General features: G+C 69.0%; 48 protein-coding genes and 5 pseudogenes (2 of these 53 running past the window's edge). 30 read left to right on the forward strand and 23 right to left on the reverse strand.

Annotated features, from left to right (window positions below):
• The 3 genes in view from kdpB to kdpF are tightly spaced (at most 9 nt apart) and all read right to left on the reverse strand, a layout consistent with a single transcriptional unit that may run on beyond the window.
• Positions 1-2,113 carry the 5' portion of a potassium-transporting ATPase subunit KdpB gene (kdpB, locus tag OHA64_RS07370; RefSeq protein ID WP_405609711.1) on the reverse strand. 35 nt of this gene lie to the left of the window's left edge, so 2,113 of the gene's 2,148 nt are visible here — the first part of the coding sequence; its start codon is at positions 2,111-2,113; its stop codon lies beyond the left edge, outside the window.
• A complete protein-coding gene (kdpA, locus tag OHA64_RS07375; RefSeq protein ID WP_405609714.1) occupies positions 2,110-3,774 on the reverse strand; it encodes a potassium-transporting ATPase subunit KdpA in 1,665 nt (554 codons plus the stop codon). The genes kdpB and kdpA overlap by 4 nt, the downstream gene beginning before the upstream one ends.
• Positions 3,775-3,783: 9 nt before the next feature.
• Complete coding sequence (gene kdpF, locus OHA64_RS07380; RefSeq protein WP_037659531.1) at positions 3,784-3,873, reverse strand: K(+)-transporting ATPase subunit F; 90 nt, start codon at positions 3,871-3,873, stop codon at positions 3,784-3,786.
• A gap of 418 nt (positions 3,874-4,291) precedes the next feature.
• On the opposite strand from kdpF, the gene OHA64_RS07385 reads away from it, so the two are divergent.
• The 8 genes and pseudogenes from OHA64_RS07385 to OHA64_RS07420 all read left to right on the forward strand — a co-directional run bounded on the left by OHA64_RS07385 (position 4,292) and on the right by OHA64_RS07420 (position 13,222).
• A complete protein-coding gene (locus OHA64_RS07385; RefSeq protein ID WP_405609717.1) occupies positions 4,292-4,867 on the forward strand; it encodes a hypothetical protein in 576 nt (191 codons plus the stop codon).
• 492 nt (positions 4,868-5,359) lie between these two features.
• On the forward strand, positions 5,360-6,016 hold the full coding sequence (locus OHA64_RS07390; RefSeq protein ID WP_405609720.1) for a DUF1707 domain-containing protein: 657 nt from the start codon (positions 5,360-5,362) through the stop codon (positions 6,014-6,016).
• Between the two features lie 234 nt (positions 6,017-6,250).
• Entirely contained in the window at positions 6,251-8,287 is a 2,037-nt protein-coding gene (locus OHA64_RS07395) for an APC family permease (RefSeq protein WP_405623888.1), read from the forward strand.
• Between the two features lie 354 nt (positions 8,288-8,641).
• Positions 8,642-9,112: a hypothetical protein gene (locus OHA64_RS07400; protein ID WP_405623889.1), complete on the forward strand. Its 471-nt coding sequence runs from the start codon at positions 8,642-8,644 to the stop codon at positions 9,110-9,112.
• A 100-nt stretch (positions 9,113-9,212) separates the two neighbouring features.
• Positions 9,213-10,594, forward strand: a pseudogene (locus OHA64_RS07405) (cation:proton antiporter).
• Positions 10,581-10,793 (forward strand): hypothetical protein, encoded by a 213-nt coding sequence (locus OHA64_RS07410; protein WP_405609723.1) that lies wholly within the window; start codon positions 10,581-10,583, stop codon positions 10,791-10,793. Before OHA64_RS07405 ends, OHA64_RS07410 begins: the two are co-directional and overlap by 14 nt.
• Positions 10,794-10,989: 196 nt before the next feature.
• On the forward strand, positions 10,990-12,288 hold the full coding sequence (locus tag OHA64_RS07415) for an SLC13 family permease (protein WP_405609726.1): 1,299 nt from the start codon (positions 10,990-10,992) through the stop codon (positions 12,286-12,288).
• Positions 12,289-12,721: 433 nt separating this feature from the next.
• Positions 12,722-13,222, forward strand: a complete 501-nt coding sequence (locus OHA64_RS07420) for a CBS domain-containing protein (protein ID WP_405609729.1) — start codon at positions 12,722-12,724, stop codon at positions 13,220-13,222.
• 256 nt (positions 13,223-13,478) lie between these two features.
• Here OHA64_RS07420 and OHA64_RS07425 read toward each other — a convergent pair whose 3' ends face one another.
• The 4 genes from OHA64_RS07425 to OHA64_RS07440 all read right to left on the reverse strand — a co-directional run bounded on the left by OHA64_RS07425 (position 13,479) and on the right by OHA64_RS07440 (position 21,584).
• Entirely contained in the window at positions 13,479-13,934 is a 456-nt protein-coding gene (locus tag OHA64_RS07425) for a hypothetical protein (protein WP_405609732.1), read from the reverse strand.
• Position 13,935: 1 nt separating this feature from the next.
• Positions 13,936-18,837, reverse strand: coding sequence for a DNA repair ATPase (locus tag OHA64_RS07430; protein WP_405609735.1), 4,902 nt, complete (start codon positions 18,835-18,837; stop codon positions 13,936-13,938).
• A 146-nt stretch (positions 18,838-18,983) separates the two neighbouring features.
• Positions 18,984-21,017: a flotillin family protein gene (locus OHA64_RS07435; RefSeq protein WP_405609738.1), complete on the reverse strand. Its 2,034-nt coding sequence runs from the start codon at positions 21,015-21,017 to the stop codon at positions 18,984-18,986.
• A 75-nt stretch (positions 21,018-21,092) separates the two neighbouring features.
• Positions 21,093-21,584 carry a hypothetical protein gene (locus tag OHA64_RS07440; protein WP_405609741.1) on the reverse strand — a complete coding sequence of 164 codons (492 nt, stop codon included), beginning with the start codon at positions 21,582-21,584 and terminating at the stop codon, positions 21,093-21,095.
• Positions 21,585-21,831: 247 nt separating this feature from the next.
• On the opposite strand from OHA64_RS07440, the gene OHA64_RS07445 reads away from it, so the two are divergent.
• Positions 21,832-22,890: a PucR family transcriptional regulator gene (locus OHA64_RS07445; RefSeq protein ID WP_405609744.1), complete on the forward strand. Its 1,059-nt coding sequence runs from the start codon at positions 21,832-21,834 to the stop codon at positions 22,888-22,890.
• A gap of 129 nt (positions 22,891-23,019) precedes the next feature.
• Here the strand turns inward: OHA64_RS07445 and OHA64_RS07450 are convergent, their stop codons facing one another.
• Entirely contained in the window at positions 23,020-23,610 is a 591-nt protein-coding gene (locus OHA64_RS07450; RefSeq protein ID WP_405609746.1) for a TetR/AcrR family transcriptional regulator, read from the reverse strand.
• A gap of 120 nt (positions 23,611-23,730) precedes the next feature.
• Here OHA64_RS07450 and OHA64_RS07455 point away from each other — a divergent pair, with 120 nt between their 5' ends.
• Positions 23,731-24,378 carry a peroxiredoxin-like family protein gene (locus OHA64_RS07455; RefSeq protein ID WP_405609749.1) on the forward strand — a complete coding sequence of 216 codons (648 nt, stop codon included), beginning with the start codon at positions 23,731-23,733 and terminating at the stop codon, positions 24,376-24,378.
• A 33-nt stretch (positions 24,379-24,411) separates the two neighbouring features.
• Here the strand turns inward: OHA64_RS07455 and OHA64_RS07460 are convergent, their stop codons facing one another.
• Entirely contained in the window at positions 24,412-24,981 is a 570-nt protein-coding gene (locus OHA64_RS07460; RefSeq protein ID WP_405609752.1) for a DM13 domain-containing protein, read from the reverse strand.
• A 218-nt stretch (positions 24,982-25,199) separates the two neighbouring features.
• On the opposite strand from OHA64_RS07460, the gene OHA64_RS07465 reads away from it, so the two are divergent.
• Entirely contained in the window at positions 25,200-25,733 is a 534-nt protein-coding gene (locus tag OHA64_RS07465; protein ID WP_405609755.1) for a TerD family protein, read from the forward strand.
• Between the two features lie 173 nt (positions 25,734-25,906).
• Positions 25,907-26,050: pseudogene (locus OHA64_RS07470) on the forward strand (IS5/IS1182 family transposase); the annotation flags it as partial.
• Between the two features lie 32 nt (positions 26,051-26,082).
• Here OHA64_RS07470 and OHA64_RS07475 read toward each other — a convergent pair.
• The 3 genes from OHA64_RS07475 to OHA64_RS07485 form a co-directional block, all read right to left on the reverse strand.
• Positions 26,083-27,195, reverse strand: coding sequence for a sensor histidine kinase (locus OHA64_RS07475; protein ID WP_405609758.1), 1,113 nt, complete (start codon positions 27,193-27,195; stop codon positions 26,083-26,085).
• Complete coding sequence (locus OHA64_RS07480) at positions 27,192-27,947, reverse strand: response regulator transcription factor (protein ID WP_405609761.1); 756 nt, start codon at positions 27,945-27,947, stop codon at positions 27,192-27,194. The genes OHA64_RS07475 and OHA64_RS07480 overlap by 4 nt, the downstream gene beginning before the upstream one ends.
• A gap of 140 nt (positions 27,948-28,087) precedes the next feature.
• Positions 28,088-29,434, reverse strand: coding sequence for a hypothetical protein (locus OHA64_RS07485; protein ID WP_405609764.1), 1,347 nt, complete (start codon positions 29,432-29,434; stop codon positions 28,088-28,090).
• Between the two features lie 114 nt (positions 29,435-29,548).
• Here OHA64_RS07485 and OHA64_RS07490 point away from each other — a divergent pair, with 114 nt between their 5' ends.
• Complete coding sequence (locus OHA64_RS07490; RefSeq protein WP_405609767.1) at positions 29,549-30,781, forward strand: molybdopterin-dependent oxidoreductase; 1,233 nt, start codon at positions 29,549-29,551, stop codon at positions 30,779-30,781.
• Positions 30,782-31,118: 337 nt separating this feature from the next.
• Here the strand turns inward: OHA64_RS07490 and OHA64_RS07495 are convergent, their stop codons facing one another.
• The 4 genes from OHA64_RS07495 to OHA64_RS07510 form a co-directional block, all read right to left on the reverse strand.
• The gene (locus OHA64_RS07495) at positions 31,119-31,952 is read right to left on the reverse strand and encodes a class I SAM-dependent methyltransferase (protein ID WP_405609770.1); all 834 of its coding nucleotides are present in this window, start codon (positions 31,950-31,952) and stop codon (positions 31,119-31,121) included.
• Complete coding sequence (locus OHA64_RS07500) at positions 31,949-32,566, reverse strand: DUF2064 domain-containing protein (RefSeq protein WP_405609773.1); 618 nt, start codon at positions 32,564-32,566, stop codon at positions 31,949-31,951. Before OHA64_RS07500 ends, OHA64_RS07495 begins: the two co-directional genes overlap by 4 nt.
• Positions 32,563-33,333, reverse strand: a complete 771-nt coding sequence (locus OHA64_RS07505) for a glycosyltransferase family 2 protein (protein ID WP_405609776.1) — start codon at positions 33,331-33,333, stop codon at positions 32,563-32,565. Before OHA64_RS07505 ends, OHA64_RS07500 begins: the two co-directional genes overlap by 4 nt.
• A gap of 307 nt (positions 33,334-33,640) precedes the next feature.
• On the reverse strand, positions 33,641-34,636 hold the full coding sequence (locus tag OHA64_RS07510) for an NAD-dependent epimerase/dehydratase family protein (protein ID WP_405609779.1): 996 nt from the start codon (positions 34,634-34,636) through the stop codon (positions 33,641-33,643).
• 277 nt (positions 34,637-34,913) lie between these two features.
• On the opposite strand from OHA64_RS07510, the gene OHA64_RS07515 reads away from it, so the two are divergent.
• Positions 34,914-36,140, forward strand: a complete 1,227-nt coding sequence (locus OHA64_RS07515; protein ID WP_405609782.1) for a lactonase family protein — start codon at positions 34,914-34,916, stop codon at positions 36,138-36,140.
• Between the two features lie 884 nt (positions 36,141-37,024).
• A complete protein-coding gene (locus tag OHA64_RS07520) occupies positions 37,025-37,633 on the forward strand; it encodes a hypothetical protein (protein ID WP_405609785.1) in 609 nt (202 codons plus the stop codon).
• A gap of 656 nt (positions 37,634-38,289) precedes the next feature.
• On the opposite strand, the gene OHA64_RS07525 is transcribed toward OHA64_RS07520, so the two are convergent.
• The 3 genes from OHA64_RS07525 to OHA64_RS07535 form a co-directional block, all read right to left on the reverse strand.
• Complete coding sequence (locus OHA64_RS07525; RefSeq protein ID WP_405609788.1) at positions 38,290-39,327, reverse strand: SPFH domain-containing protein; 1,038 nt, start codon at positions 39,325-39,327, stop codon at positions 38,290-38,292.
• 4 nt (positions 39,328-39,331) lie between these two features.
• Positions 39,332-39,763 carry an NfeD family protein gene (locus tag OHA64_RS07530; protein WP_405609791.1) on the reverse strand — a complete coding sequence of 144 codons (432 nt, stop codon included), beginning with the start codon at positions 39,761-39,763 and terminating at the stop codon, positions 39,332-39,334.
• 300 nt (positions 39,764-40,063) lie between these two features.
• Positions 40,064-40,699 (reverse strand): transposase, encoded by a 636-nt coding sequence (locus OHA64_RS07535; protein WP_405609794.1) that lies wholly within the window; start codon positions 40,697-40,699, stop codon positions 40,064-40,066.
• A gap of 40 nt (positions 40,700-40,739) precedes the next feature.
• Here OHA64_RS07535 and OHA64_RS07540 point away from each other — a divergent pair.
• From OHA64_RS07540 to OHA64_RS07565, 6 genes and pseudogenes are all read left to right on the forward strand, one after another.
• A pseudogene (locus OHA64_RS07540) lies at positions 40,740-40,916 on the forward strand (AI-2E family transporter); the annotation flags it as partial.
• Positions 40,917-41,285: 369 nt separating this feature from the next.
• Positions 41,286-41,570 (forward strand): hypothetical protein, encoded by a 285-nt coding sequence (locus OHA64_RS07545; protein ID WP_405609797.1) that lies wholly within the window; start codon positions 41,286-41,288, stop codon positions 41,568-41,570.
• Positions 41,567-41,956: a hypothetical protein gene (locus OHA64_RS07550; RefSeq protein ID WP_405609800.1), complete on the forward strand. Its 390-nt coding sequence runs from the start codon at positions 41,567-41,569 to the stop codon at positions 41,954-41,956. Before OHA64_RS07545 ends, OHA64_RS07550 begins: the two co-directional genes overlap by 4 nt.
• A 93-nt stretch (positions 41,957-42,049) precedes the next feature.
• Positions 42,050-42,885 (forward strand): IS5 family transposase gene (locus tag OHA64_RS07555; RefSeq protein WP_405623890.1). Its coding sequence is split into 2 segments (ribosomal slippage): positions 42,050-42,410 and positions 42,410-42,885, totalling 837 coding nucleotides; the frame shifts between segments, so codons are not numbered across the junction.
• 9 nt (positions 42,886-42,894) lie between these two features.
• Positions 42,895-43,281, forward strand: a pseudogene (locus OHA64_RS07560) (transposase family protein); the annotation flags it as partial.
• 95 nt (positions 43,282-43,376) lie between these two features.
• Positions 43,377-43,637: an alkaline phosphatase PhoX gene (locus tag OHA64_RS07565; protein ID WP_405623891.1), complete on the forward strand. Its 261-nt coding sequence runs from the start codon at positions 43,377-43,379 to the stop codon at positions 43,635-43,637.
• A gap of 604 nt (positions 43,638-44,241) precedes the next feature.
• On the opposite strand, the gene OHA64_RS07570 is transcribed toward OHA64_RS07565, so the two are convergent.
• A complete protein-coding gene (locus OHA64_RS07570; RefSeq protein ID WP_405609803.1) occupies positions 44,242-46,134 on the reverse strand; it encodes a S9 family peptidase in 1,893 nt (630 codons plus the stop codon).
• A 562-nt stretch (positions 46,135-46,696) separates the two neighbouring features.
• On the opposite strand from OHA64_RS07570, the gene OHA64_RS07575 reads away from it, so the two are divergent.
• The 3 genes and pseudogenes from OHA64_RS07575 to OHA64_RS07585 form a co-directional block, all read left to right on the forward strand.
• Positions 46,697-47,350 (forward strand): GPP34 family phosphoprotein, encoded by a 654-nt coding sequence (locus OHA64_RS07575; protein WP_405609806.1) that lies wholly within the window; start codon positions 46,697-46,699, stop codon positions 47,348-47,350.
• 1,211 nt (positions 47,351-48,561) lie between these two features.
• Positions 48,562-48,816 (forward strand): hypothetical protein, encoded by a 255-nt coding sequence (locus OHA64_RS07580; RefSeq protein WP_405609808.1) that lies wholly within the window; start codon positions 48,562-48,564, stop codon positions 48,814-48,816.
• Between the two features lie 175 nt (positions 48,817-48,991).
• A pseudogene (locus tag OHA64_RS07585) lies at positions 48,992-49,340 on the forward strand (CocE/NonD family hydrolase); the annotation flags it as partial.
• 309 nt (positions 49,341-49,649) lie between these two features.
• On the opposite strand, the gene OHA64_RS07590 reads toward OHA64_RS07585, so the two are convergent.
• Positions 49,650-49,904, reverse strand: a complete 255-nt coding sequence (locus OHA64_RS07590) for a hypothetical protein (protein ID WP_405609811.1) — start codon at positions 49,902-49,904, stop codon at positions 49,650-49,652.
• Positions 49,905-50,693: 789 nt separating this feature from the next.
• Here OHA64_RS07590 and OHA64_RS07595 point away from each other — a divergent pair.
• The 3 genes from OHA64_RS07595 (at position 50,694) to OHA64_RS07605 (ending at position 53,074) form a co-directional block, all read left to right on the forward strand.
• Positions 50,694-52,253 carry an MFS transporter gene (locus OHA64_RS07595; protein ID WP_405609814.1) on the forward strand — a complete coding sequence of 520 codons (1,560 nt, stop codon included), beginning with the start codon at positions 50,694-50,696 and terminating at the stop codon, positions 52,251-52,253.
• A 53-nt stretch (positions 52,254-52,306) separates the two neighbouring features.
• Positions 52,307-52,804 (forward strand): FBP domain-containing protein, encoded by a 498-nt coding sequence (locus OHA64_RS07600; RefSeq protein WP_405609817.1) that lies wholly within the window; start codon positions 52,307-52,309, stop codon positions 52,802-52,804.
• A gap of 108 nt (positions 52,805-52,912) precedes the next feature.
• Positions 52,913-53,074, forward strand: a complete 162-nt coding sequence (locus OHA64_RS07605) for a hypothetical protein (protein WP_405609820.1) — start codon at positions 52,913-52,915, stop codon at positions 53,072-53,074.
• Between the two features lie 56 nt (positions 53,075-53,130).
• On the opposite strand, the gene OHA64_RS07610 is transcribed toward OHA64_RS07605, so the two are convergent.
• Positions 53,131-54,327, reverse strand: a complete 1,197-nt coding sequence (locus OHA64_RS07610; protein WP_405609823.1) for a sensor histidine kinase — start codon at positions 54,325-54,327, stop codon at positions 53,131-53,133.
• Positions 54,324-54,980, reverse strand: coding sequence for a response regulator transcription factor (locus OHA64_RS07615; protein ID WP_405609826.1), 657 nt, complete (start codon positions 54,978-54,980; stop codon positions 54,324-54,326). The genes OHA64_RS07610 and OHA64_RS07615 overlap by 4 nt, the downstream gene beginning before the upstream one ends.
• 130 nt (positions 54,981-55,110) lie before the next feature.
• On the opposite strand from OHA64_RS07615, the gene OHA64_RS07620 reads away from it, so the two are divergent.
• The 3 genes in view from OHA64_RS07620 to OHA64_RS07630 are tightly spaced (at most 14 nt apart) and all read left to right on the forward strand, a layout consistent with a single transcriptional unit that may run on beyond the window.
• Positions 55,111-55,623, forward strand: a complete 513-nt coding sequence (locus tag OHA64_RS07620; RefSeq protein ID WP_405609829.1) for a hypothetical protein — start codon at positions 55,111-55,113, stop codon at positions 55,621-55,623.
• Between the two features lie 14 nt (positions 55,624-55,637).
• Positions 55,638-56,855 (forward strand): efflux RND transporter periplasmic adaptor subunit, encoded by a 1,218-nt coding sequence (locus OHA64_RS07625; RefSeq protein ID WP_405609832.1) that lies wholly within the window; start codon positions 55,638-55,640, stop codon positions 56,853-56,855.
• Positions 56,852-57,455 carry the 5' portion of an ABC transporter ATP-binding protein gene (locus OHA64_RS07630; RefSeq protein ID WP_405609835.1) on the forward strand. 110 nt of this gene lie beyond the right edge of the window, so only the first 604 of its 714 coding nucleotides appear in the window; the start codon lies at positions 56,852-56,854; the stop codon falls past the right edge of the window. The genes OHA64_RS07625 and OHA64_RS07630 overlap by 4 nt, the downstream gene beginning before the upstream one ends.

Here is a 57,455-nt window from a genome sequence, read left to right on the forward strand (position 1 = left end):
CGATGATCTTGATGCCGATGAAGGGGGCGATCAGTCCGCCGATGCCGTAGATTCCGAGGTTGCGGCGGAGCATCTTGTCGGCGCTCATCGGCCGGTACTGCACACCCCGCAGGGCGAGCGGGACCAGCGCGATGATGATCAGCGCGTTGAAGATGACAGCGGACAGGATCGCGGAGTCCGGCGAGGACAGGTCCATGATGTTCAGCCTGTCCAGGCCCGGGTAGACCACCGCGAACAGCGCAGGGATGATCGCGAAGTACTTCGCGACGTCGTTGGCGATGGAGAACGTCGTCAACGCGCCCCGGGTGATGAGGAGTTGCTTGCCGATCTCGACGATCTCGATCAGCTTGGTCGGGTTGGAATCGAGGTCGACCATGTTGCCGGCCTCCTTGGCGGCCGACGTGCCCGTGTTCATCGCCACGCCCACGTCCGCCTGCGCGAGGGCCGGCGCGTCGTTGGTGCCGTCGCCGGTCATCGCGACGAGCTTGCCGCCCGCCTGCTCGCGCTTGATCAGCGCCATCTTGTCCTCGGGAGTGGCCTCCGCGAGGAAGTCGTCGACGCCCGCCTCGTCCGCGATCGCCTTGGCCGTCAGCGGGTTGTCGCCCGTGATCATGACCGTCTTGATGCCCATGCGGCGCAGCTCGTCGAACCGCTCCCGCATGCCCTCCTTGACGACGTCCTTGAGGTGGATCACCCCGAGGATGCGCGCACCGGCCGTGTCCTCGACGGCGACGAGCAGCGGTGTGCCGCCGGCTTCGGAAATCCGGTTGGAGAGGGTGTCGGCGTCGCCGGACACCTCACCGTCCTGTTCCCGCACCCAGGCGATGACCGAACCGGCCGCGCCCTTGCGCACCTTGCGAGCGGCGCCGTTCTCGGTGAGGTCCACGCCCGACATCCGGGTCTGGGCGGTGAAGGCGATCCACTCGGCGTGCGCCAGCTCGCCCTGGTGGCGCTCGCGCAACCCGTACATCTCCTTCGCCAGGACGACGATGGAGCGACCCTCGGGCGTCTCGTCGGCCAGCGAGGAGAGCTGGGCGGCGTCGGCGAGTTCGGCCTCGGTGGTGCCGCTCACCGGCACGAACTCGGCGGCCTGGCGGTTGCCGAGCGTGATGGTGCCCGTCTTGTCGAGCAGCAGGGTGGATACGTCGCCCGCCGCCTCGACCGCCCGGCCGGACATGGCGAGTACGTTGCGCTGCACGAGCCGGTCCATGCCGGCGATGCCGATCGCGGAGAGCAGCGCGCCGATCGTGGTCGGGATGAGACAGACGAGCAGGGCCACCAGCACGACCATCGTGAGGTGCGTGCCCGCGTAGTCCGCGAACGGCGGCAGGGTCGCCACCGCGAGCAGAAAGACGATCGTGAGCGACGCCAGCAGGATGTTCAGCGCGATCTCGTTCGGCGTCTTCTGCCGGGCCGCGCCCTCGACCAGGGAGATCATGCGGTCGATGAAGGTCTCGCCGGGCTTCGTCGTGATCTTGATGACGATGCGGTCGGAGAGGACCTTCGTGCCGCCGGTGACGGCACTGCGGTCGCCGCCGGACTCGCGGATGACCGGGGCCGACTCACCGGTGATCGCGGATTCGTCGACGGATGCGACGCCCTCGACGACGTCACCGTCGCCGGGGATGATGTCGCCCGCCTCGCAGACGACCAGGTCGCCGATGGTCAGCTCGGTGCCGGGCACCTGCTCCTCGCTCTTGCCGTCTTTGGACAGCCTCCGCGCCACCGTGTCGGTCTTGGCCTTGCGCAGGGTGTCCGCCTGCGCCTTGCCGCGGCCTTCGGCCACCGCCTCCGCCAGGTTGGCGAAGACCACCGTCAGCCACAGCCAGGCGCTAATCGCCCAGCCGAACCAGTCGCCCGGGTCCTTGAAGGAGAAGACCGTCGTCAGCACCGAACCGACCAACACCACGAACATCACGGGCGACTTGACCATCACCCGCGGGTCGAGCTTGCGGACGGCGTCCGGCAGCGACTTCAGCAGCTGCTTCGGGTCGAAGAGACCCGCGCCGACACGTCCCTCTTCCTTGTGGCCGGTGGGCACGTCGCTGTGCGGCGCCCGGGTCGGGGTAACCGTGGACATCGAGTCCTCTTGCTTCTTGATGTTGGCGGTCATGACGCCAGCCCCTCGGCGAGCGGGCCCAGCGCGAGGGCGGGGAAGAACGTCAGACCGGTGATGATCATGATCGCTCCCACAAGAAGGCCGGTGAACAGGGGCTTCTCGGTGCGTAGCGTGCCCGCGGTCTCCGGGACGGGCTTCTGCTCGGCGAGCGAGCCGGCCAGCGCCAGCACGAACACCATGGGCAGGAACCGGCCCAGGACCATGCACAGGCCCAGCGTCGTATTGAAGAAGTCGGTGTTCGCGCCGAAGCCCGCGAAAGCCGAGCCGTTGTTGTTCGAGGCCGAGGTGAAGGCGTACAGCACCTCGGAGAAGCCGTGTGCCCCGATGTTGGTCATGGCGTCCTTGCCGTCCGGCAGGGCCATGGCCACCCCGGCGCCGATCAGTACCAGCGCCGGCGTGACGAGGATGTAGCAGGCCGCCAGCTTGATCTCGCGGGTGCCGATCTTCTTGCCCAGGTACTCGGGCGTACGGCCCACCATCAGGCCGGCGAGGAACACCGCGATGATCGCCATGATCAGCATGCCGTAGAGGCCGGATCCGGTACCGCCGGGCGCGATCTCGCCGAGCATCATGCCCAGCAGCAGCACGCCGCCGGACAGGCCGCTGAAGGAGTCGTGGAAGGAGTTGACCGAACCGGTCGAGGTCATCGTGGTGGAGACCGCGAACACCGAGGACGGGCCCTCACCGAAGCGCTGTTCCTTGCCCTCCATCGCGCCGCCCGCGAGCTGCGAGGCGGTGCCCGGGTGGGCGTACTCCAGCCAGGTCACCGCGACGACGCCGGCGAACCAGATGATGCCCATCGCGGCCACGATCGCGTAGCCCTGCTTGACGTTGCCGACCATCTTGCCGAAAGTGCGCGGCAGCGAGAAAGGGATCACCAGCAGCAGGAAGATCTCCAGCAGGTTGGTGAAGCCGTTGGGGTTCTCGAAGGGGTGGGCGGAGTTGGCGTTGAAGAAGCCGCCACCGTTGGTGCCCAGGTCCTTGATGGCCTCCTGGGAGGCGACAGCCCCGGGGCTGATGGCCTGCTTGTCACCGGTGAGCGTGGTGATGGTGTGGATGTCTCCGAAGTTCTGGATGGCACCGGCCGCGATCAGTACGACCGCTGCGACCACCGAGATCGGGATCAGGATGCGGACGATGCAGCGCACCAGGTCCGCCCAGAAATTGCCGAGGTCCCCGGTGCGGGAGCGGGCGAAGCCGCGCACCAGCGCGATGGCCACCGCGATGCCGACGGCGGCGGAGACGAAGTTCTGCACGGCCAGACCGGCGGTCTGGGTGACATGGCTCATCGCCGCCTCACCCGAGTACGACTGCCAGTTGGTGTTCGACACGAACGACGCGGCCGTGTTGAACGCCTGGTCCGGGCTGATCGGCTTGAAGCCGAGCGACAGCGGCAGCTTGTCCTGTACGCGCTGCAGCACGTACAGGAACAGCACGCTCACCGCGGAGAAGACGAGCATGCCGCGCAGGTACGCCGGCCAGCGCATCTCCGCGTCCGGGTCGGCACCCACGGAGCGGTAGATCCACCGCTCGACGCGCAGGTGCCTCCTGGACTGGAAGACGGCGGCCATGTAGTCGCCGAAGGGACGGTGCACCAGAGCGAGCGCGCCGACCAGCGCGATCACCATGAGCACATCAGCAAGAACGGAGCTCATGTCGGGGACTCAGAACCTCTCCGGGAAGATCAGGGCGAGGACGAGATAGCCCAGCAGAGCGACGGCCACGATCAGGCCGACGATGTTCTCGGCGGTCACAGCTTCGTCACCCCCTTGGCGACGAGGGCAACCAGCGCGAACAACGCGACAGTGGTGACGACGAAGGCCATGTCGGCCATCGCAAGCTCCTGGATAAGGTGCGGAAATCCGTAAGAGGATCGGACCGCTACAGGAAACCTGCCTCCCGGGCCGAATTCGAGGGTGCTTAACGGCTCCCTTACGCCGGCCCGTGCACCCTTGACGCCTCCCATACGCCCAGCCCCGCCAAACCCGGTCGCATCATCACATGCGACGTCCGGGCGATGCCGACGACGGGGCAACGCTCTGGCCGGCACACAGCCTCGGCCGGGCCCACGCGCCCGAGCGACGGGGCATGCCGTTAAGGACGAATCGCCGGGGCGTTAGCAACGCGTCAAGAAACAAGGAAGGGCGCGGCTACGGGCCTACCGTCGGTGCTATGGGTCGCCGTATCGATGGGCACGGGATCGACGGGATCGGTGGAGATTCCGGCGAGCGTGCCCTTCCGTCCGAGGGGCTGGTCCACGACCGTCACTGGGCCGCGGAGCTGCGCAGCGCGATCGCGTGCACCGGATCGTTCCTGGGTCTCCTGCTGCTGGTGGACGCGGCGGCCGGAACGTTCTCCCCGGCGCGTGTCGCCTTGTGGAGCGGGCTCGCGCTGTTGCTGTTCCTCGTCCTGGTGCCACCGCGGGTAACCGCCGCCGAGGGATGGCTGGGCGTACGCGGCCCCTGGCGCACGCGGCTGGTGCGGACGGATCGTCTGGTGTCCGTACGGACGACGGGCAGCGCAGGCCAGCGCCTGGTCCTGCGGGACGCGCTGGGCGGCCGGATCGAGTTCGATCCGCGCGTCCTGACCGCCAACCCTCTCCTGTGGCATCGCCTCGACACCGACATGCGCATCTCGGCGAGCCGGGGGTCCCTGCGCCAGGGGTGGGCCGCGCTGGACGGGTTGTCGGAACGCGTGGACCGCGAAACGGCGTTGGCGATCTTCAAGGTATCTGGCCTGGAGAAGTAGCCGGGCGGTTCGTCAGCCCGCCCCCTGGCTATGACGTCGTCAATCGGGCCCCATCGTGACGGCCGAACTGGACCCGATGCGTGAAGATCAATGACGGTATGAAGCAGCCCCACCGCAAGCCACAGCACGAGTCCGGTGGGGCCAGCTGAAGCCGTCCCTCCACAGGCGGGGTCACCTCGAGCCGTCACGATGGAGCCACTCAATGGCTCTGTCAGCGATCACGCGGAGAGCCGTCACGGTCGGTGAGAGGGGTGTTCAATTCCCGCGTCTGCGCCGGGGCGCGCCGTAGCGGATATCGCCAGATGTGACGCTCCCTCATGTACGTCGAGACCGGGCTCGGCATGATGGATGCTGCGTGCCGTGAATCGACGCTGGCCATCGCCTCTCCGTGATGGGGCCCAGCCGGGATCCATGTCGCGATATAGCGTTAGCCTTCTTGTCGCGCCGCTGCCTGCGTCGCGCGGAGACGTTCGACAGGACCAGGACGGAAGTATGTCGGGAGAGATTTCACCCACCGGGAAGGACTCCAGCCTCGAATCGTCGCCCGAGCTGAGGGCCTCTCATGCGGACCGGGACCGGGTGGTGGACGTGCTGCGTATCGCGGCGGGGGACGGCCTGCTGACCGCGGACGAGTTGGACGAGCGCCTGGAAGCTGCCCTGTCGGCGCGTACCGTCAGCGAGCTGACCGCGCTGACCGCTGACCTGCCGGCCGTGTCCACTTCGACCGGCACGGCCGTAGCGGAGGTCAAGGACGTACTCCGGATCGAGGGGATTCACAGTGGTGCGGTCAAACGCGTGGGGCGCTGGGTTGTGCCGCGGAGGCTGGAGCTGTCCACTGCGTGGTGTGAGGTGACGCTCGACTTCACTCAGGCAGTGATCACGCAGGACACCTTGCGGATCGACATGAACACGGCAGGCAAGAAGCTGACGCTGATCACCAAGCCGGGCATCGTGGTCGATGCCGGTGCCCTGAGCCTCGTACACAGTAAGATCAAGATTCGCCAGGCTCCAGACCACGAGACGCCGATCACGCTGCGCGTGGAGCTGGTCGGCACGACGACCCACGGCCGCGTCGTGGTACGGCCCGCACGGCGGACTTTCGGACAGTGGCTGCTGCGCAAGCCCATGTCCCTGCCTGCAGGCGATTGACTCCATCGCTGTGGACTGCCGGCAACCAGTTCAGGCCGTCACGATGGGGCCGATTGACGACGTCATAGCCACCCCGCGGACGCTCTCTCCGCTGACTGACCCCTTCCTCACCTGCTTCTTTTGCTCCATTTGTACGTATCTCGCGAAATCCTAACGGCCCTTTAACGCCCAAATGGCGGGTCAGCCCTCGCTCCATGACCCCCCTCGCGGCTTACGCTCGCGCACGTGTTCAACATGACCGGTCTGCTCAAGCGCCTGGTGATCGGGCGGGCCATGCGCAGCGAAGAGCTGCAGGAGACGCTGCTGCCCAAGCGGCTCGCCCTGCCGATCTTCGCCTCCGACCCGCTGTCGTCCGTGGCGTACGCGACCCAGGAGATCCTCCTGGTCCTCTCGCTCGGCGGGATGGCCTATCTGCACTTCACCCCGTGGATCGCGGCAACGGTCGTGCTGCTGCTGGCCGTGGTGGTGCTCTCCTACCGGCAGGTGGTCAGCGCGTACCCGAGCGGCGGCGGCTCGTACGAGGTCGCCTCGACGAACCTGGGGCCGTCGGCCGGGCTCGTGGTCGCCGCCTCGCTGCTCGTCGACTACGTCATGACGGTGGCCGTCTCGGTCGCCTCCGGCGTCGACAACATCATCTCGGCCGTGCCCGAACTCGCCGACCAACGCGTGCTGATGGCGGTGGGCTTCGTCGTCGTGCTGACCGCGATGAACCTGCGGGGCGTACGCGAGTCGGGGCGCGCCTTCGCCACGCCCACGTATCTCTTCGTCGGCGGCGTACTGATCATGATCGCGACGGGCCTCTTCCGGTATGTGGTCGGGGACGCGCCGGTCGCCGAGTCCGCAAAGTACGGCATCGCGGCCGAGCCCGGGGACGCGCACCTCGCCGGTCTCGCCCTGGTGATGCTGGTGCTGCGCGCCTTCTCCCAGGGCTGTACCGCGCTCACCGGCGTGGAGTCGATCTCCAACGGCGTACCGGCCTTCCGCAAGCCCAAGCCGAAGAACGCGGCGACCACGATGGCCGTCATGGGCGCCATCTCCATCACCATGTTCATCGGCGTCACCGCACTGGCGCTCATCTCCAAGGTGCGCATCACCGAGGACTCCTGCCGCCTGACCGGCCTGGACGGAAGCTGCGAGAGCTACACCCAGCGCACCGTCATCGCCCAGATCGCCGCGTCCGTCTTCGGCGGCGAGCACAGCATCGGCTTCTACTTCATCCAGGCCGCCACAGCCCTCATCCTGATCCTGGCCGCCAACACCGCCTTCAACGGCTTCCCGCTGCTCACCTCGATCCTCGCCCAACACCGCTACCTTCCCCGCCAGCTGCACAACCGCGGCGACCGGCTCGCCTTCTCCAACGGCATCCTCGCCCTCGCGATCGTCGCCGGACTGCTGCTGTGGGGCTTCCAGGCCAACGTCACCCAGCTCATCCACCTCTACATCCTGGGCGTCTTCACCTCCTTCACGCTCTCCCAGACGGGCATGGTCCGGCACTGGAACCGTGAACTGCGCACCGAACACGACCCGGTGCTGCGCCGCCGCCACAAGACGGCCCGCGCCATCAACGGCACCGGCGCCGTCTTCACCGGCCTGGTCCTGCTGGTCGTACTGGCCACCAAGTTCACGCAGGGCGCGTGGCTCGCGGTGCTGGCCGCGAGCGTGCTCTATGTGATGATGCGCGGCATCCGCCGCCACTACGACGCCACCGCCACGGAGCTCGCCGTCACCGACCCGCGCGACGAACTCGTCCCGCCCAGCAGGGTGTTCGCGATCGTCCTGGTCTCCACCATCCACAAGCCGACCCTGCGCGCCCTCTCCTACGCCCGTGCCTTCCGCCCCGACCATCTGGAGGCCCTCACGGTCTCGGTCGACCGCGACGAGGCCACAGCCCTGCGCGGACGCTGGCAGGAGTACGGCATCGAAGTGCCGCTGAAGATCATCGACTCCCCGTACCGGGAGGTGACCCGCCCGGTCGTCGACTACGTGCGCTCCATCCGCCGCGAGAGCCCCCGCGACGTCGTCGCCGTCTTCATCCCCGAATACGTCGTCGGCCACTGGTGGGAGAACCTCCTCCACAACCAGTCCGCCCTCTGGCTCAAGAGCCGCCTGCTGTTCACCCCAGGCGTCATGGTCACCAGCGTCCCCTGGCAGCTGACCAGCTCGGCCCACGCCGACCGCCCGGCCGGCCGCGCCCCCGGTTCCGTCCGCCGAGGAGAACCCCCGAACTCGGACCAGCGCCCGGACCGTCCCGTGGGATCCCGGCGTCCGTAACCGGCCCCGACCGCGGCCGAGGCCGAGATTCAGGTCGGCGGCGGGTGCGGGGCGCGTCACGGTCGGCGACGGAGTCCCAGGCGCCGGCGGCCGTGAGGTCGGCCAGCAGGAGCAGCAGGGCGAGGGCGGCAGTGTGCAGGACCTTGGCCGCGCACAGGAGGCGAAACCGCGCGGGCAGGGTGGCCCAGTAGCGGAGGCACAGAGCGGCCCGCGCGGCCACGACCTGCCGGCGGGGGCGGGGCCCCAGACTGTCCGGCTGCGCCCCGCCTCTCGGCCCGGGCCGGGACGGGACGGGTCCCGTTCGGACAGGCCGGCTGGTTTCTGGGGCTCGGCATCGCCGGAGTCGTGCTCCTCATGCTGTCCCTCGTCTTCGACGGCGTCCTCGAAGGGCTCTTCGACGGCGTCGGCGTGCTGGACGGTCTCTTCGACGGGCTGCTCTCGCTTCCTGTCGTTGCCGGATTCGTGTCCATGCTCGGCTTTTCCGCTGCGATCGCGATGGGCACCACGGAGGTCGGCGCGGTCAGTGCGACCGCGATCGGCACGCCGGCTGGGCTGGTCACGGGCTGGCTCGCGTACCGCCTCAGCCGGATGCTCCTGCGCGACCGGTCCGGCGCTGCACCACGTGATGAAGATCTGATCGGCGCCTCGGGATCCGTGGTCACGGCGATTCCGGCCGACGGCTACGGCGAGGTGCTGGTCCATCGTGCCGGGCGGCCGGTGAAACTCGCCGCGAAGAGTACGGCCCCGCTGGTCCGAGGGGCCGAGGTCTGGGTGGAGGGGACGCTGTCGCAGACAGCGGTGTCCGTACGCCCTGTGGAGCGCTGACCGAACCGCACCACCGCCGTTCTCGTCGCACCGCCCGCTCTTTCCGCACACGTACCCGTATCGATCTGCCGTCCCCTGGAAGGGCTGAGGGGAAAACACCATGAGTTCAGTCGTTGTCGCCATCGTAGGAGTCGTCGTACTCCTCGTCCTCCTCGCGCTGGTCGTCGTCACCCGCTACAAGGTGGCCGGTCCCAGTGAGGCGTTCATCGTCACCGGGCGGCGCGGCAAGAGGTCCACCGATCCGGAGACCGGCCGGGTCTTCACCGACAACAGTGGGCAGAAGGTCGTGGTCGGCGGCGGCGTGTTCGTCGTGCCGTTCGTGCAGCAGAAGTTCACCCTCGACCTCTCCTCACGGCACATCCCCGTCGCGGTGCGTGGCGCGGTCACCCTGCGCGGGGTCAAGGCCCACCTGGAAGGTGTTGCCATCGTCAAGGTCGGTGGCAGCGAGAACTCTATCCGCGCCGCGGCCCAGCGGTTCCTGATGCAGCAGGACGGCATCGTCGGCTTCACCCAGGAAGTGCTCTCCGGCGCGCTGCGCGCCATCGTCGGCATGGCGCTGATCACGCACTACCTGGTGGGCCTGGACTGGACGACGTCGTTCCTGGTCGGCGCCGTGCTGGCGCCCACCGACCCGGTGTTCGCCTCGGCGATCGTCGGGCGCAAGGAGATCCCTGCGAAGCTGCGGCAGCTGCTGAACGTGGAGAGCGGATCAACGACGGGCTCGCTCTGCCGGTCGTGCTCATCCTGATCGCCGCGGCCGGACCGACCTCCGGGCACGCCGAGGCGTCGCTGGGGAAGATCGCGCTCGAGTTGGTCCTCGGGCTGGCGTTCGGTGTCGTCCTGCCGTTCGTGGTGATCGAGCTCGTGCGGTTCCGGCTGCTGGGCGCCGAGCCCAAGCTGCAGCCGCTGCTGCCGCTGGCGATCGGCGTGATCCTTTACGCGACGTGCCACCTGACGCACGCCAACCCCTACCTGGCCGCGTTCTCGGCGGGCGCGGTCCTCACCGCGCGCTCACCGGAGGCGAAGGAAGCGTTCGAGCCGCTCGGCGAGGCGCTGGCGGAGCTGGCGAAGTTCGCGGCGCTGCTGGTGTTCGGCTCGCTGCTGACGCCTCAGCTGTTCGGGGACCTGTCCTTCGGCGGCTACGTCGCCGTGGTCCTGGCCATCGTTCTCATCCGCCCGGTTTCTCTGCTGCTCTCGCTGCTCGGCACTCGATTCGACCGGCGGGAGAAGCTGGTCGCGGCCTGGTTCGGGCCGAAGGGCTTCGCGTCGGTCGTGTACGGGCTGCTGGTGCTGCAGGCCGGGATCCCGCAAGGCGAGGAGGCGTTCACGCTCATCGCCGTGTGCATCGCCTTCTCGATCATCGCTCACAGCTCCACCGACGTTCCGATCGCCCGCCTCTTCGACGTCGAGGACCTCGCCGGCGTACCCGGCGGCGACGAGTCCTCCCGTACCACCAAGGAGGCCGGCCATGTCGGCGTATGAACTCGTCGTGCCCGACCCTTACGTGTCCACCGACTACGCCACCGACGCGACCCTGCTGCCGGCCGAGCACAAACCACCCGCACTGCTGATCGTCAACCGGGACGACCAGCCGTACGCCGTCGTGCCCACGGTCGCGATGGGGGTCCCCCCTGTTCTGGGGGCACCTCCCAGGCCCTTAAGGCACTGGTGGAGAAGTTGAGAGCTTCGGAGAGGCTGCCGCGTCGCAGGTTCCGCCGGCCGACGGTCGGACCGGACGTCGGCATCATGCATATCGCGGCTCTCATGGCCCGCACGCACACCCCACTGGTAACCGTCGTCGAAAATGACAGCGACCGAACCTGGCCGGCAGGCGCCGAGACGGCCGCCCGCCTGCCGGAACGACTCATCGGAGGATCGTGAACGGCTGGCAGAGCTGGGCGGCGATCGTTGTCTTCGTCGCAACCTACGGCCTGATCATCAGCGAGAAGATCCACCGCGTGGGGGCAGCCCTCGGCGGTGCCGCGCTGATGCTGGCAATCGGCGCGACCGACGACAAGTCGGCCTTCTTCTCCGAGCACAGCGGCGTCGACTGGAACGTCATCTTCCTGCTCATGGGCATGATGATGATCGTCGGCGTGCTCAAGAAGACCGGCATGTTCGAGTACCTGGCCATCTGGTCGGTGAAAAGGGCACGGGCCAGACCCTTCCGCGTGATGGTCATGCTCATCGTGATCACAGCCATGGCCTCGGCCCTGCTCGACAACGTCACCACGGTCCTGCTCATCGCCCCGGTCACCCTGCTGGTCTGCGAGCGCCTCGGGCTGCCCGCCGCCCCCTTCCTGATCGCCGAGGTGTTCGCATCCAACATCGGCGGCATCGCGACCCTGGTCGGCGACCCACCCAACATCATCATCGCCAGCCGGGCCGGCCTGACCTTCAACGACTTCCTGGTCCACCTCGCCCCGCTGGCCGCGATCCTGGTCGTCGTGCTCGTCGCTCTGTGCCGCTTCCTGTTCCGCAAGTCCTTCGTCTACGACGAGGCACGCGCCGAGGAGGTCATGGCGCTGGAGGAGCGCGAGGCCATCAAAGACCCCCGGATGCTCGTCCAGGGGCTCGTGGTGCTCGCCCTGGTCGTCGTCGGCTTCGTGCTCCATCCGGTGCTGCACTACGAGCCCAGTGTCGTCGCACTGCTGGGCGCCGGCCTGCTGATCGCGGTGTCCGCCGTGGAGACCGGCGAGGTCCTCGGCGAGGTCGAGTGGCCCACCCTCGCGTTCTTCGCCGGGCTGTTCATCATGATCGGCGGTCTGATCGAGACCGGCGTCGTCGGCGAGGTCTCCAAGTCCCTCGCCGACGCCATCGGCGACAACGAACTCGGCGGCTCCATGCTGCTGCTGAGCGCGTCGGCCGTGCTGTCCGGCATCGTGGACAACATCCCCTACGTCGCGACGATGGCACCGATCACCAGCGACCTCGTGCAGTCGATGGGCGATTCGGGCGACCACGTCATGTGGTGGGCCCTGGCCATCGGCGCGGACCTCGGCGGCAACGCCACCGCGATCGGCGCGAGTGCCAACGTGGTCGTCCTGGGCATCGCCGAACGCAACCGGCAGCCCATCTCTTTCTGGCAGTTCACCAAGTACGGCCTGGTCGTCACCGTCGTCACCGTAGCGCTGTCGGCCGGGTACGTGTGGCTGCGCTACTTCGCACTGGCATGATCCGGAGGTGACGGACTGCATGGTCCAATTTCCCCAGCCGAGGCGGGCGCCCCACGTCAGCAAGGGCACGTGACCGTGTGCGGTGATGACACACTCGCCAAGTCTTTCCGAGCCCCCATGACCGTGTGGTGCTCGCCACGACCCACCAGGGCCCGGCCGACTCCTCAGCCGTCGGCCGGGCTCTGCGGTCTCAGGCAGCCGAGGAGGCACCCGGCAGCGGCGGGCCACCATGGTGAGCTCGGGTGCAGCCCGGCGAAATGGATGCCAGGACCTCCGCCTCCCGGAACCGGTTGGACCACGGTGGGTGACCGGAGCGGAGTGATGCGTGTTCGAACAGGGCCGCTGCGTATGTTCCGCGTCAATGACCTGGCCCGCACCCCGAAACCGTACGACGCTGAGCACAGGACCATTTCCAGAGGAAGAGGAGCCCGCCGTGCGCGCTCGTGACCTGGCGGTCGCATACGAAACGGTGAGCGTCGACAGCGACGCCATGGACGCGGCCCGGCTGATGGCCGAGCACAGACTGCCTGCCCTGCTCGTGGTGGACGAACGGGGCGAGCCGAAGGCGATCCTTCCCGCCTCACAGATGATCAAAATGCTGGTGCCCGCCTACGTCATCGAGGACCCGACCCTCGCAGCCGTCGTCGACGAGAAGCACGCCGACCGGCTTTGCCAGGCGCTGGCCGGCCGCCGCGTCGGGGACTGCCTGCCCAACAAAGCAGCCCCGCTGCCGATCGCCGACCCGGACGACACCGCGCTGGAGGTGGCCGCGCTGATGGCACAGGTGCGCAGCCCGCTCGTGGCGGTCGCCGAGAAGGTCAAAGCCCGACCGGGCGCCCGGGAGTCAGGCAGTACCCGCTTGCTGGGCGTGATCACGGCCTCGCACCTCCTGCACGAACTGCTGGGCGCGGCAGGAGCATTGAGCAGCACGTGACCGCGCTGTGACACTCGCGCGTGTGCCGACCGCTCGAGGCCGAGCGCGCAGGATCTCCCGGCACACCTCGGCGTCGATCCTTCTGCCCGAACGCTCCAGCGCCGGCATGCCGCACCGCGGCGTGCCCTGCTCCAGGGCACGGCGGGCACCGCGTTCGAGGTGATGCCACAGCAGGGGTTGAGTCCCACGAGCTCCCGGTCGAGCAGTATCAGCTCCCCGAAGAACACAGCAGATCACCAGGCACGCGCTGCCCGGTTCACTCTGGGGCCGGGTCCCATGACGCCCCCGGCTGCCGTTCGAGCGCCCGCCGCAGCACGCGCCGCCGGGCTGTGGAGGTAACGCCGAGCCGCACCCTGTGTGCGTCGCGGACAAGGAGAGCCCGGTGGACGGTGCCGTACGAGAACGTCGTCTGCAGTCGGACACGCGCGATGCGGCTCAGGTCGACGGAGCGTATGCCTGTCAGGGTCCGCGCGGTCATTCTGGCCGACGAGCGGCGCGTCGGCGCGCGTTCCGCCCACAGCTCGACGATCAGCAGGAAGGCGAGGGGATCAGTCACGAGCCCCACTGCCGCACCCGACCGGACCATGCCACCGACGGCGAAGGGCAGCACGAGCAGCGCCACGACCAGGCCCGTGCCCATGCGTGCCCGACGGCGGACCGTGCCGACGTCGGGCAGCTCCCGGGGCAGCGGTGCCGGACGGGTGCGCGGCACCTCAGTGCTCCCCACGGCCCGGGTCGGGGCGGGCCGCGTGTCGGGCGGTGGGGTTGGCGATCGGGTGGCGTGGGTCGGCGGCGCGGTTGATCGCCGACTCGACGGCCGCGATCCGGTCGGCGAGCAGGCCGAGGGTGGCCACCGCGCGGGTGAGGGGGTCGTCGTCCGGTCCGCCCAGGGTCTGGGTGCGGACGTACGATGCTTTCAACTCGGCCCAGCGCAACGCCTGTTCGCCGGTGAGCGTGTCGCGCAGCTCCGCCAGTTTCAGGAGGTTGGCCTCGGCGCCCGTGGTGAGGGTCTGGGCCTCGGCCCGGTAGTGGTCGTCGATCAACGCTGACAGCTCGGTGTCGTTCATGACCGGCTGGATGCGCTGGGCGATCTTGTTCATGTTGCGGTAGGAGCCCTGGAGTTGGAAGGGCGGCTCGGTGCGGGTCCCGTCGGCCTGGGCCGCCGAGGCGATGTACGCGGCGTTCACCGCCAGGACCGTCTCGCGAGCCGTCAGCAGGTGCCGCAGCACGGCCAGGATCCGCTCCAGCTCGGCCGGGGCGTACGGGTGGGTCAGCCGGTCGGCGCGGGCTGTCGTGTCGCCCTCGGCCAAGCGGATCAGCAGATCGAAATCCATGCGCTCTCGGCCGGCGAGCGGAGCTAGGACCGGGTTCGACGTCAGCGCGTTCTCCATGAAGCTGAGCGCGAACGCGTCCTCCTTGCCGGTCAGGACGTCGCCGAGGTTCCAGACGTCGGCGCGGTTGGCGAGCATGTCGGGGACGCGGAAGCGGCTGCCGGACTCGGTGTAGGGGTTGCCGGCCATGCAGACGGCGAAGCGTTTGCCGCGCAGGTCGTAGGTGCGCGGCTCGCCGTCCTGGACGCCCTCGATGCGGCGGGTTGCGTCGCACAGCGGGATGAACTTCTGCAGCAGCTCGGGCGAGGTGTGCTGGATGTCGTCCAGGTAGAGCAGCGTGTTGTTGCCGGTCTCCAGTGCGAGGTTGATCTTCTCGACCTCCTGGCGGGCGGTCGCGTTCGGAGCCTCGGCCGGATCGAGGGAGGTCACCGCATGGCCGAGCGCGGGTCCGTTGACCTTGACCAGGATCAGGCCGAGGCGGTCGGCGACGTACTCCATGAGGGTCGTCTTGCCGTAGCCGGGCGGGGAGATGAGCAGGAGGAGGCCGCCGGTGTCGGTGCGCTTGGACTCGCCCGTGGTGCCCAGCTGCTTGGCGAGGCTGTCGCCGACCAGTGGCAGGTACACCTCGTCGATCAGCTTGCTGCGCACGAACGCGGACATCACCGTCGGCCGGTACTCGTCCATGCGGAGGCGGGTGCGCTCGGCGGCCATCAACGCCGCACGGCGCCGCTGGAAGTCGCGGTGGGCAGGAAGTTCTTGGGCGCGGAACTCCCTTGTGCGGGCCAGGAATTCGTCCACGCGGATCGTGAGCCTACGGCCGCTGATGCGCGGGTGGGCGCCCAGCAGCCCCTCAACGCTCTGGGTCAGTGTCGCGTCGGACTCGTAGCGGGGCAGGTCCGTGCAGAGCTCGGCGGCAACCGCCTCGGCCAGGTCGCCGGGGGTGGTCTCCGTGCCGGTCGCGGTGGTGTACGACGTCAGCCACGCCTCCACCAGCTGCCTGCGTGCGGCCGGGTCGGTGAGGACGGCGAGGTCGTCGTCGTAGGCCGACGTGCCCATCGTACGGCGGAACTTGTCGAGCAGCGTGCGAGTGCCGGCGCTGATGACGAAGCCGTCGGGCCCGCTCGTCAGCTCCTCGAAGAGATAGGCGGACGCCGCTCGTGTGCCGATCGCCTCAGCCAGTTCGGCCCGCAGGCCGTCGATGGCGGGCGTGAGCCCGAACGTGTCCCGGGCGCGTGCCAGCGATACCGCCCGCCGGGTCCAGCTCTCGCGCTCCTCGGCCGTCGTGCCGTGCGCCCAGAAGAGCTGGGCGGTGGCGCGTGCGGCGGGCTCGTGGCGGAGCAGACCGGCGCCCTCGTGCAGGCTCAGAAGTGCGGCGAGGATCGCGGCCGCGTCGTGGTCGTGGACGCCGCGCTGGTATCCCTCGTCGTACGCCGCCTCCGCCGCCTGCCGGACGACGGCGGGCAGGTCTGTCTCCGCGAGCGCGGCCGGGCCGTGGTCGTCCAGCAGCCGGGCGGCGAGGTGCTCGGCGCGGTAGACCTCTGGCGACTCGGACGGCAGCGGGCGGTCCCAGTACGGCCGGGTGGCGGCGAAGTCGGGATCCGTGACCGGCGAGCGGTAGTCGGTGCCGGTGAGCGCGAAGGCGAGGGTGTCACCGTGCGGGACGAGGGTGAGGTCGAGTGGCTGGGTGTTGACGGCGAAGTGATGGCTGCCCAGTCGGAGGGTGCGGCCGTCGTCGGTGTACAGGTCGGTGCGGTCGCGCAGGGCGCGCAACGCGTCCTGGCGGGCGGACTTCAGGCGGCCGTCCAGTTCCTCCGCCCTGACCTGGTCGCCGAGTTCGCGTAGCTCGTCGGCGAGGCGGCGGACCTTGCCAGCCATCGGGTCGGAGGTGAAGTACGTGGCGATCGCGTCCGCGTCGGCGAGCGTGCCGGCGCGGCGGGCGACCGTCTGCAGGACGCGCCTCGCCGAGTCGGCCAGGCGCTCGGCGCGGCGGGCGCGGGCATCGGCGAGGGTCTGCTTACGGGAGGAGAACGCCTCGTGGACCTCGTCGCGCTTGTCCGCCAGCTCGCCGAGGAAGTCGTCGAACTCGGCAAACTCCGTGAACCGCGCCTCCAGGTTCTCCACCCGCACCAGCACGCGGGCGAGTTGCTCGTCACACCCCTCGGGACTGTCGGCGGCCGCGAGCGCGCCGATGACGGCCTGGCCGAGCAGCGCGAACTCGGCCGCGAACTCCGCGCGCCCCTCACGGTCGAGAAGCGCGCGGCGGCAGCCGTCGAGGGTGGCGCGGGCGCGGTTGATGCCGCCGAGGACCTCGGCGATCCGCTCCAGGACGGCCGTACGGACGGTGGCGTCGCCGATGTCGAGGCCGACGACGACCTCGGTCACCGTGCCCAGTCCGTCGGCGAGGTCGTCGAGGCGGGCGGCGACGGGCGCTGCCTCGGCGACGGTGGCGATCGCCTCCGCGTCGGCAGCGAGCTGCTGGACTTCGGCCTGATGGCAAGCGAAGGCGTTCTCGCGCGCGAGGTGGGCGACGGCCCGCTGCCCGAAGGAGGCGAGGTCGGCCTCGGCATCGGCGGCGAGTTCGTCGATGCGGGCGGTGTCCGCGTACCGCATGTCCTTGAGGGTGAGCAGGTGGCCCTGGGCGTGGCGCAGTTCGGTCAGGCCGGTCACCCAGGCTGCGGCGCTGCGCGGGGCCTCGCCGCGCAGGCGTCGAACGACCGCTGCTACCTGTGCGGCGGCTTCGGCCAGCGCGTCGGCGGCCTGGCGGGTGAGGGCCTGGACGGTTTCGAACTCGGCCAGCACCTGCTCGGCGGTGGTCCGCACCTGGGCGAGCGGCTCGTGCAGATTGCCGAGTTCGGGCTCGCCCAGCCAGTGATGGGAGTCGGTGGTTCGGACGCAGGCGGCGGCCAGTGCCTCGTACACCTCGCTCGTCGGGGTGGTCTCGGTGACGGCGCGCGTGATGGAGAGGCAGTCGGAGATGCCGCGCACGAGGTCGGCGTTGCCGACACGGGCGAGCGAGCCGGCGCCTACCGGCTGGGCGGCGGCATGGGTGTCGGAGACGAACGGGGAGTTCCAGAGCTGGACGGGGTGGACACGCTGCGGTTCGTCGCTGTCGGCTCGCAGGACCACCAGCGTGCCGTCGTCGAAGAGGGCCCAGCCGTGGCAGGACAGCGGGCTGGCGACCTCCTTGCGGATCATGTTGTACGGCAACAGCAGACTGCGGCCTGCCACGCGCGCGTGGAAGGCGAAGAGAACGTCCTCGCCGTTGGGCGAGCGGACCATCCGCTCGAACTCCAGTCCCTCGGTGTCGAGCCCGTCGAACATCTTGTACCTGCCTGTGGCCAGGCAGTATCCGCCGGGGAAGACGATGCCCTGGTCCTCGGGCAGCCGACGGCACGCCCGGCCGATGCCATCGAGGCGGACGACGCTCATCGTGAGCGTGTTGAAGACCAGGTAGCGGTGGACGTCCTCCTTGTACGGGAGGACGTCCACCAGGGTGAGAGCGCCCACGCGGGCGTACGCGATGTCGGCGTCGGCAAGGGACTGCAGCGGCTCGTCGACCGGCTCGGCGTAAATCCCCTCTCCTGTCTCGGTGTTGTCCTCGACCTTGACGGTCAAGGTGCCGCCGACGGTCTCGACGAAGACCTCGCCGTCGATGGAGACGTGTGGGTGGCGTCCGAGGACGTGGTCCTCACGGGTCGTCTGCGTCCATGCGAAGTCGTGGGAAGGCGGGAAGACGTGGTCGCGCTCGCCGCGCGCGTCCAGGAAGGACGCAGAGCCGTCGTCGGAGAGGGCCCAGCGCAGCACGCGGATGTCGCCGGCCTTCTCGCCGGTCTGGAAGACCGCCAGCAACTTGCCTTCCATACGGCGTAGTTGCAGGAGGTGGGCCTGGCGGTAGTAGCGGTAGAGGGCGGCGAACTCCCGGACGAAGGCGGGGTCGTCGAGCAGGCCCGGAACGGCGTCCTCGGGAAGGCGGTTCAGGTCGCGGTCGTACAGCGCGAAGACGTCGCCCACCGTCGTCTCCGGCTCGGTCCCGAGGAACCCGAGGAGAACGTTGTGGCCGAAGAGCAGCGTGTCGCCGACGGAGACGATGTCGCGGGGCACGCAGTTGTGCTCGGTGCGCAGCCGCTCGGTGCTCGTCAGCTCCAGCCGGGTGGAGCCGAACTCCTCGGTCCGGCGGACGTTGAGCGTCTCGGCGCGACGGGCGAGCTCGGCGGCCTGCGCGGTGAGCCGGTCGCGCAGCACCTCGTACGTGCCGGCTTCCAGACCGGTGGTCCCGGTGGTCATGGGGTCCCTCTCGGGTGTCGGAGAAACGTGGTCCGGAGCTGCCGTCCCCTGTGCGGCAGCTCCGGACCACGGGCCGGGGGTCGGGCCGGGGGTCGGGCCGTGGCGGCAGCTCGGGTCCTGGCATGCCGGTCGGGCCCCGGCGAGGGTCAGGCCCTTACGCTGCCGTTGAGAGCGGTCAGCGAGGTGTCGGCGAGGCCCAGCTCGCCGGCCTTGTCCAGGAGCTGCCGGAACTGTCCGGCGTTCGCGCCGCCGTTGTTCATGAGCTTCATGAGCAGGGCGGAGACGGTCAGGTTCTGCATGTCGGCCGTGGAGACCGAGCCGAGGATGCGGCTGAGGTCGTCGGTGAAGCTGGAGGTGCCGTCCAGCCAGGGCTTGGCGAGTGCCTGGACCGTTTCGGAGTGCTGGACGAAGCCGTCGACGCCCTTGCCGAGCGCGATCGAGGACACCAGCCGGTCGAAGAAGACCGAGTCCCCGCCGACGATGCTGATGTCGGCGTTCTCCAGCCCGGTGGCGAGCACCGTGGCCTGTGCCTCGGCGACCTGACGCTGCACGTCCAGCCCTGCGAGGCGGATGTCTTTCTCGGCCTCCAGGCGCAGCCGGTACTCCTCGTGGCCGCGGGAGGCGTCGTCCAGGGCGGCCATCGCGGCCGCCTTCTCGGTGAGACCGGCGGCCTCGGCCTTCAGCTTCCCGCTGATGCCCTCTGCCTCGGCCAGCGCCTTGGCCCGCGCGCCGTCGGCTTCGGCACGCAGCCTGGCCTGGGTCGCTTCCGCCTCCGCGCGGCCGGCCTTCTCGATGACCTCGGCCTCCTTGTCGCGGACCTGGACGGCCGCGAGGCCCTCGGCGGCGGTCTCGGCCTGGATGCCCTCGGCGAGGCGCAGCTTGGCCTGTGCGTCGAGGTCGGCGCTCTTCAACCGGGCCTCGGCGAGGGTGAGTTCCTCGGCGGCGCGGTGGACGGCGGCCTGCTCGGCGGCCTCGGCGGCCTTGATGTCCTTGACCAGGTTCTCCTGTGCCTCGGCCTCGGCGGCGATGATCACGGTCTGCCGACCGCGCTCGGCCTCCTCCACGGCCCGCAGCTTCTTGATGGCCTCCTCCTGCTCGGCGACCGTACGGTCCACGGCGACCCGCTCGCGGATGACCTCGGCGATCTCCCGCTTCTCCGCCTCGACCTCCTTGGAGGCGGCGATCTGCGTCAGCTGCGTCTCCCGCTCCCGCGCGATGACCTCGAGCTGCCGGTCCTTCTCGATGCGCTCGTTCTCGACGGCGATGACCCGCTCGCGGTTCTTCGCCGCGACGGCGACCTCACGGGCCTGGTTCTCCCGCTGTATTCCGAGCTGCTCCTCGGTCTTGAGGAACGCGCCCTGGGCACGCAGCCGCTCCTCCTCCATGACCCGCGCCGTCTCGGCCTCTTCGCGGGCCCGTACGGTGTCGATCTCCCGCTTCTGCTTGATCTCGGCGTCGGCCTGCCGGCGCTCCAGCTCCAGGATCGCTTCACGCGCGTCGACGTTCTGCCGGGTGATCTCCTTCTCCTCGGTGCGCTGGGCCTCGTTGGTGCGCACGTGCTCCACGGCCGTCAGCTCGGTGATCTTCCGGATGCCCTGGGCGTCGAGGACGTTGGCCGGGTCGAGCTGCGTCAGCGGCGTCTGCTCCAGGTAGTCGATCGCCGCGTCCTCCAGGTGGTAGCCGTTGAGGTCGACGCCGATGACCTCGATGATCCGGTACCGCAGCTCCTCGCGCTTGGTGTACAGGTCGGTGAAGTCCAGCTGCTTGCCGACGGTCTTCAGCGCCTCGGAGAACTTCGCGTGGAACAGCTCCTGCAGCGTCTTCTGGTCGCTCGCCCGCGCGGTGCCGACCGCCTGGGCGACCTTGACGACGTCCTCGACGGTCTTGTTGACCTTCACGAAGAACGAGATCCGGATGTCGGCACGGATGTTGTCCTGGCAGATCAGCCCGTCCTTGCCGGCCCGGGTGATCTCGATGGCCTTCACCGAGATGTCCATCACCTCGGCCTTGTGCAGCACCGGCAGAACGACCTGCCCGGTGAAGGTCACATCGACCTTCCGCAGCTTGGAGACGATCAGCGCCTTACCCTGCTCCACCTTGCGGAACAACTGGGAGACGACAAGTACGACAACGAGGCAGACGGCGACGAGCACGCCTATGCCCACGAGCATGGCAACCATGGCATACGTCCTTCAGGCGTAAGGGAGTTGAGCGTGAAGAAGAAGGCCGGAGATGAGATCCGGCGACGTCGGGGCTCAGGCGGCGCGGTCCCGCGGCTGGTGCACGGCGACACGGGACGCGCCCCCATGGGGATCGCGGCTCCCGGCACCTCGTAGCCCGGTGCCGCCGCCCGTGCGAGCCTCGCTCAGCACGGACGGCGCGGGTTCATCCGGGAATAGTCGGTGCAACGACCGCACGATCAGGCAGGTCGTGGCCCAAGCGACCAGCAGAGCTCCCACGGGCACCACCATGCGCAGCAGCCCGGTGACAGGCCCGGGGGGCCCCAACACGGCAACCACAACCGTCGCGCCGACACTCAAGGACCAGGCGAGCACCGTCAGCACGGAGAAGGCGACCGCCACGGGCACCCCGCCCATACGCCGCGCCCGAAGGTCCACGTCCGTGTCGAAACTGCCGGCGCCGGCGACGCCCACGGCGGCCAGGAGCCAGAAGCAGACGACCACGACGAGCGCAGCGGTCAGCAGGATGGTGGGCAGGCCCGTGGCCGCTGCGAGAAATGTCTGCATCTCCTGATCCCCCTCTCCGCCCGCGGTGTGCACCAGTCGTCTCCGACGGCGCACGGATGTTCCGAGCCTCGGTGCCGAGTACCTGCCGGTGTCCGGCACCGAAACCATCCGCCGTGCTCCCCGTGAGCCATGCTGCATGATCCGATCCCGACCGCGCATTGCCGGTAACCGGCAGTGTTCATTAGGGTCTGCATGCCGGTGGCCGCTAAGAAACCGTCACCAGCGCGTCAAGAATCAGGGGGACGACGTGACCGAGCGGGAACTTCCCGAGCAGTTTCTGGACGGTTACGCCGAGATCCTGACCGAGGTGTCGGCCACCGGGCGACGCCTCACCCGGGACGAGATCGCCTCCCGCCGCGTCCTGGGCGAGCAGGCCGCCGAGGCCGGCCACGGGCTGCGCGCCCTCGTCAGCGCGCATCTGACCCGCGCCCGCACGGCCTGGCCAGGTTCACCCGGCTCCGCCGACGACGCGCTTGCCGCCGTGCAGCAGGTCATCGACGCCTTCGCCGAAGGCTACGAACGCGCCCAGCTCCTGGCCGTACGCCAAGAAGAGGCCGCCCGCCGCGAGTTCATCGACGACCTCCTCTACGGCCGCAGCGACCTCGGCCGCCTCGCCGAGCGCGCCGAACGCTTCGGCCTTCGCCTGTCCCACGCGCACGCCGTCGCCGTCGCGCAGGGCCCCGCCACCTACGACGAGGGCGACCCGGTGCCCCAGCAGGTGGAACGGGCGCTCATCTCCCGCTTCGGCGACCGCAGCATCCTGCTCACCACCAAGGACGGCCGCCTGCTGTGCGTCGCCCCCGGCCACCAGGACGAGGTACTCGCCTACTTCGCCAAGCAGGCGCACGCCGCCACCGACGGCGGCCGGGTCGCCATCGGCCGACCCCAACCCGGCCCCGGAGGCGTCGTCCAGTCCTACGAGGAAGCTCTGGGCGTCCTGGAACTCGCCGAGCGCCTCGACCTCGACGACCCCGTCCTGCGCGCCGCCGACCTGCTGGTCTACCCCGTCCTCACCCGCGACCGCCAAGCCATGGCCGACCTCGTCGCCGACACTCTGGGACCGCTCACCACCTCCCGCGGCGGCGCCCAGCCCTTATTGGACACCCTCACCGCGTATTTCGACTCCGGCTGCGTGGCCGCCGAGGCCGCCCGCCGCCTCACCCTCAGCGTGCGCGCCCTGACCTACCGCCTGGAACGCATCCACAAACTCACCGGCGCCAACCCCGCCGACCCGACCCACCGCTACATGCTCCAGACGGCCGTGATCGGCGCCCGGCTTCTGGACTGGCCGGCCAAAGACGTCTGACACCGCCCGCCGCCACGGCCGGCCGCCGACAGCGCCTACGACGTCCACAGCCGTCCCCCCGCCCTCGATGGCCCGCGTCCACTCACCTCGAGCTCCAACCCCGCTGACACGGCATGCCGCACGGCCCGGCTACGCGGCCCCCAGCGTGTCGAGGGCCCCGGTCACCGTCCTCGTCAGCTCCCCGGCATCGGCGCCTGCACGGGAACGTAGATTGACTCCGTAGGCGAGCAAGGCCAGCAGGTCGGCCACGGCCCCGGGGTCGGTGCCGGGTTTGAGCTGAGCCTTGGCCTCGGCGGCGACGAGTGCCGTGCGCAGCGCCTCCCGCAGCTCCCCGTGGTGCCGGTCGAGGACGGCCCGGATGTCGGGGTCACTGTTCTCGCCGCCGGCATGGGCGTTGGAGACCATGCAGCCCCATTGGGCGTACGCGCCTGAGCAGCGGGCCTCGATCAGTTCGGCGAAGAAGTCGTGAACGGCGGGCAGGCCGCGGTCGTCTCCGGCCAGGCGGCTGAACGCGGGACGGGAGCGTTGCTCGATGTACCAGCGCAGTGCGGCACGGTACAGCTCCTGCTTGCCGCCGAAGGTGGCGTAGAGGCTGGAGCGGTTCAGGCCGGTGGCCGTCACGACGTCCTGGATCCCGGTCGCTTCCACGCCCTGGCGCCAGAACAGCCGCATCACGGCGTCCAGGGCCGTGTCGGGATCGAAGTGTTTGACGTCCGGCATGTCTCAGTCCTCGGCATCTTGAAATGAGGGTTCCAAGATACCGCCCCGCCCGCTATCTTGAAACGGTCGTTCCGAGATAGCGGAAGACGACATGACCGGCGCCCCAGGAGGAACCTTCCGATGACCCTCAACGCCGAGCTGCACGCCTTCTACACAGCCCGCCAGCAGCAGATCCCCGCCGACATCCGGCAGATCATGCAGCGCGCCGGCCAGGAACTCGCCGACTCCGGTCAGGCCGACCGCGCACTGGCCGTCGGTGCACAGGCCCCTCTCTTCCACTTGCCGTCCGCGGCCGGCAACCCCGTGAGCCTGGCCGACCTGGTCAAGACCGGCCCCGTCGTCCTGTCCTTCTACCGGGGCGCCTGGTGCCCCTACTGCAACATCGCCCTGCGCGCCCTCCAGCAGCACCACGAAGAGATCACCGCACGCGGCGCACACCTCGTCGCGGTCTCTCCGCAAGTCCCCGACGAGTCCCTCTCCCTGGCCGAGAAGCACCAGCTCGCCTTCAGCGTCCTCAGCGACGTCGGCTCCGACACCGCCAAGCGGTACGGCCTCGCCTTCGACCTCCCCGACGACCTCGCAACCGTCTACGACAAGCTCGGCTTCGACCTCCAGCGCGTCAACGGAGGACACCCGCGCACCCTCCCGCTGCCCGCCACCTACGTCATCGACCGCGACGGCGTGATCCGCTGGGCCTTCGTCGACGCCGACTACACCAAGCGCGCCGAACCCGCCGCCGTCCTGGCCGCCCTCGATGCCCTGAGCTGAGTGCCGACGTGGTGCGACATGGCCGCACCGCCGTCAGACACGGGCGAGTTCGGCGGCGCCGAACGACACGTCGAAACGGTCGCACCAGATGCTCACGCTGCGGTAGTTCGACGGATCCACGTCACGGGGCAGGGCGTAGTTCTGACTTCCCTTGTTGCCCTTCAGCTTGCCGAGGCTGACGTACTTCCCGTCGTCGAAAACATGCCATCCAGCCTTCCCCTGCTTCACCTGCGCGTCGGTCAGCCAGACACGCAAGTCCGGACCGTTGCTGGTGTCGAGGTTCTCCAGCCGGACGACATGGGAGCCGTCAGCCAGCCGTACGAGCTTCACCGCGCCCGAGGTCGCATGCTCGTGGCTGATCAGCTCACCACTGGCCAGCACCTGCGGGCCGGTGGCCGGGGAGGGCGGCGCGAGGGTCTCTTCCGAGGGCGCCGCAGCAGGAGCGGACATGTCCGCGACCCCGGGCAGGGCCTCTTGGACGGTCTCGTCCTGCCACAGCTTCCAGGGCTGAAACCAGTACAGCCCGAAGCCGACTGCGCCGACCGCCACCACCACAACCGCGATGCCCCACGGCCCCGTCAATACCTTCCGCACGCGCCCCATCCCCGCTCGCCTCCTGAGATTTTCCTGTTGCGCTCCCATTCAACGGGCACGGGCGGCCGTCCTCCACCCCGCAGCTGATGACGAAATACTTACGTCGCGCCGTCGCGCCGTCGGCCATGGGGGCGGGAGCGCGAGGCTTCAACAGGATGGCCGAGAGCCATACTTGCCCATGTAGGTGCCATCGCGTGGTGGCTTGAAATGAGAGAGGCAGCAATTCGGTGAGCAGCGACAGCCATGGAGTCGGGAAGGCCGAGGTACGGCTCAAATGGGACCCGAGTCCCTGGGATCAGCCACCCCATCATCTCGACATCATCGCTGCCACCTACTCGGCGGACGCCCCCTTCGGGCGGCCGGTGTACGTCGTCCACTTCGACAGCCGCTCACCGGACGGCACCATCAACATGAGCCGGGACAGCCAGACCGGCCAGGGCCTCGGCTACGTCGAGGCGATGACCCTGGAGCTCGATCGCCTCGCTTCCTCCTTCGCTCGGGTGGTGGTGGGTGTGGCGATCCACCAGAACAGCGGCCCCAAAACCTTCGGCGACCTGTCGAACGCCGGAGTTCTGGTCGTCGAGGGGTACAGGGAGCTACTGAAGGACGACTTCGCACAGCTCTCCGAATTCACCGCCGCGACGGTCGCGGAGTTCACCAGGGACGCCTCCGGAACGTGGGAGTACCGCGAGATGGTCCGAGGATTCGACAGCAACCCCGTGATCTTCACCGCCGAGATGGGCAGCACCCCACAGCCCTGACCAAGCAGCGGCGCAGGAAGCGTACGACCGTCATGGTGGTGCCCTCGTGAACCCCTGGAACCGAGGCGCCAAGCACCCGGAAACGGCTGAAGCAACTGATGCGCGGTATCCCCCGCAGATCCGCTCCCGGCGCGGCTCACGTCGCCTGCGGCCGGCCGGACTCCGGGCCGACAGGGACGCTCGCGGAGTGCGACCGCCTGGGCGACGGCCGGGCCGACTGCTCCGCCACGCACCGCCTGAATGGCGGGCACGTGCAGTTGCTGACCGATCCGGATGGCCGACCGCCGTGGATCTCAGCCCGGATGCCCTTCCGTTCGTCGGCGGATTCGCTTGGCTCAGGAGCCCCCGATCACGCCTCGGCCAGGGGAAGCGTCACTTCGAAGCGGCAGCCGCCGGGGACGTTGCGCACGGCGGCCTGGCCCCGGTGCGCTTCCACGATGCCCCGGACGATGGCCAGGCCGAGGCCCGCACCGGCGGGAGGAGTACGGGCATGGGTACCGCGCCAGCCGGTGTCGAAGACCCGCGGCAGGTCCTCCTCGGGGATGCCGCCGCAGCCGTCGGTGACGGACAGGACGACTCCGTCGGAGAAGCGCTCGGCGGTGACCGCGACGGTACCGTCGGAGGGTGTCCGGCGGATCGCGTTGACCAGCAGATTGCCCAGCACTCGGCTCATCTCCTTGCCGTCCACCTCGACCGGCAGCGGCTCGACGCGGTCGCCGACCAGCCACACTCCGTACTCGCGGGCGAGGGCGTCCGCTCCCGCGAGGGCGTCGCCCACCAGGTCGTACACCGACATGCGGGAGGGGGAGAGGGCGAGCGCACCGGCGTGGATGCGGGAGAGCTCGAAGAGGTCCCCGACCATGCCGTTGAGGCGTTCGACCTCGGTGCGCATCTGGCGAAGGTAGCGGTGGGGGTCGGCGGCGACGCCGTCCTCCAGGGCCTCGGACATGGCGCGCAGCCCGGCAAGGGGAGTGCGCAAGTCGTGCGAGATCCAGGCGACGAGTTCGCGTCTCGATGTCTCCAGGGCGCGCTCGCGGTCGCGGGACTCGGCCAGCTTCGCACTGGTGGTGGCCAACTCGCGGCCGAGTGCGGCCAGTTCCGCGGTCACCGGGCCGTCGGGAGCCGCGAAATGACCACCGTCGCCGAAGGAACGGGCGGCGGCGGTGAGCGCCCGGCTGCGGGCGACGACCCACCGGCCGAGCAGCAGCGCGGTGACCAGGGAGACCACGGCCGCCATCGCCACGACCGTGGTGACGACGCTCAGGTCGTGCGAGGACAGGAACATCGCCTGCGCCACGGCCAGCGTTCCCGCGAGCATGGCGGTCACGGCCACGGCGGCGACCACGGCGAGGGACGCGGTCAGCGAGCGTCGCCGGATCAGCCACAGCACACCCGCCCCGAGCAGTCCGGCCGCGAGAGCGCCGAGGAAGGCGAAGAGGGCGATGAGGAGGGTGTCGCTCACGGTCGGACCGCCTCCTCGCAGGGCGTGGCGTCGAAGCGGTAGCCCACTCCCCACACCGTCTGGATCAGCCGGGGCCGGGCCGGGTCGTCCTCCACCTTGGCCCGCAGCCGGCGGACGTGGACGGTGACGGTGGACAGGTCGCCGAAGTCCCAGCCCCACACCTCGCGCATCAGCTCTTCACGGCTGTAGGCCCGGCCGTGGTTGCGCAGGAGGAAGGCGAGGAGGTCGAACTCGCGGAGTGTGAGGCTGAGCTCGGCGCCGTTCTTGGTGGCGCGGCGGGCTGCCGGGTCGACGGTGACACCTGCCGCGTGCACGGGGCGAGCCCCGACGGCGGGCCGGGACCGGCGCAGTACCGACTCAACCCGCAGGACCAGCTCACGAGGGCTGAAGGGCTTCGTGACGTAGTCGTCGGCGCCCACTTCCAGGCCCAGGATCCGGTCGCCCTCGTCGCCGCGGGCGGTGAGCATGATGACCGGCACGGGCCCCCGGGCACGTATCCGGCGGCACACCTCCAGGCCGTCCATGCCGGGCAGCATGAGGTCGAGCACCACCAGGTCCGGCCAGTGCGCCGCGGCCCGCACGAGCGCGGAGTGACCGTCCCCGGCCACGTCCACCTGGTACCCGGCGCGGTCGAGATAGCCGGAGACGACCTCGGCGACAGTGGGGTCGTCGTCCACGACGAGGACGCGGGTCGTACCTCCCTGCCCACGTGGAGCATGTCCGGCGTCTGGGGATTCGTGCGGCTGCTGCATGTCCCCAGTTTCCCACCGGCCACAATGCCGTGCGGCGGGGCCGCCCCGCCGTCCGCGTTTCGTAAGACCTTCACGCCCGTTTCGCCAGGCCCTTGTGACCGGTGACGCTCCTCCGCCGAGGCTTGATCCGGGTCTCATGGTCACCACCCCGTCAGCACCAGGTGGTTGAGGAGCAGGGCGAGGGTGGCCTGTGCGGTGAGCCAGGCGCGGGGTCGGTTCAGGAACGCGCAGGCCGGGAGCAGCCACATCGCGAACGGCAGCCAGATGCGCTCTGTTTCCGCTTTGCTCATGCCGGAGAGGTCGGCGGCGAGGAGCGCGAGCAGGGCGGCGAGGACGAGCAGGGCGAGGCGGGGTTCGGCGGCGGAGCGGCGCAGGCACGTGCGAACACCCTGGCGGATGGGAGCCGCACCGACTCGTCGCAGCCCGGCCACCGTCGCCGGACCCACGAGGAGTGCCGTGCACGCGAGGTTCGCCCACACCCAGTAGCCGTAAGGGCGGATACCGCCGGCCCCTTGGTAGTAGCGGGTGACCAGCAGGTGGTACGCCTCCCACCAGTTGAAGCCCGCGAACGTGAACACGGCCGGGACGACGACGAATCCGGCGAGGACGTAGGGCAGGGGGCGCAGCCGTCGGGAGCCGAGCAGCAGGACGCCGCCGGCGATCACTGCGAACAGTGTCAGCCCGTACGAGAGATACGCGGTGAGGCCGAAGAGGAGCCCGGAGGCGAGACCTGCCGACCGGGGCCGGTGTCCCGTGACCGCGAGGGCGAGGAACGCGATCGCCCAGGCGGCGACCGCAGCGAAGTACCCGTCCGCGGAGGTGCCCATCCACACGGCGGCCGGGGCCAGGACCAGGAAGGGCGCGGCACGGCGGGCGAGCGCCTCCCCGGACAGCGCTCGTACGGTGACGAGGACCGCCACCGCCGCTGTCGCCCCGACGGTGATGCACCAGACGCCCGCCCAGGCGCCGCCGCCCAGCCCGGTCCGGTCGAGGAGGACGAAGGTGAGGGTGGCCGCGGGGGGATGTCCGGCGACGTGCGCGGGCCAGGCGTCGGGTGAGTGGATCAGGATGTGGTGGGTGAAGTCCCGCAGGGCGGCGGGGATGTCGTGGAAGCGGTTGACGGGGTCGATGACCTGGAGGTACTCGTACTTGGTCGTGAGCCGACGGGCGATTCCGCGCTGCCATCCGTCGACCAGGGCGAGCGAGAACGTCCACGCCATGGCGGTGCCCCAGGCCGTGCACAGCAGCGCGCGCCACGGCAGCCGGGCGGCGAGGAGCGGCCCGTACGCGACGACTGCGAGGGCCACCATGATCGCGGCGGGGGTGCCGGGGCCGACGTGCGGCTCCCAATGACCGTACAGCGGCGGCCAGCTGACATGAAGGTTTCCGTAACGGTGTTCCAGGACAGTGCCGATCACAGCCGCCGTCGTGACGAGCAGCGCTGCGGCCAGGGCCGCGGACAGGTCGCGGAGAAGATCGCGGTTCACACCGGCACGCTAGGACGGGGAAGGCCGGACGAGGATCCGGCGAAGCCCGGACGTCAGCATTTCGTCATGAGTTGCGGGCCCCGTCCTCGGCCCGTACCGGCCTACGGTCGGGACATGCGCGACCATCAACTCCCCACCTCCCCCGGTTTCTGGCGCAGCCCGCTGCGCAGCCCCTGGTTCACCTCCGTGCTCGGTATCGTGCTGCTCGGCGGGATCACGGTGCTCTTCGCGACGGGCCTTGTGTCGTACGCCGCCTACAACCCGGACCTGTCGCCGGTGAATGACAAGACCCCGGACAAGGGCCTGCTCGGCTTCTACCTCTTCGCGTGGCCGACCGACCCGCCCTGGCTCTACCGGCTCACCCAGGGCGTCCACGTCACCCTGGGCATCGCGCTGATCCCCGTACTGCTAGCGAAGCTGTGGTCGGTCCTGCCGAGGCTGTTCACCCTGCCGCCCGTGCGATCCCTCGCGCATGCGCTGGAGCGGATCTCGCTACTTCTGCTGGTCGGGGGCGCACTGTTCGAGTTCATCACGGGCGTGCTGAACGTCCAGCTCGACTACCTCTTCCCCGGCTCGTTCTATCCGCTGCACTTCTACGGCGCCTGGGTGTTCTTCGCGGCGTTCGTGACCCACGCGGTGCTGCGGGTGCCGGCCGCGATACGCAATCTGCGTCACCTGCGCGACGAGGAGAGTGAGCTCGTCTCACCGAACCCCGCACCGTCCACCGTCTCGCGCCGCGGCGCCCTCGCCTTCGTCGGCGGCGGCTCCCTGCTCCTGCTGGCCACGACGGCGGGCCGGAGCTTCGACGGACCGCTGCGGGCAACGGCTCTGCTCGCACCGCACGGCGGCCCCGAACCGGGTTCGGGGCCCGGCGGCTTCCAGATCAACAAGACGGCCGCGTCGCGCGGGATCAGCATGACGGAGACGAGTGACGAGGCGTGGCGGCTGGTCATCAAGGGGCAGGGGCGGACGGTCCGGCTGAGCCGGGCAGAGCTGCTGCAACTCCCCCTGCACAGCGCGGCGTTGCCCATCGCGTGCGTGGAGGGCTGGTCGACGTCCGACCAGTGGTGGCGGGGCGTACGCCTGAGGGATCTGGCGACGCTCGTCGGGTACGACACCGGCGCGGCGCCCGACGTACTGGTGGAGTCGCTCCAGCGGCACGGGTCGTTCCGCCAAGCCGCCCTGCGCGACAACCAGGTGCGCGACCCGCGTTCCCTGCTCGCCCTGTTCGTCAACGGCGAGCCCCTCACCCCGGACCACGGCTACCCGGCGCGGATCATCGTCCCCGCGGCGCCCGGCGTGCTCAACACCAAGTGGGTGGCACGGATGACGTTCGGAGAACTGTGATGCGACGACATGTGATACGACGGCTTGTGGTGCGCCCGCGTGTGGGCAGCCCGCTGCAACTCCTGCTTCTCGCCTGTTCGTTCGCGCTGGCAGAGTATGCGGGCGTGCGACTGCTCGCGGACGACTGGCTCTCTGTTGTGCTGTGGCTCGTGGGCGCGGCACTGGTGCACGACCTGGTGCTGCTGCCCCTGTACGCGGGCGCGGACCGGGTCGTCGCACGGGGGCTGGGCGTGGTCGGCCGCCGGGAGTGGATGGTCTACGTGCGCGTCCCGGCGGCGTTCTCCGGCCTGCTACTGCTGATCTGGTTTCCGCTGATCAGCGGGCAGGTGGCCGACCACTACAGCTCCGCCACCACCCTGTCCGGCGACGCATTCCTGTCCCGCTGGCTTTTGATCACCGCGGTGCTGTTCGGCGGCTCGGCGGTGATGCTCCTGCTGCGGTCACTGCGGTTGCGCAGGGCCACGAAGGAGCGGCCGCCGCTCGTCCACTGACGCTCCGGGCGCCAGCCGGCGCGTGTCGCGAGCCGGAGCAGGGCCGATGTGCCGAGACGGGCCCAGGGGAAGGGCGGACCGGCCGTGCCATGCGCGCCGGCGGTGAAGCTCACGACGTGGACGGTGACGCGTTCGTCGACCTCAGTGTCCGGGACCGTCTCGGCGATCAACAGGCCCTTCTGGCTGAGGAGTTGGGACATCCTCCGGAGGAGGGCGGTCGGGTCGCCGCCGATGCCGATGTTGCCGTCGATGAGGAGGATCGTGTCCCAGCGCCCTTCGGCCGGGAGCGGCTCGAAGACGGAGCGTTGCAGAGCCTGACCGCCGAGCCGCACGGTCCGGGCGACGGCGGCTTCGCTCACGTCGACGCCGAGCGCCCGCCGGCCCCGGGCCGCGAGTTCGGCGACGAGCCGCCCCGGACCGCACCCCACATCGAGTACCGCGCCTTCGCAGTGCTCCAGAACACTCAGGTCCACCGCGTCGGCCCTGGCACACCAGCGTTCCACCTCCAGCGGCAGCAGCCAGCCGTCGGCGCGACGAAGGAAGAGCGGGCCCCGGCCGGTGACCAGGGCCTCGGAGTAGGGGTCGGCAGCCCAAGGGCGCAGGGCGCCCATCGACGCGACAGGCGCGAGGCGATCCTCGGCGATCTCCCTCGGCGACGTGATCTCATGTGCGGTGCTCATCGGCCGACAGCCGCCCCGAGACGCCCCAGTTCGGCGGCGAAGCGGCTTTCCGGCGCGGCCGCGGCGACCGCCTCCGCGTCGTCGGCGGTGTCCACGTCTCGCAGGCGGGGCAGCTCGCGTACGCGTAGGCCCGCGGCTGCGAGCCGTTCACGCTGCATGGCACCCGTCGTGGGCGTGGACATCGGCACACCTCGCAGCAGCTCGGGGTCCGGGTGGGCGAGGCCCAGCGCCCAGAAGCCGCCGTCCTCGGCCGGCCCGAAGTACGCGTCGCAGCCGGCGAAGTCGACGGTGAGCAGTGCGGGCGTCACCTGGGGGGTGTCCATGCCGATGAGCAGCGCGGGTCCGTCGCAGCCGGCGAAGGCGGCGGCCAGCCGCTCGTCCAGACCTCCCGCGCACTGCGGGACGACGTCGAAGCCGGGAGGCAGCCAGGGGCCGGGAGCACCGTCGAGTACCAGGACGCGGCGGCGGGCGGGTGTGGCCGCCACCGTGCGCAGGGTGTCCACGAGCGCCGCCTCGGCGAGCGTCGCCGCTTCTCGAGGCGTGAACGGCGGAGTGAGGCGGGTCTTGACCCGTCCTGGCCGCGGTTCCTTGGCGATGACGAGGAGAGTGGTCACTGAGCGGTTCCTCCTGGGAGTACGGCGATTGAGTCGGCACCTGCCCCGTCCGGGGGCACCGGTGGTTCGGCCAGGACGCGACCCATGTCCCGTACCGCCTGCCAGGTTCCGCGCCAGGTACCGGTGACCTTGGAGGCACCGGTGCGCGGCAGGTAGGGCACGTCGTGCTCGACGACACGCCAGCCGGCGTCGGCCGCGTGCACGACCATCTGCAGTGGGTAGCCGCTGCGGCGGTCCGTGAGTTCCAGGGCGAGCAACTGTTCACGACGGCCGGCACGGAGTGGACCGAGATCGTGCAGGCGCAGCCCCGTGCGGCGACGCAGCATCCGTGCCAGCGCCACGTTGCCCAACCGGGCGTGCGCGGGCCAGGCGCCCCGGCCCTGGGGACGGCGCCGCCCGAGCACCAGGTCGGCCTCACCGTCGCACACCTCGCGGACGAAGGGCACGAGCAGGGACGGGTCGAGGGAGGCGTCGCAGTCGCAGAAGCACACGATGTCCGCGGTGGCCGCGGTCAGCCCGGCGTGACAGGCGGCGCCGAAGCCGCGGCGCGTCTCACGCACGACGGTCGCGCCGAGGTCGCGGGCCAGTTCCGGCGAGCCGTCCGTGGATCCGTTGTCCACCACGATCGCGCGCCAGGTGGGCGGGATACGGGCGAGGACCCAGGGCAGGGCCTCGGCCTCGTTCAGACAAGGGAGCACCACGTCGACGGTCGCCGCGGTCGTCTCCGCTTCCGATTGCGTTGCAGAAGAAGTCGTCACGGCTTTCACCCTACGAAGACAAAAGGAACGTAAGGGACTTCGGATCCTTACGAAACGCGGACGTCGAGGGAGGGAGCAGAGCACCGAAGTACGGTCGGCAGGAGTCCGGTTCCGCCGTCGTGTCGCGGTCACCGCGATGCCCGCGGAGCCGGGCGGCCGTGGTGCAGGCGACGACCTTGCCGGCCCACACCGTGTGGACACCAGCCGTCACGATGGCAGCCGGTATCTCCCCGGCGACCGCGCTGTTGCTCGGCCGCCGGTCCGTCGGCGGGACGCCGTCCGCCTCCCGCTCTGCCGCGCCAGGCCCGGTCAAGCACTACTCCCCGCGCAGCCCTGCGCTCGCGAACTCCCGCATACCCTCCTCGAAGCCGACCTCGGCCTTCCAGCCCAGTTCGGCCCGCAACCGCGAGGAGTCCGCCGTGATGTGCCGTACGTCCCCCAGGCGGTACTCCCCCGTCACCACGGGCTCGGGTCCGCCGTACGCGGACGCCAGCGCCCGCGCCATCTCGCCGACCGTGTGTGGCTCCCCGCTGCCGGTGTTGTACGCCGCCAGCGCTCCGGCCGGGGACTCGGTCTCGAGCGCCGCCACATTGGCCGCCGCCACGTCCCGTACGTGGACGAAGTCCCGCCGCTGGCCGCCGTCCTCGAAGACACGCGGTGCCTCACCGCGGGCGAGCGCGGACCGGAAGAAGGACGCGACCCCCGCGTACGGGGTGTCGCGTGGCATGCCAGGCCCGTACACGTTGTGGTAGCGCAGCGAAACCGCCGAGCCGCCCGTCGACCGGGCCCAGGCCGAAGCCAGATGCTCCTGGGCCAGCTTGGTCGTCGCGTACACGTTCCGGGGATCGACCGGAGCGTCCTCGCCGACCAGCCCCGGCGTCAGCGGCTCCTCACACCGCGGGCACCGGGGCTCGAAACGCCCTGCGGCCAGATCGGCCACGGCCCGGGGGCCGGGTCGTACCGTCCCGTGCCGCTCACACCCGTACGAGCCCTCGCCGTACACGACCATCGACCCAGCCAGCACGAGCCGCCCCACCCCCGCGTCGGCCATGGCGGAAAGCAGCACCGCGGTACCGAGGTCGTTACGCGACACGTACTCGACCGCGTCGGCAAACCCCTTCCCAAGCCCCACCATCGCCGCCTGATGGCACACGGCGTCCACACCCGGCAGAGCGGCCGCGACCGCCTCCGCGTCACGCACGTCCAGGCCGCCACGAAGGTCGAACACGACCGCCTCGTGCCCCCGTGCGGTCAGCGCTTCGACGACATGACACCCGATGAACCCGGCTCCGCCGGTGACCAGTACTCGCATACGCGAACGCTAGGAGCTTGAGCACCCCGCACGGCAGCGCCGCGCCCAGCACGTCACGGGTCCGTAAGACCTCGCCAGACGCAGCAGCCCATGGGACATCACCTTGGGGCCAACTCAGGCTGTGGCCAAAGCTACCGATCAAACCCGCAGCCGACGACCGAAGTTCTTACGAGAAGCTGACGCAGGACCGAAACTTCTTCACCCCACCCGCCCCACAGGCAACTCTGGCTCTGCACGTCACCGACCGGTGGTGGCGGCGAGGTATGAGGAGTCAGGCGTGAGCAGGCACACCAGGCGCAGGTCGAAGTCGCAGGTCCGAATGACCATCGCCGGGGCCGGCATCCTCGCGTCGGCGGCGGTCGCAACCACGGTGGCCATCGCCTCGGCGGGGGAAGTCCCCCGCGCCCACGAGGACGTGACGACGAAGAGCGCCAGGACGGGAGCCGACCACGCCGTCTTCGTACAGGGCAACGAGCTCGCCAAAAACACCATCCACGTCTTCAAGCGCGGCGATGACGGCAAGCTGACCGCCGCAGGCGCCTACGCGACCGGCGGCAAGGGCGGGGACCAGGTCGACGCACCCACCGACTCCCTCGCCTCCCAGGGCTCACTCGTCTACGACCGCGGCTCGCATCTGCTGCTGGCGGTCAACGCGGGCAGCGGCACCGTGACCTCGTTCCGGGTCGAGGGACAGAAACTGACGCACCGGCGAGTGGTGCGCTCGGGCGGGGACTTCCCCTCGTCCATCGCGGTGTCCGGCAACCTCGCCTACGTCATGAACGCGGGCGGCGCGGGCAGCGTCCAGGGCTTCAAGATCACGGCCAACGGACTCCAGCCGCTGGACGGTTCGTACCGCTCCCTGGGACTGAAGAACGACAAGGTGCCGTTGTTCAGCAGCTCGCCCGGCCAGGTCGCGTTCACGCCGAGCGGCCGCGAGCTGGTCGTCACCACGAAGTCCGCCAACACCATCGAGGTGTTCCCGATGCGGCGCGACGGACGTCCCGCGCACCGGGCGACGGTCAACGACTCGGCCGGCGGCGTGCCGTTCGCGATCACCTTCGACAAGGCGGGCCGGATGCTGGTCGCCGAAGCCGAGAAATCGACGGTCACTACGTACAAGGTGCGCGCCGACGGCAGCCTCAAAGTCGTCCAGAAGCCCCTAGCCAACGGTCAGAACACGCTGTGCTGGCTGGAGCGCGCCGGTGACTTCTTCTACGGCGGCAACACCGGCAACTCAACCGTCACCGGCTACCGCAGCGACCGGCACGGCAGGCTCGCGCTCACCAACGAGGTCGGCATCGCCACCCCGCCGTCAGCCATGTCCCAGGGCGTCATCGACCTGGCGGTGACACAGGACGAGAAGTTCCTGTACGTGCAGAACGGGACCTCCGGCACCGTCGACGGCTTCCGCATCGGCAGGAACGGCTCCCTCACGAAGGTCACCACGGCCACCGGACTGCCCCCCTTCGCCGAGTCCGGCATGGAGGGCATCGCCGCGGTGTAAAGAAGCGGCCACCGCGGCCCGGCGCCCCGGAGAGTCCTCTCCGGGGCGCCGAACCCGTTCCGACGCAGCAAGGAGTGCTCAACGCCGGTCACCGATCCTGCAGCCGACAGACCATGCGGGCCGGACGCGCCCAGCCGACTGGAGCACCAGTGGGGAACAGACCAGTCAGCCCGCCAGGACAACTGCCCTGCCAGCCGGTCCAAGGTCGTCACCCTCGGCGTCTGCGGCGCCACTTGGCACCCGTACAGGGCGACGCTGGGCCTCACCCCCTCCGGTTTCACCGACGCACTGGTGAACCGGGACTCGAACTCCCAGCCAACATGTCGGGTTGAGCAGCGGATGAGCGCCATGTCACTGCCCCAGTGGCCGGCCCGTCGGCCACTCCGTGTCCGCTGGGCGCGCGCCCTTCCTCGGCTGAGCCGATCCTCGCCCCCTGACTGCGTTCGACGGCTCGCCCCGTCACCGGCGGAGGCCCGCTGCTGTCCCGTACTACGAACTCGATGGTGACCTCGGCCTGTGCAGTCTCCGGTTGCTGTCCGGACAGCACCAGCGGCATTGCAGGCGGCGCGCACAGTCATGTCGGCGAGTGGAGTGCGCACGGTCGTCAGACGAAGAGTCACCCAGTCCACGAAGGGCAGATCGCCGAAGCCGACCACGCTGACATCGCCGCCAACACGTCCAACGTCACCGCCACCGCTCCTGCAACGCGGTCAGCCCAGACGAGGTCCTCTGCTCTGGCCTCACCGCACGATCGGCGAGGTCGGTGTCGCGTCGGAGGGGAATCACCCCGGCGGGGGGTTTCCAGCGTTCCACGGCACCACGCAAGATCTTACGAAGCCCTTACGCAGCCCTCTCAAGTGACGTAACGCGCCTACGATCACAGCGTGTTGACCATCCGAAACATCACCCTCGTCACTGTCGCGCCCCTTGTGCTGGCTGCGGCGGGCGCCGCGCACCCGCATGGCCTGTCCAGGGCGACAGCCACGGACTGGACACAGTTGCACATCGCACTGCTGCCGGTCTTTCCGCTGCTGACGCTCGGCCTCCTCGTCCCTCTGTGGCACCGCCCCCGACCAGACCTCGCGGGCTTCGCCACGGTGGTGGCCTGGGCGAGTGCGTTCACCTACGCCGCCTTCTACACCGGTCTCGACGCGGTGGCCGGTATCGCGGCGGGAACCGCGGTCGAGCACGCCGCCGGGACAGCGAACATAGGGCCGATCAAGTACCCGCTCTACGACACAGGTGAGTCGCTCGGGGAGGGCGGCGCCTACGCCCTCATCGTCGCCGTCCTGGCCACGGCCATCGCCCTCTTCCCGAAACACGGCGCGCGAGTCATCCCCGGCACGGTGGTCCTCCTGGTGGCCGGCTGGTCCTTCACAGACAGCCACATCTTCTGGCCCCGCGGCGTATGGACCATGCTCGGTTTCGCACTGGGCTTCGCTCTGCTCGCCGCCGGGACCAGAAGGAGCGAATCCGTTCCGCGCAGCGCCTGAGCGGGACGGGACTTCCTCCCCCGCCCAGCCGCCTCTTCCTGTTGAGTGACCCGGCTGATCTGCTCGGGTACGGTCGCTACCGCCTCCGAGCCACAGGGAAGTTCATTTGAGGTTCCTCGGCGAGGGTGCCGACCCGCCCCGCCCTATCCGGATGCGCGCCTTACGTGGGCCGTTCGATCAAAACGTGCCGACGGCCGACGCAGCCCACCGGGCGGGTCCGGCGTTCCGAGATGGACCCACGAGCGGCCTGACGAATGCTGCACCCAAGAAGATCCTCCATCGGTAAAGCCCTTGTCGCCGCGGGATACCTCCGGAGCGTGGGGGGACAGGCGATGGTCCGAAAGACAACGACCCCGTGGTCCTCGCTGCAGAGATGGGCAGCGCGCATAACGCTGACCGCCAACAGCGCAGACGTACGGCTGATCACGGTGGGCCCTTCATGAGCGCCTGGAATCGGAGCACCAGGCAACCGCAAGCGTCACCGTCTCGACCCCGGCGCTACTCGTCCGACTCGGGCGTCCGGTCGTAGACACCATTCGGATATCTCCGCATGGCGCACTCAAGCGGCGCAGCGTTGACGAGCGCCGATTGCCAGGTGGTCAGGCGCTCGGAGGCTTCCGGTGCGCGAGTTGCGCCGACATAGGCGCCGCCCGCCGTCAGCGAGGCGGGTGAGGCGGGAGGGTATCGGGGTTGGCGCCTTCGGCCTTGGCGGCGTCGGCGAGGGCCGCGGCAGCGGCTTCTTCCGCCTGAGCCTTGTCGTTGGCGGCCTGTGCAGCCATGTCGTCCGAGGGTTTCTCGCGGGTGGCCGGCGACTGGGGCAGCACCTCGGTGAAAGCGCGGGACATGCCCTGGAGTGCGGAGGTGATCTCGCTGGGGATCACCCAGAAGTTGTTGCCCGAGCCTTGCGCGAGTTGGGGCAGTGTCTGGAGGTACTGGTAGGCGAGCAGCTTGGGGTCGGGGTCGTTGCGGTGTACGGCCTGGAACACCTCGTCGATGGCCCGGGACTGGCCCTCGGCCTGGAGGATCGCAGCGGTGCGGTTGCCCTCCGCGCGTAGGACGGCCGCCTGCTTGTCGCCTTCGGCGGTGAGGATCTGCGACTGGCGCTGCCCCTCGGCCCCGAGAATCGCGGCCCGCTTGTCCCGCTCGGCCCGCATCTGCTTCTGCATCGCGTCTTTGATGGACTGAGGAGGGTCGATGGCCTTGATCTCCACCCGGTTGACCCTCAGCCCCCACTTGCCGGTGGCCTCGTCCAGCACACCACGCAGCTGGCTGTTGATGGTGTCCCGCGAGGTGAGAGTCTTTTCCAGGTCCATGGATCCCACGACATTGCGCAAGGTGGTGACGGTGAGCTGCTCGACCGCCTGAAGGAAATTCGCGATCTCGTAGAAAGCCGCTCGCGGGTCGGTGACCTGGAAATACAGAACCGTATCGATCTCGACAACCAGGTTGTCCTCGGTGATGACCGGCTGCGGTTTGAAGGAAACGACCTGTTCCCGCAGATCGATCACCGGATGAACGCGGTCGACGTAGGGGATCACGAGGCTGAGGCCGGGATTCAAGGTCCGGTGGTAGCGGCCGAGCCGCTCGACATTGCGAGCGCGCGCCTGGGGCACGATACGGACCGCCCGCACCACGGTGAAAACCGCGATCAGCGCGACGATCAGGCCGGCAATGAGGAACGCCGAGGTTTCCATGGTTTCAGTCCCGGGGGTAGACGATCGCTGTGGCGCCGCTGATCTCCATGACGTCGACGGTCTTTCCAGGAGGAATCACCAGCGTCTCGTCGTAGGCGCGAGCCGTCCATTCCTCGCCGTCGATGCGGACCCTGCCGCCCAGGCCCGTCACCTCGGAGACGACATAGGCAGCCCTGCCGACCAGTGCGTCCACGCCGAACCGCTCCGCTTGGGGCTGGAATACATGGCGCAGCGCAATAGGGCGAACGAACAGCACGGTGAGTGTGGCGACGACGGTGAACACCAAGAACTGCAACGGCAGTGGCAGTCCGACCGCAGCGGACCCCGCCGTGACCAACGCGGCCGCGCTCAGCATTCCGAGCGCGGCAGTAAGGGTGAAGATCTCCGCAGCAGCCAAAACGGCTGCGATGATCAACCAGATCAGCCATGGATCCATTGCGTGCCTCTTCTGACCGGTGTGGGTGCGGAAGGGCCTGACTCCCACCATTGCACCCCGATTCGGGGCAGCCGGATACCCCTGGGAAAGAAATCACTGCCGAACGATCGGAGGTGTACCGGTGCATGGCGCCCCCCGAGCAAGCCATTTCATCTCTTTACGGCGATTTTACCCACGGAGGAAGATCCGCGAACTCCTCAGCGCGGGCCGGCTGGGATGCGAAGATCGCCCACCCGCTGCGGCACAAAGCGCTGTCCCGTAAATGATCTTTGACGTGCTGGATGACCTGCCGTTTCTCCGTCACCCGGCGAGGGCGAGGTTGTGCAGGCGGGCGATGCCGAGCATGGCGTGGTGGACGCCGTCGCCCTTGAGGCGGCAGTCGCGGAGGATCTTCCAGGTCTTCATGCGGGCGAAGGCGTGCTCGACGCGGGCGCGGACTTTGCGGTGGGAGGTGTTGTGTTCCTCTTTCCAGTCAGGGAGTTCGGCCTGGCCGGGTTCGCGGCGGTGCGGGATGACCAGGCCGGTGCCGCGGTAGCCGCCGTCCGCGATGACCGTTGTCTTGCCGACGGCGTCCTTCGCACCGGACAGTTCCCACGCCTTGCAGTCGTTGCGGTTGCCAGGCAACGGGCGGCCGACGGCGACGACGAGCCGGGTGTCGGCGTCGATGACGACCTGGTGGTTGGTCGAGTAGCGGTAGTTCTTCGACTGCTCGGCGACCTGGTGATCGCGGGTGGGGACCAGGGTGCCGTCCACGATCAGCACGGTGGCGACCAGCAGTACACGGTCCTCCAGCGGCAGGCTCCACGGCCGGCCCTTTCGCACCGGGTCCGCACCCTCGCGCCGCAACGCGGTGATCAGCTTCCCGAACTGACGCGGGCTCAGCCCGGTGAACGGGGCTATCCAGGACGGCTCAGACGCCGTGATCACACCAGCCACAACAAGATCATCTCACCCGTGACCAGCAGTTACGAGACAAGTCTTAGGCGCCGTCGGCGCACTGATCGCCATCCCGGCGGTCGCCACGCTCCAGGCGTTTCTCGGGGCATACGTAAAGCGGTACGACGTCACTGACGACCCGCGTGTCCACGGGCGCCGGAGCAGGGGCTCAGGCCTCGCGGGGACGCGTCCGGCAGTTGCCAGAACAGAAGACTGAAGACCGCGACAGCGGACCCTGGCAGAGCACTCCTCAGAGGCGGACACCGGGAAAGCCCTTCAACTGACCCCCACCGACTTGACGACTGCTGGCGGATACATCGAGATGGCTTCGCGGTTCTCCGAGCCGGTACTGCTTGGTCTCGCGGCGTTGGCGATCAGAGGCCGCGTGAAGCGGTGAATGAGAAGCGTCCGGTACGGGCCCGTGACTGGTGCCACCGGCGGACGTTCGTAGCCCAATAGCGCGGGTCTATATTGCCCTCTCACGTTGAAGGTCAGGGCGCCGTCCCACCGTTGCTCGCCCGGACCACTCACGGAAACAGGAGATATTCGACCGTCAACGATGAGCGGAACGTGCACTATTGGGCCCGTGGACGATGTCACGGAAGAGAACGAGCGGGCGTACAGGGGACTTGAAGACCTGGCCAAGCTGGCGGAGGGCGCGGCCCGTGCCGCGCCCGCGGAAGGCGACATCCGCCCGTACTACGTCGGGCGGGGCCTGCTGGCCGCCGCGCACCGCCAGGCGGCCGCGGTAGTGCTGCTGCACCGGCACGGCCTGGGACACGAGGGGGCCCCAACCGCCGAACGCTCATCGAGCACCTGGCCCAGATCAGGTGGCTGGCCGAAGACGGTGCGGACGCCGTCGACTCCATGAACCTTGCGCTCAAGTACAGGCAGCAGAAGCTACGCGAGGCAGCGGACGCGGCCAGCATGAGCTACGACGCCACCATCGCGGACATCGTGCAGGCGACCGAGATCCCTGCTAATCCGTCCAACCGGTTCAACACCCTGGCACCGCTGCTGAAGCGGCTCGGAGCCCAGATGCATGCCGCATGGATCGGAGAGACGCAGCTCGCGCACCCCACCCTCACGGCCGCCGAGGCCTTCTTCGACAACTCGGACGAGGACACGGTCAAGCTCCTTGACGAGCCCCTTTTGAGCTTCGCGCGTCTGATCCCCGGTGACCCATGGCGTGCCGAACTTCAGCGCATCGCCTCCGAGGCAGGGATCGATAACTCCTCGACTGATCAGGTCGCGTAGCTCCTGCGCGTCAGTTGAGGTCGAGGTTGTCCCAGGGTCTGACCGAGGTGCAGTTCACCAGGCTGGTGGCCTTAGACGGTGTCCTATGTGGTGATCACTCGTTGGTCCGTTTATGGGGCGGGTACGTGGAGTTGGATTGTTCCGGACGGCTTGTGGGAGCTAGCCAGGCCGTTGATTCCGCAGGAGCGAGTGCGGCCGCAGGGCGGCGGCACGCAGAACACACCTGATGAGACGCTGTTCGCCGCGATCATCTACGTGCTGGTCAGCGGCTGCGCCTGGCGGGCCTTGCCGCCGTGCTTCGGCATATCGAAGTCGACGGCCCATCGCCGGTTCCTGATCTGGTCCAGAGCCGGCGTCTGGGGCCGGCTCCACGAAGCGGTCCTTCAACAACTCGACGACGCGGGCCTCCTCGACGTCTCCCGCGTCGTCCTCGACTCCGCGCACGTGCGCGCTAAAAAGGGGGCGAACACACAGGTCCGAGCCCCGTGGACCGAGGCAAGCCGGGTTCCAAGATGCACATCTTGTCGGACGCGAACGGACTGCCCCTGGTCGTCGGTGTCTCCGCCGCCAACGTCCAGGACAGCGAAGGCCTGAAGCCCATGGTCGAGGGTCACCAAACGAGACACGACCCTCACCGCGGCCGCTACTTCAAGCCCCAACGCCTGCACGCAGACAAGGCCTACGACATTCCCCACCTGCGCAAATGGTTACGCGGCAAGCGCATCGGAGTGCGCATCGCCCGCAAAGGCGTCGAGTCCAGCGAACGATTGGGCCGCCGTAGGTGGGTGATCGAACGGACCATCTCCTGGCTGTCCGGCTACCGCAGACTCAGCCCTCGCTATGAACGCAACCCCCGCAACTACCTGGCCTTTCTCGGCCTCGCCGCAGCCATCTGCTGCTACAAGCGGTACGTCCGCCTCGCCACATAGGACACCGTCTTAGTGCGGCGTCGTGGTGGTGACGCTCAACGAGGCCGACCTTGGAGACTGCCGCTGGAAGACCGGCTGTTGCTGCTGGCGAAGTACTGGCGCACGAACCTGACGTTGCAGCAGGTGGCACCGATATTCAGGGGCTCGAAGCCCACGGTCAACCGCGTCCTCCATCATCTGGCGCTGCTGGCAATCTCGCCGACCCGCGGGCCGCGCAAGGACGCCGTATACATCGTCGACGGCACCCTGGCGCCCACCCATGATCGCAGTGTCGCCAAGTCCAGCAAGAACTATCGGTACTCGACCAACCTGCAGGTCGTGATCGACGCCAACAGCCGCCAGGGCAACAAGCACGGCCACATCCTGGAGTTGGAGGAGCAGCGGGGCGACGCCGCAGCGAAGAACTTCCACTGGAAACTCCTGCCGGTCTGCGGAGCCCCAAGAACCCCTCGACGTACTTCGCCGGCTTCGACAAGTCCCAGGTCAGCCCGATCTCCTGCCCGGACAGCGCCGCCTTCGACGAGCACGACAACCTGTGGATCGCCACAAACGGGGCCGAACTGGGCTTCCATGACGGCCTCTTCACCGTCCCCCTCAACGGCGCCGAACGGGGGCACGTGAAGCAGTTCCTGTCCATGCCCAAGGGCGCCGAATGCGGCGGCCCCATCATCACCCAAGACCGCATCCTGGTCGCGCCCCAGCACCCGGGCGAGACCACCGGCGCCACAGCCGAGAACCCGGGCTCCGCCTAGCCGGACGGGCCGGGGAGGCTGTCGCGGCCGTCGCTGGTGTCGGCCTGGGCCGACTGAGGTGAGTTGAGGCGGGGCTGATGTCCGGGCAGTTGATCGGCTGCCCGGACACGTGCGGTACATCGGGAGGGCTACCGCCCTGGATCTTGCGCAGCCGCGAGACATGGGTGCGCAGCACAGGCACGGCCGTCGTCACAGGGTCCTTACCCCATACGGCGTGGATGATCTCGGCGATGGTGAACACGGCGCCCGCGCTGCGACGGCAGCGCCGCCGGCACCACACGCTGCTGAGGCGAGCCGAGGATCAACTCCTCCTCGCCCCGCCATATCAAGGGTGACCCCCCGGCGAAGCGCAGGGAGGCTCCGGTAGATTTCCCACGTCTTGGCTAAGGCTGCGCGGGATCCGTTCCGGTTCGCTGTGTTTCCCTCAGGCGCTCGCGCCTCGCGCTTCCCAGCCGCCGCTTCCCGCAACACCTCCGCAGCCGCTGGACAAAGCATCCGCTACTGGCGGCCGCGGAGAATGCGGCCTCCGGGCTGCGGGTCCTCACGGATTTCCCTACGCCGACCGCCTGCCGCCTGCCGCCTGCCGCCATAGTCCGGACGGCGGCTACGTAGCGCCTCGGCCGTGTCCGAGATGTTCGTCCAAGAAACGCTCCACGGCGCGGTACACAGCGATCAAGTTCTCCGGGTTCTCGATGGAGTGCCCTTCGTCCGCCATGAGTATGTACTTGACGGGGACCCCCCGTGCCCGGAGAGCCTGGACCATGTTGTCGGATTCTGCCTGCGCTACCCGGGCGTCGTTGGCGCCCTGGGCGATGAGCAGCGGTGTACGGACCTGGTCCACCCGGCTGATCGGTGAGCGGGCCAGCATGTCGGCCTCCTGTTGCGGATCCGCGGGGTCGCCGACCCAGCGGAACCAGTTGGCGGCAAGGGCCGGCCGGACGAATTCCGGCTGGTTGCGCAGGAAGTTGGCGAGGTCGGAGACCCCGAAGATGTCCACCGCAGCGGCGAAGACATCGGGCGTGAAGGTGACTCCGACCAGTGCCGCATAGCCACCGTAGGAGCCGCCCAGGATCGCCACCCGGTCCGGGTCCGCGTATCCCTGCTGGATGGCCCAGTTCACACCGTCGATCAGGTCGTCGTGCATTTTGCCGGCCAGCTCCCCGATGCCGGCCTTCATGAACGACTTGCCGTACCCCGTGGAGCTGCGGAAGTTCACCTGAAGCACCGCGTAGCCCCGGTTGGCCAGCAGTTGGACGAGAGGGTTGAACCCCCAGCTGTCTCGGTCCCAGGGACCGCCGTGCACAAGCAGGACCAACGGCAGCTGGTGCGGCTCTGTCCTGATTGGCAGTGTCAGGTGGGAGGGGAGCGCGAGACCGTCCCGAGCGGTGATCGTCACCGGTGTCATCGGTGCCAGCTGCTCGGGATCCAGGTGGCCAAGGGGCCGGAACAGTAGGCGACTCTCGCCCGAGGAGTGGTCGTAGAAGTATGTGGCCCCGGGATCGCGGTCGTGGGTGAAGCTGACGACCCACCGCTGCTCGCTCTCGTCGGACGAGATGTGGGCCAGGTCGCCATCGGACAGATTCCTCAGGTTCTCCAAGACCTCGGCGAAGTGCGGGTCCAGTGCGTTGATCACCAGTCGTTCCCCGAGGTAGCGAACTCCGATGAGCTCGCCGGTACGTCGGCTGAAGATGAGCGGCGAGGGCAGTGCGGGAAAGACACGGGCTCGTGTGTCCAGGTCGTACTGCGGGTGGGAGTCGACCTCCGTCTCCTCGCCGGTTTCTGCATCCAGCCGGGCCAGGCGGAGTCTGTCCGAGCCCCGGTTCGAACCGAAGAGAACGCCGCCGGCGTCGGCGGTGACCTCCAGCGGATAGATGCCCAGCGGATAGTCCTCACCCTCGAACTGCGCGATGTGGCACAACGTCTGCGTGGCCTCGTTCCAGCGCGCGAGCCGTAGGTCGCCCTGTTCGGTGACGTCACTGGTGAAGGGGCCTTTGCTGCCGCCATAGAAAAGGGTGGTGGCAGCGCCTCCGGTGTTCTCCGCGAGGGTCCGCAGGTCACCGGTGGCGATGTCCAGCTCGAAGAGGTCGAACGTGGCGGGATTCCGGCTGTTCGAGGAGAACACCGCCTTCCCCTGCCGCCCGGCGGGCAGCTTCAGATCCATGATGCGTGCGCCGGGAAAGGGGGTGAGGTCGGTAGCCGCTGCGTCCGGGTCTTCGAGATCGACGCGGTAAAGGCGCCAGTTCTCGTCACCTCCCTGGTCACGGGTATAGAGCAGCCACCTCGGATCGTCGGTCCAGTGGTAGCTCAGCAGGTTGCGGTCCTCGGAGGTGACCCGCCGCGCGTCCCCGGGCGCGTCGACACTCTCGATCCACAGGTTCAGGTGGTTTCCCCAAGGAGCCAGGTACGCGATCTTGGTGCCGTCCGGCGAGAGGGAGGCCCTCGAACGGACGGGAGGGGCAAAGAACTCCTCGACGCTGATCGGCTTCGGCAGTGCCATGTGGGTCCTTCCTGTGGCTGTCCCCGGACAGCGAGTGATGAGGCCCTGATGATGGTCGGCAAGGGCTCTGAGTGGGTCCGCAGCCTGGAGCCGGTCACCGTTCAGCGATCGAAGGCTGTCACTTAATGACAGTGTCACTAAGTGACAGCAATGGCAAGTGCGCCGCATATCCAGCCGCTGTGGGCCGTCGACTGCAGCCCCACCCCTCTGAGTGACCGCTCGACTGGCAGTGAACTCGTGGCGCAGGTCACATGCGCGAGAGGTGGGCAATACTGTCACCAAGTGTCAATGTTGCAGTTAGTGACACGATGGTGAGGTCGCGCAAGATGGACTTCGGGAGAGTTGACGGCCATGAAGATCACGAGCTTCCTGCTGTGAGTCGGGTGACCGTGGTGCGGATTCATGGCGCCTTCGAGCGGCTGCAGTCCCGTCGAGTCGGGAAAAGCGCTACGCCGACAGGTCGACGGCCGAGGTCGGCGAACCCAATATGCCGTGACCGGCCCTTGTAGATCGCGCCATGTAGTAGGAACTGGTCCTGTTGCCACGTATTCAAGGAGTTCACATGAATCTCACGCTTCCGCAGCAGATCTACCTGTGTGCCTACGCCTTCAAGAAGAACAAGTTTCCGGCTACTCTTCTGCAGTTCCGCGGGCAGCGGCTGCGCGCTGCCGCCCTGACCGAGCTAGTCCTTGCGGGACAGGCTGAGACCGACGGGCGCCGGGTTCGCGTACTTGGAGACCAATCACCGACGGATCCGTTTCTTGCCTCTGTGTGGGAAGAGCTGCACGCGAGGCCGAAAAAGTGGATAGCACTGGTGCACAACACCGCGCACAAGGCGGAGAAACCGGTCGAAAACCAGCTGACGGCTGCTGGGATTATCGAAAAGAAGACCGGCCTCACCTTGAGTCTGCTCGGAGGCAGCAAAGTTGTCTTGCGGCGGGAAGAGGAGGCCCGAACTGTGCAGGAAGCATTGCGCTCGCGGGTCACCACCACTCCCGACCCGTCCACTCTGCCCCTGGCGCAAGTGGCACTGCCGGTGATCGCCCTGGAGAGCGACGCGACCATGGGGGTCGTACTGAACCGTTCCGAGCGCCGCAAACACAAGGATACGCTTGAGGAACTCGCCAAGAAATTCGATCGAGAAATACCGGGCCTGCGCAAAGCCCTGTCAAACTCGGTGCTTTCCAGTCGGTCTGTCGGCGGCGGATGGAGCTGAGCAGGACAAACCTAAAAATGCGCACGTCCGCAGAATGCGAGCGGAAGTAAAATCGAGCGACAACAAGGCCGGTGCTGGAGACTCTGGTTGCCGCGTTCGCCGCATGGTGGCCGATGGAGCCAAGTGCCGAGCTCACGTCCACCCCTTGGGCTCCGGTTGATCATCGCCGGCGCCACAGTCGTTGTGACGAGTCGCGACGGAGAAAAAATCGCGCCACGGCAAGACAAACACCGCAAGGGAACACCGCCGTACCCGGACCGCGTCCCGTACACCCCACAAATACCGTCCGCGACCGGTGAATTCGCCACCGGTGAGCGGGAACCCATCACGCCGCAGCGCGCTTTCCTGGCCGTCTGCACCGGGACCGCAACCGTCCATCTCGTACTCCCGGCGCGCCTTGCGCTGCATCCGGGACGGTCGGGGCGCCCTGGGGGCCGTCAAACGGCTTGGCAGTGCACGGCGGGAGCAGCGGCGGAGTGACCCACTCGGCGTCGTCCAGCTCGATCACGCGGAGGAATTCGGCGAACTTGCCCGGCGCATCGAGGGTGACGACTGCCCGTGGCAGATGTGGCCTGGCGGTCGGCCGCGCTGTGGTCGGGCATGAGGTCGACCACAGCGGTGCGCACGGCGCCACGGCTGATGCCGTGCTCGCGGGCCTGGGTAGCCGTGGCTGGCCTTCGAGGTACGCGGCGCACGTCGGCGATGGTCCTGCCCGGATAGCCGATCGTGACCACCGCCGTTGCCCTTGGCCTCGGCGACCCGCAGCCCGTCGTAGGTCGCTTCCCACTGGAGACCGCCCTGCAGTTCGCAGGCGGCGGCGAGGCCCTGCACCATGAACTTCACGTTGGACAGACCCGCGCATCGAGCAGTCCTTGCTCACGGTGTTCAGCCGAGCGAGCGACCGGCTGGGGTGCCCCAGCCCCATCCGTTCAGGTGACGGCAGATCACCTACCAACCCTTACCGCCTCCTTGTGGCCCGTGGACTCTCTCGAGTGCGGTCAAGGTCTGCTGCCACGACCTCAGCGTAGACACTCTGCTGTGACTCAGGCCACTCCACCGAGGATGGCCATTGAAGTCACTAAATGCCAAACTGGCGCTTAGTGTCATTTCGTGGACGGCGTGGATCAAGACACGCTGCAAGCCGCAGAGGCACCACGCACGGATCCCGGGTGCTTTACCCAGGGACAGTGCAGCCAACAGAAGGAGAGCTCATGAAGTCGTGGCGTTCCCGCATCAGCGTCGGCCTCGCCGTCGGCGCCGCAGCGATAGCAGTCCCGCTGACCGCCACCAGCGCAGTCGCCGTCCCCCCACCCGGCAGCGGCTGGCACGTGGCTGGCGGTATGACGTATGACTCGAAGGGGCAGTGCGAGGCTGAGGAGCTGCCGAACGCCCAGCACAACGGGTATGACGAGGTGTGGTGCGACGGTCCGGGTGGTCGCGCCGAGTACACCGTCTGGGTGCGCTGACCGCTTCGCAAGGCACAGAAGAGGCGGCCACCCTGGCGCGCTGCGCAGGGTGGCCGCTCCCCGTTGTCTCACCAACAGCCCTGTCCGTCTCCTGCCGTTCGGGCCGCAGGCTCTGGGTGGGGCCCGTTCGCCCGCTGGCCAGCACGGTCGCAACCGCGTCGGGCGCGGGGTCCCCGACATCCTGCTTCCGGTGGAGCTGCCCAACGGCAAGAAAGAGTCGGTCAGCCTGTCGACGAGCTCGCACTCTCGTACTGGGGTACTCCGGGGAGCTCGGGCCCGAAGGCTGGGAGCGCACCGGTCCGTCCAAGCGCTTCCAGAACTTCATGAGGGGCACCGACCTGTTCGACAAGGGCAGGGCTACGCCTTCGTGATGGTTCATACGCGCGGGTTCAGCCGTTCCACCGGCTGTCCCGACTTCGGCGAACCCGGCGAGCAGGCCGATGTGAAGGCCGCGATCAACTGGAGCGCGAAGCAGTCGTGGTCCCACAGGCGCAGTGGACATGAACGGCAAGTCGTTCGACGCGTACAAACATCTTCGTACCTCCGGCAGGCGCCGGATGGCGACAAGCGCGGCCGGGCCAGGCCGACCAGGAGAAGCGGCACACGGAGTGCCCGGCGCTCAACTCGTGGAACTGGACGAATAAGTCCGATGCATTGAGTGATCGAATGCGACGAGCGACCGCGTGCTCGGGGCGCCGGTCTTGTGGTTGCGCCAGATAGCGGCGGGCATGGCGAGGATGCGCCGGGCGACACGGACGGCGGCACCCTCGAAGGTCCGTCCGCCGTGCTGTTCCAGTCCAACTGCCCCTTGAGGGTGTCGTTCACGGACTCGATCAGCTGCCGCACCGCCTTGAGCAGGCCCTCGCCCTTGCGCTTCTTCTCCCCTTGAACGAGGGCCGCGGCAGTTCGGCCCCACGCATGACCAGGTCGTTCTCGAACTCCTTGGAGGCGAAGCCCTCGTCCGCGATGATCAGCGGTCCAGGCCGGTCGGCGATCAGGTCTTCATCGACGACGAGCATGGCCTGGAGCACTTCGCGTTCGTCGAGTTTCGGGTTCGCCGGCGCCCACAGGATCGCTCCCGAGCCCACGGAAACTGACGTCGAGGTCGTCGACGTCCTGTCTGACGACGTCGACCCAGAGGAACGCCGCGCTCTGGTCGAGCGAGAGCAGCAGGACTACTCGGCACCTGGGTCGTGCTGGACATCAAGCCCCGCGGCGGCCAGGCCGCATACGTGTCGGGGCTGCACCACCTCTTCCCCCAGGGACTTCCACCCCCAAGCAATCACCCATGCTTGGCGCGTGTGCGCGCGGGCGGTCGGCAATTCCGGTCGCGCGGTGGCGTCGATGGGATAACCTGTCCGGGATTTCGCGCGGCAGGTTCTCTGCCGCCCCGCTCGGCGCGCTCGGCGTCGACACGCACCGCGTGCCCTGCCCGGAAGGAGGCGAGAGACATGGACCGTGCCGGATGCGTTGCGGCCATAGTTGCCTCCGGCCGTGTGTCCTCCCTCCTCTGCGGCGCGCGGTAACTCTTCCCCCTTCTTGTTTCTTGTCTTCGGCATCTTCCTGAGATGCCGCGTCACGAGATGTCCTGGCCTGCGTGGTTCGTCGCCGCGCGGCCTGCGGGGGCGCGTGCCCGAAGACGGGCCCTTCTTTTGCTGGTCACCGTGATCTAGGCACTCTCCGCCTCACGACCAGCAAGAGCGCCGGCGTGAGTGACACGCAGCTGGTGAGGCAGGCCCCGGGTGCTGTCCGCGGTTCCCGCTGCCCCACCGCCATGCCGTGTCCCCGTGCTGCGTACACCGGCCCGTCGTCACCACTGCGACCGTCCCTGGCCGGCTGTCTCGACAGCACTTCGACACGAAACGTGCGTGATCGCCATGAGCAAGAAACGTCCCGGAGGGGAATCCACCCCTTCCACCCCTTCCACGGCCACCGACCGTTCCCCGGACCGCGAGGTTCCCGCCGCGACTCCCGCACCGGATCCGGAACCGGCACCGGATCCGAAGCGCTGGTGGGCGCTGGCCGTCATCGCCCTCGCCCAGCTGATGGTGATCCTTGACGGCACCATCGTGAACATCGCGCTGCCCTCCGCCCAGCACGCTCTCGGCATGTCGGACGCCGACCGGCAGTGGGTGATCACCGCCTACACGCTGGCCTTCGGCGGGCTGCTGCTGCTCGGCGGCCGGATCGCCGATCTGGTGGGCCGCAAGCGCACCTTCGTCATCGGCCTGGCCGGGTTCGCCGCGGCCTCCGCGCTGGGCGGCGCGGCGGCCGGTCCCGGGATGCTGTTCGCGGCGCGGGCCCTGCAAGGTGCGTTCGCGGCGGTCCTGGCGCCCTCGGCCCTGTCCCTTCTGACGACGACGTTCACCGACCCCAAGGAGCGGGCCAGGGCGTTCGGGGTCTACGGTGCGCTGGCCGGCGGCGGCAGCGCGGTCGGGCTGATCGTGGGCGGTCTGCTGACCGAGTACCTGAACTGGCGCTGGTCCCTGTACGTCAACGTGCCCATCGCGCTGGCCGCCCTGCTCGGCGCACCGGCCTTCCTGCGCGACCGCTCCGGCCGCCGGGGCGGGCACCTGGACGTGCCGGGCGCGCTGCTGGGCTGCGGCGGGCTCGTCGCCCTCGTGTACGGCTTCAGCGAGGCCGAACCCCGCGGCTGGACCAGCCCGTCGGTACTCACGCTGCTCGCGGCCGGCGTGATCCTGCTCGCCGCCTTCGTGTGGTGGCAGAGCCGCGCGGCGAGCCCGCTGCTGCCGCTGCGCATCGTCAAGGACCGTGTCCGGGCCGGATCGCTCGCGACGATGGGCTTGGCCACCATCGGCATGTTCGGCGTCTTCCTGTTCCTGACGTACTACCTGCAGGTCGTCCTCGGCTACCCGCCGGTGCGGACGGGCCTGGCCTTCGTGCCGATTTCGGCCGGCATCGTCATCGGCGCGACCCAGATCGCGGCCCGCCTGCTGCCACGCACGGCGCCGCGCACCTTGATGTCGTCCGGCATGGTGCTGGCCGCCGCCGGCATGGTGCTGCTCAGCAGCCTGACCGTGCATGCGCAGTACCTCTCGCACGTGCTGCCCGCCCTGCTGCTGCTCGGTCTGGGCATGGGCCTGACCTTCATGCCGGTCTACGCGACGGCCACCGCCGGCGTGCCCGCGCAGGACGCCGGTGTGGCCTCGGCAGTCCTCAACACCGTTCAGCAGATGGGCGCTTCGCTGGGCACCGTACTGCTCAACACCATCGCCACCGGCGCCACCAGCCGCTACGTCCACTCCCACGTGCACCATCCGGCCCACGGCGGCGCGACCCTCAACGAAGGCATGGTGCACGGCTTCTCCGTCGCCTACCGGTGCTCGGCGGGCGTCCTGCTGCTCGCCGCCCTGGTAGCGGGCCTCACCGTACGGCACAAGACGCCGAAGCACGCCGGAAACGACGCACCGGCCTAGCGAGCCGGGGTCGTGTCCCGCCACCGTCCACCTCACCCCTCGAAGGATCCTCCATGAAACCCCTGACCGAGCACGACATCCGCACCTCGTTCGTCAACTGCTCGAAGGGCGAGGCCAAACGCCTCCCCCTGCCCAAGAACCTGGCGGACCTCGACCACTGGGACGACCTGGACTTCCTGGGCTGGTTCGATCTGTCCGCGCCCGATCGCAGGTATCTCGTCGTCGAACGCGCCGATGAACTCGTCGGCCTGTCCCTGCGCTCCCCTTCCAACAACCGCGGCTTCCTGCGCCGCAGCCTGTGCTCGCTGTGCCTGACCACCCATCCCGGCAGCGGCGTCTCCCTCATGACCGCCCCCAAGGCAGGCCCGGCCGGCCGCGCAGGCAACTCGGTGGGCCTCTACATCTGCGCCGACCTGGACTGCTCGTTGTACGTACGGGGCAGGAAGAAGGCGGCACCGGGCGGGCGCATGGAGGAGTCCCTCACTGTCGAGCAGCAGATCGAGCGCCTGCGCGACAACCTCGACGCGTTCGTGGAGCGGGTCTTCCACTGAGACCGACAGGGGCTCGACGGCCATCGTCGCCGAGCCCCCGTCCACTCCTTGAACCGCCGTCTCCTCGCAGCTCCTCCGGTCTTGCGCGCCGGACGCACGCCGACCGGGATGCCGATCCTGTGGGCGTTGGCGAACCCGAAACTCGACGAACGCGAAGTGCTCCAGGCCACGCTCGACGTCGATGAAGACCTGGTCGCCGACCGGCCCGGACCGCTGATCATCGCGGACAAGGGCTTCGCCTCCGACTCCGGCGCAGCGCAAAGCACTTGAGCTCGTCGGGGGTGCGCCCGAGGCCCCGGAGGAAGAGCCCTTCACGCAGGGGCCTCTCACCCTGGGAGGGTGGTGGTGACCATGAGCCCGCCGCGTTCCCGGGGGGCCGCGGTCACATCGCCGTCGTGGGAGCGCGCGATGGCTCGTACGATCGCCAGGCCGAGGCCCGAGCCCCGCTCGGAGTCGGTGCGGTCCGCTCCCAGGCGGCGGAAAGGCTGGAACAGCGCCTCGATGTCCTGGCAGGCGACCACGGGACCGGTGTTCTCGACCGTGAGGGTTGCGGCGCCGTGCGGGGAGGTGCGGGTGGTGAGGCGGACCCAGCCGTTCGGTTCGTTGTAGCGGATGGCGTTCTCAAGCAGGTTGTGGATGATGCGCTCCAGCATCACGGCGTTGCCCGAGGTGGTGGCGGGCCTGGTGTCGAGCCGGAGGCCGATACCTGCTTCGGCTGCCTGTGGCTGGTGCAACTCGGCGGTATGACGGGCGAGTTCGGTGAGGTCGACGGGTGTCCGGTTGGCGACCTCTGTCTCGCCCTTGGCCAGCGCGAGGAGGCCGTTGATCAGTCTTTCGTTGCGTTCGTTGACGGCGAGCAGTGAGGTGCCGAGGCGTTTGGTGTCTTCGGTTGCGGTCTTGCGGCGCAGGGCCACCTCGACGAGGGTCCGGTTGATGGCGAGGGGCGTGCGCAGTTCGTGGGAGGCGTCCGCGATGAAGCGCTGCTGGTCCTGGAAGGACTTCTCCAGGCGCCCCATCATCGAGTCGAAGGTGTCGGCGAGCTCGGTGACCTCGTCGCGGGGGCCGGTGAAGGCCAGCCGCTCACTGAGGTCGCCGCGGGAGGTGATGCGGCGCGCGGTCTGGGAGATGCGGTTGAGGGGACGCAGCACGCGGCCGGCCATCAGGTAGCCGAACAGCGTGGCCACGACGGTGAGCACGCCCAGGGCGAGGGCGCCTTGGCGGAGCAGGGACTGCAGGGTCGCGGCCCGGTAGCGGTCCTGCAGTTCGCGTAGATCGGGACTGCCGGCCAGTCCGGCGGCGGGCTCCGACGGGAGGTTGTGGGTGGACGCTTCGGGTACCGGGGCGATCCCGCCCTCCTTGGTGATCTGCAGGGCCACGCCGTCGAACCGGTCGGTCAGTCCCGCGTCGAGCAGCAGATAGGTCACGCCGAGCAGGATCACGCCGCAGGCCATGAACAGGGCGCCGTACAGGAGCGTGAGCCGGACGCGGATGGGGAGACGCGGCAGCCGCGAGGTGAGCCTCATGGGATCTGGTACCCCGAGCCCGGGACGGTCTGGATGACCTGCGGCGGCCCGAGTTTCTTGCGCAGTTTCATCACGGTCACGCGGACGACGTTGGTGAACGGATCGATGTGCTCGTCCCAGGCCCGCTCCAGGAGTTCCTCGGCCGAGACGACCGCGCCGTCCGCCCGCAGTAGTTCCAGCAGGACGGCGAACTCCTTGCGTGCGAGGGATACGTAGTGGCCGTCGCGGTAGACCTCGCGACGGGCCGTCTCCATCCGCAGGCCGGCCCGTTCGTAGGTGGGCGGGCCCGCGGGCTGGGCGCGGCGGGCCAGGGCGTGGACGCGGGCGACGAGTTCCTCGAAGGCGAAGGGTTTGGTGAGGTAGTCGTCGGCTCCGATGGCGAGGCCCTCGATGCGGGAGGGCACATCGGAGGCGGCGGTGACCATGAGGACGCGGGTGCGGTCGCCGGATTCGACGACGGCCCGGCACACCTCGTCGCCGTGTACGACGGGCAGATCGCGGTCCAGGAGGAGCACGTCGTAGTCGTTCACGGCAAGGCGTTCCAGAGCGGAATCCCCGTCGTGCACGACGTCGACGGCGAACGCCTCCTCACGCAGCCCCTCGGCGACGGCGTCGGCCAGCATCCGCTCGTCCTCGGCGATCAGCACTCTCATGATCCCCAGAGTGCCAGAGGCCGGGATAACCAGGACGTAACCGCCTGCGGTTACGGAGGGGATACCGGGCCCCGCCTCTACTGGTCCCCGACGCCGGGAGAGACCCGGCACAGAAGGGACTGCCGAGCGCATGCGTACCATTTCGCGCACCAACTGGGGGCTGCTGGCAGCCATACCGCTGCTGAGCCTGAGCCTGGCCGCCTGCGGGGGCGGCACCGGCGGGAACGACGACGTCGCGTCGGCCGGCGGCGACAAGAAGGGAGGCGGGCAGCAGCTCACGCCCGCGGAGAAGAGCAAGAAGTACAACGCTTGCCTGGCCGAGCGGGGCGTGGCGCCGGGGAGCGGGAAGGCCGGCGAGGACGCGCCCACGCAGACGGCGTCGCCGGAGGAGGTGCAGGCCGCGCTCGCGGCGTGCAAGGAGTTCGCGCCCACCGCGCAGGACATGCAGCAGGCACCGAAACCTGACGCAAAGCAGCTTGAGCAGGCGCGCGAATACGTCAAGTGCCTGCGGGCCAACGGCTATGACGCCCCGGATCCCGACCCGGAGACAGGCGGCATGCCGCTCGACCAGGACGCGAACATGGACAAGCTGCAGGCGGCCGCCGAGAAGTGCAAGGACGTCAACCCCGCGGCCCAGCGGTGACGGGCGAGACCGACATGACACACACACCCGAATCCACCGACGACGAGACGACCCGGATGCACCGGTTTCCCCCTCAGACAGACCCGGCAAAGGATCCGTCAGGGGCCTCGGCGGGCAGGTCACCAGACGGCCCGCGGTACGCCCCACCGCGTCGCCGCCGCGCCCGTACCACCGCCGCGCTGATCGCCCTCGCGGTCGTCCTCAGCGGGGCCGGTGTGGCGGCGTACGGCTTCGGCGGCGGCAACGGCGAGAAGTCCGAAAAGGGCAGCAGTCTGCCGCCGGCGACCGCACTGGTGACCCGCTCCGACCTCGCCCAGCAGGACACCGTCACCGGCAGCCTCGGCTACGGCGACAAGCAGCCCCTGACCAGCGGCGCGTCGGGCACCGTGACCTGGCTGCCGAAGCTCGGTGCCACCATCAAGCAGGGCCAGAACGCGCTCAAGGCCGACGAGCGGCCCATCCCCCTCATCCACGGCGCCACACCTCTCTACCGCGAACTGCGCGCCGGCACGAAAGGCCCCGACGTCGCCGAGGTGGAACGGGCCCTGGCCGCCCTCGGCTACACCGGCTTCACCGCCGACGAGGAGTACTCCGACAAGACCGCGGCGGCCGTCAAGCGCTGGCAGAAGCACCTCGGAGTGCCACAGACGGGCACGGTCAAGCCCGCGGACCTGGTCGTTGCCGACGGTGAGATACGCGTCACCGGCCAGGAGGCGAAGAAGGGCCAGAAACTCCAGCCCGGCTCACCCGTGCTGACGTACACCGGCACCAGCCGGCTTGTCGCCATCGACCTCGACGCGAAGAAGCAGAAACTCGTCCTCCGTGGCGACAAGGTCACCGTCGTCCTGCCCGACGGTGCACACGCGGCCGGGACCATCACCTCCGTCGGCAAGGTCGCCAGCACCGAAGGCGGGGACGGCGCTCCGGGAGAGGGCGACGGCAAGACCGTCATCAAGGTCACCGTCCGGATCGACAAGAAGGACAGGGGCACGCTCGGCAGCTACGACGGCGCGCCCGTCGATGTGGAGATCACCTCCGCGGAGAAGAAGAACGTGCTGGCCGTGCCCATCTCCGCGCTCCTCGCGCTGTCGGAGGGCGGCTACGGCGTCCAGGTCGTCAAGGGCTCCGTCAGCAGCACGGTCGCGGTGGAGACCGGCATGTTCGCGAACGGCCGGGTCGAGATCACCGGCGCCGGCCTGAAGGCGGGCGACAAGGTCGGGGTGCCGCGATGAACCACAACGTCGTACGCCTCGACCACATCACCCGCTCGTACGCCGGCGGCGTCACCGCCCTCGACGGCGTCTCGCTCGTCATCCGCCGCGGCGAGCTGGTCGCCGTCGTCGGGCCCTCCGGGTCGGGCAAGTCGACCCTGCTCAACATGATCGGCAGCCTGGACCGGCCCAGCAGCGGCACCGTCACCGTCGACGGCCACGACATCGCCGGCCTGGGCGACCGGGAGCTGTCCGCGCTGCGCGCGCTCAGCATCGGCTTCGTCTTCCAGCACTTCCACCTCACCGCGGGCGTACGGGCCCTCGACAACGTCGCCGAGGGCCTGCTGTACGCGGGCATCCCGCTCGCGGAACGCCGCCGCGCGGCCCGCACCGCCCTGGAGCGGGTCGGCCTGGACCACCGGGTGTACCACCGGCCGCACGAGCTGTCCGGCGGGGAGAAGCAGCGCGTCGCGATCGCCCGCGCCCTGGTCGGCGGGCCGAGCCTGCTCCTCGCGGACGAGCCGACCGGCGCCCTGGACTCCCACTCCGGCACCACCGTGATGAACCTGCTGCGCGCCCTGAACGCCGACGGCACCACCGTCGTGATCATCACCCATGACC

The sequence above is a fragment of the Streptomyces sp. NBC_00076 genome (assembly GCF_045041235.1).
Taxonomy (GTDB): Bacteria; Actinomycetota; Actinomycetes; order Streptomycetales; family Streptomycetaceae; genus Streptomyces.

Bases quoted from the DNA above. Each gene is read 5' to 3' on its own strand.
- OHA64_RS07605 (WP_405609820.1), top strand. From the start codon at position 52,913: ATGCCGATCCTGTGGGCGTTGGCGAACCCGAAACTCGACGAACGCGAA.
- OHA64_RS07385 (WP_405609717.1), top strand. From the start codon at position 4,292: ATGGGTCGCCGTATCGATGGGCACGGGATCGACGGGATCGGTGGAGAT.
- OHA64_RS07600 (WP_405609817.1), top strand. From the start codon at position 52,307: ATGAAACCCCTGACCGAGCACGACATCCGCACCTCGTTCGTCAACTGC.
- OHA64_RS07495 (WP_405609770.1), bottom strand. From the start codon at position 31,952: ATGAGCACCGCACATGAGATCACGTCGCCGAGGGAGATCGCCGAGGAT.
- OHA64_RS07580 (WP_405609808.1), top strand. From the start codon at position 48,562: ATGAAGTCGTGGCGTTCCCGCATCAGCGTCGGCCTCGCCGTCGGCGCC.
- OHA64_RS07570 (WP_405609803.1), bottom strand. From the start codon at position 46,134: ATGGCACTGCCGAAGCCGATCAGCGTCGAGGAGTTCTTTGCCCCTCCC.
- OHA64_RS07550 (WP_405609800.1), top strand. From the start codon at position 41,567: ATGAACCTTGCGCTCAAGTACAGGCAGCAGAAGCTACGCGAGGCAGCG.
- OHA64_RS07440 (WP_405609741.1), bottom strand. From the start codon at position 21,584: ATGCAGACATTTCTCGCAGCGGCCACGGGCCTGCCCACCATCCTGCTG.
- OHA64_RS07410 (WP_405609723.1), top strand. From the start codon at position 10,581: ATGTCGGCGTATGAACTCGTCGTGCCCGACCCTTACGTGTCCACCGAC.
- OHA64_RS07390 (WP_405609720.1), top strand. From the start codon at position 5,360: ATGTCGGGAGAGATTTCACCCACCGGGAAGGACTCCAGCCTCGAATCG.
- OHA64_RS07450 (WP_405609746.1), bottom strand. From the start codon at position 23,610: ATGCCGGACGTCAAACACTTCGATCCCGACACGGCCCTGGACGCCGTG.
- OHA64_RS07615 (WP_405609826.1), bottom strand. From the start codon at position 54,980: ATGAGAGTGCTGATCGCCGAGGACGAGCGGATGCTGGCCGACGCCGTC.
- OHA64_RS07400 (WP_405623889.1), top strand. From the start codon at position 8,642: ATGCTGTCCCTCGTCTTCGACGGCGTCCTCGAAGGGCTCTTCGACGGC.
- OHA64_RS07530 (WP_405609791.1), bottom strand. From the start codon at position 39,763: ATGGATCCATGGCTGATCTGGTTGATCATCGCAGCCGTTTTGGCTGCT.
- OHA64_RS07435 (WP_405609738.1), bottom strand. From the start codon at position 21,017: ATGGTTGCCATGCTCGTGGGCATAGGCGTGCTCGTCGCCGTCTGCCTC.
- OHA64_RS07455 (WP_405609749.1), top strand. From the start codon at position 23,731: ATGACCCTCAACGCCGAGCTGCACGCCTTCTACACAGCCCGCCAGCAG.
- OHA64_RS07490 (WP_405609767.1), top strand. From the start codon at position 29,549: ATGCGCGACCATCAACTCCCCACCTCCCCCGGTTTCTGGCGCAGCCCG.
- OHA64_RS07430 (WP_405609735.1), bottom strand. From the start codon at position 18,837: ATGACCACCGGGACCACCGGTCTGGAAGCCGGCACGTACGAGGTGCTG.
- OHA64_RS07595 (WP_405609814.1), top strand. From the start codon at position 50,694: ATGAGCAAGAAACGTCCCGGAGGGGAATCCACCCCTTCCACCCCTTCC.
- OHA64_RS07620 (WP_405609829.1), top strand. From the start codon at position 55,111: ATGCGTACCATTTCGCGCACCAACTGGGGGCTGCTGGCAGCCATACCG.
- OHA64_RS07460 (WP_405609752.1), bottom strand. From the start codon at position 24,981: ATGGGGCGCGTGCGGAAGGTATTGACGGGGCCGTGGGGCATCGCGGTT.
- OHA64_RS07395 (WP_405623888.1), top strand. From the start codon at position 6,251: ATGACCGGTCTGCTCAAGCGCCTGGTGATCGGGCGGGCCATGCGCAGC.
- OHA64_RS07510 (WP_405609779.1), bottom strand. From the start codon at position 34,636: ATGCGAGTACTGGTCACCGGCGGAGCCGGGTTCATCGGGTGTCATGTC.
- OHA64_RS07625 (WP_405609832.1), top strand. From the start codon at position 55,638: ATGACACACACACCCGAATCCACCGACGACGAGACGACCCGGATGCAC.
- OHA64_RS07525 (WP_405609788.1), bottom strand. From the start codon at position 39,327: ATGGAAACCTCGGCGTTCCTCATTGCCGGCCTGATCGTCGCGCTGATC.
- kdpA (WP_405609714.1), bottom strand. From the start codon at position 3,774: ATGAGCTCCGTTCTTGCTGATGTGCTCATGGTGATCGCGCTGGTCGGC.
- OHA64_RS07575 (WP_405609806.1), top strand. From the start codon at position 46,697: ATGAATCTCACGCTTCCGCAGCAGATCTACCTGTGTGCCTACGCCTTC.
- OHA64_RS07480 (WP_405609761.1), bottom strand. From the start codon at position 27,947: ATGCAGCAGCCGCACGAATCCCCAGACGCCGGACATGCTCCACGTGGG.
- OHA64_RS07610 (WP_405609823.1), bottom strand. From the start codon at position 54,327: ATGAGGCTCACCTCGCGGCTGCCGCGTCTCCCCATCCGCGTCCGGCTC.